62 protein-coding genes and 1 tRNA gene (1 of these 63 running past the window's edge) are annotated in these 57671 nt (G+C 34.0%); 25 read left to right on the forward strand and 38 right to left on the reverse strand.

From position 1 onward, the window contains the following. Positions 1-209: 209 nt before the first annotated feature. Positions 210-3062, reverse strand: coding sequence for a carbamoyl-phosphate synthase large subunit (gene carB / locus AC061C_RS08005; protein WP_478290731.1), 2853 nt, complete (start codon positions 3060-3062; stop codon positions 210-212). Between the two features lie 153 nt (positions 3063-3215). Next, positions 3216-3377 (reverse strand): 50S ribosomal protein L34, encoded by a 162-nt coding sequence (rpmH, locus tag AC061C_RS08010; protein ID WP_007136275.1) that lies wholly within the window; start codon positions 3375-3377, stop codon positions 3216-3218. A gap of 164 nt (positions 3378-3541) precedes the next feature. Here rpmH and AC061C_RS08015 point away from each other — a divergent pair, with 164 nt between their 5' ends. Together AC061C_RS08015 and AC061C_RS08020 are read left to right on the forward strand one after the other, a co-directional pair. Further along, a complete protein-coding gene (locus AC061C_RS08015) occupies positions 3542-4057 on the forward strand; it encodes a DUF2892 domain-containing protein (protein WP_417944136.1) in 516 nt (171 codons plus the stop codon). Between the two features lie 149 nt (positions 4058-4206). Next, entirely contained in the window at positions 4207-4890 is a 684-nt protein-coding gene (locus tag AC061C_RS08020) for a TlpA family protein disulfide reductase (RefSeq protein ID WP_478290732.1), read from the forward strand. A 177-nt stretch (positions 4891-5067) separates the two neighbouring features. On the opposite strand, the gene AC061C_RS08025 is transcribed toward AC061C_RS08020, so the two are convergent. After that, on the reverse strand, positions 5068-5733 hold the full coding sequence (locus AC061C_RS08025; protein WP_478290733.1) for an alpha/beta hydrolase: 666 nt from the start codon (positions 5731-5733) through the stop codon (positions 5068-5070). 118 nt (positions 5734-5851) lie between these two features. Here AC061C_RS08025 and AC061C_RS08030 point away from each other — a divergent pair, with 118 nt between their 5' ends. Next, a complete protein-coding gene (locus AC061C_RS08030; RefSeq protein ID WP_478290734.1) occupies positions 5852-6568 on the forward strand; it encodes a pirin family protein in 717 nt (238 codons plus the stop codon). A 16-nt stretch (positions 6569-6584) separates the two neighbouring features. After that, positions 6585-6869, forward strand: coding sequence for a GNAT family N-acetyltransferase (locus AC061C_RS08035; protein WP_309758510.1), 285 nt, complete (start codon positions 6585-6587; stop codon positions 6867-6869). Positions 6870-6926: 57 nt separating this feature from the next. Here the strand turns inward: AC061C_RS08035 and AC061C_RS08040 are convergent, their stop codons facing one another. The 3 genes from AC061C_RS08040 to AC061C_RS08050 form a co-directional block, all read right to left on the reverse strand. Further along, positions 6927-8561 (reverse strand): ABC-F family ATP-binding cassette domain-containing protein, encoded by a 1635-nt coding sequence (locus tag AC061C_RS08040; RefSeq protein WP_478290735.1) that lies wholly within the window; start codon positions 8559-8561, stop codon positions 6927-6929. 207 nt (positions 8562-8768) lie between these two features. Further along, positions 8769-9944 carry a GlmU family protein gene (locus AC061C_RS08045; RefSeq protein ID WP_478290736.1) on the reverse strand — a complete coding sequence of 392 codons (1176 nt, stop codon included), beginning with the start codon at positions 9942-9944 and terminating at the stop codon, positions 8769-8771. 269 nt (positions 9945-10213) lie between these two features. After that, positions 10214-10465 (reverse strand): type B 50S ribosomal protein L31, encoded by a 252-nt coding sequence (locus tag AC061C_RS08050; protein WP_066077760.1) that lies wholly within the window; start codon positions 10463-10465, stop codon positions 10214-10216. A gap of 241 nt (positions 10466-10706) precedes the next feature. Between AC061C_RS08050 and AC061C_RS08055 the strand changes: the two genes are divergently transcribed. From AC061C_RS08055 to AC061C_RS08090, 8 genes are all read left to right on the forward strand, one after another. Then, positions 10707-11237: a DUF4199 domain-containing protein gene (locus AC061C_RS08055; protein WP_478290737.1), complete on the forward strand. Its 531-nt coding sequence runs from the start codon at positions 10707-10709 to the stop codon at positions 11235-11237. A gap of 6 nt (positions 11238-11243) precedes the next feature. Then, positions 11244-12200, forward strand: coding sequence for a glycosyltransferase family 2 protein (locus AC061C_RS08060; RefSeq protein ID WP_417971115.1), 957 nt, complete (start codon positions 11244-11246; stop codon positions 12198-12200). 166 nt (positions 12201-12366) lie between these two features. Beyond that, positions 12367-14094 carry a phospho-sugar mutase gene (locus tag AC061C_RS08065; protein ID WP_478290738.1) on the forward strand — a complete coding sequence of 576 codons (1728 nt, stop codon included), beginning with the start codon at positions 12367-12369 and terminating at the stop codon, positions 14092-14094. Further along, positions 14094-15923: an ABC transporter ATP-binding protein gene (locus AC061C_RS08070; RefSeq protein WP_478290739.1), complete on the forward strand. Its 1830-nt coding sequence runs from the start codon at positions 14094-14096 to the stop codon at positions 15921-15923. Before AC061C_RS08065 ends, AC061C_RS08070 begins: the two co-directional genes overlap by 1 nt. Before the next feature lie 46 nt (positions 15924-15969). Next, complete coding sequence (locus AC061C_RS08075) at positions 15970-16671, forward strand: hypothetical protein (RefSeq protein ID WP_417971107.1); 702 nt, start codon at positions 15970-15972, stop codon at positions 16669-16671. Between the two features lie 274 nt (positions 16672-16945). Beyond that, on the forward strand, positions 16946-17188 hold the full coding sequence (locus AC061C_RS08080) for a hypothetical protein (RefSeq protein WP_478290740.1): 243 nt from the start codon (positions 16946-16948) through the stop codon (positions 17186-17188). A 65-nt stretch (positions 17189-17253) separates the two neighbouring features. After that, complete coding sequence (locus AC061C_RS08085; protein WP_478290741.1) at positions 17254-17508, forward strand: hypothetical protein; 255 nt, start codon at positions 17254-17256, stop codon at positions 17506-17508. Positions 17509-17523: 15 nt separating this feature from the next. Next, positions 17524-18321, forward strand: coding sequence for a DUF3667 domain-containing protein (locus AC061C_RS08090; protein WP_478290742.1), 798 nt, complete (start codon positions 17524-17526; stop codon positions 18319-18321). Positions 18322-18453: 132 nt separating this feature from the next. On the opposite strand, the gene AC061C_RS08095 is transcribed toward AC061C_RS08090, so the two are convergent. From AC061C_RS08095 to AC061C_RS08105, 3 genes are all read right to left on the reverse strand, one after another. After that, a complete protein-coding gene (locus tag AC061C_RS08095) occupies positions 18454-19176 on the reverse strand; it encodes a hypothetical protein (protein WP_478290743.1) in 723 nt (240 codons plus the stop codon). Positions 19177-19286: 110 nt separating this feature from the next. Then, a complete protein-coding gene (locus AC061C_RS08100) occupies positions 19287-21755 on the reverse strand; it encodes a TonB-dependent receptor (protein ID WP_478290744.1) in 2469 nt (822 codons plus the stop codon). 14 nt (positions 21756-21769) lie between these two features. Further along, a complete protein-coding gene (locus tag AC061C_RS08105) occupies positions 21770-23464 on the reverse strand; it encodes a M23 family metallopeptidase (protein ID WP_478290745.1) in 1695 nt (564 codons plus the stop codon). 174 nt (positions 23465-23638) lie between these two features. Here AC061C_RS08105 and AC061C_RS08110 point away from each other — a divergent pair, with 174 nt between their 5' ends. From AC061C_RS08110 to rny, 3 genes are all read left to right on the forward strand, one after another. Further along, on the forward strand, positions 23639-23929 hold the full coding sequence (locus AC061C_RS08110) for a coiled-coil domain-containing protein (RefSeq protein WP_478290746.1): 291 nt from the start codon (positions 23639-23641) through the stop codon (positions 23927-23929). A gap of 8 nt (positions 23930-23937) precedes the next feature. Next, positions 23938-24231, forward strand: coding sequence for a cell division protein ZapA (locus AC061C_RS08115; RefSeq protein ID WP_309760337.1), 294 nt, complete (start codon positions 23938-23940; stop codon positions 24229-24231). A gap of 206 nt (positions 24232-24437) precedes the next feature. Beyond that, positions 24438-26003: a ribonuclease Y gene (gene rny, locus AC061C_RS08120; protein ID WP_478290747.1), complete on the forward strand. Its 1566-nt coding sequence runs from the start codon at positions 24438-24440 to the stop codon at positions 26001-26003. Positions 26004-26082: 79 nt separating this feature from the next. Here the strand turns inward: rny and xerD are convergent, their stop codons facing one another. The 4 genes from xerD to AC061C_RS08140 form a co-directional block, all read right to left on the reverse strand. Continuing rightward, on the reverse strand, positions 26083-26988 hold the full coding sequence (gene xerD / locus AC061C_RS08125; protein ID WP_478290748.1) for a site-specific tyrosine recombinase XerD: 906 nt from the start codon (positions 26986-26988) through the stop codon (positions 26083-26085). 75 nt (positions 26989-27063) lie between these two features. Continuing rightward, complete coding sequence (locus AC061C_RS08130) at positions 27064-27657, reverse strand: OmpA family protein (protein ID WP_478290749.1); 594 nt, start codon at positions 27655-27657, stop codon at positions 27064-27066. 167 nt (positions 27658-27824) lie between these two features. Then, the gene (locus AC061C_RS08135) at positions 27825-28409 is read right to left on the reverse strand and encodes a porin family protein (protein ID WP_478290750.1); all 585 of its coding nucleotides are present in this window, start codon (positions 28407-28409) and stop codon (positions 27825-27827) included. 177 nt (positions 28410-28586) lie between these two features. Next, positions 28587-29186, reverse strand: a complete 600-nt coding sequence (locus AC061C_RS08140; protein WP_478290751.1) for a porin family protein — start codon at positions 29184-29186, stop codon at positions 28587-28589. A 664-nt stretch (positions 29187-29850) separates the two neighbouring features. Here AC061C_RS08140 and AC061C_RS08145 point away from each other — a divergent pair. From AC061C_RS08145 to AC061C_RS08155, 3 genes are all read left to right on the forward strand, one after another. Beyond that, on the forward strand, positions 29851-30414 hold the full coding sequence (locus tag AC061C_RS08145) for a porin family protein (protein WP_478290752.1): 564 nt from the start codon (positions 29851-29853) through the stop codon (positions 30412-30414). A gap of 72 nt (positions 30415-30486) precedes the next feature. After that, positions 30487-30900, forward strand: a complete 414-nt coding sequence (gene aroQ / locus AC061C_RS08150; protein WP_309758979.1) for a type II 3-dehydroquinate dehydratase — start codon at positions 30487-30489, stop codon at positions 30898-30900. Between the two features lie 90 nt (positions 30901-30990). Continuing rightward, positions 30991-33477, forward strand: a complete 2487-nt coding sequence (locus AC061C_RS08155; RefSeq protein ID WP_478290753.1) for a DUF5686 and carboxypeptidase regulatory-like domain-containing protein — start codon at positions 30991-30993, stop codon at positions 33475-33477. 95 nt (positions 33478-33572) lie between these two features. Here AC061C_RS08155 and AC061C_RS08160 read toward each other — a convergent pair whose 3' ends face one another. From AC061C_RS08160 to AC061C_RS08175, 4 genes are all read right to left on the reverse strand, one after another. Beyond that, the gene (locus AC061C_RS08160; RefSeq protein ID WP_478290754.1) at positions 33573-34439 is read right to left on the reverse strand and encodes a cation diffusion facilitator family transporter; all 867 of its coding nucleotides are present in this window, start codon (positions 34437-34439) and stop codon (positions 33573-33575) included. A 113-nt stretch (positions 34440-34552) separates the two neighbouring features. Further along, positions 34553-35863: a UDP-N-acetylglucosamine 1-carboxyvinyltransferase gene (gene murA / locus AC061C_RS08165; RefSeq protein ID WP_417944106.1), complete on the reverse strand. Its 1311-nt coding sequence runs from the start codon at positions 35861-35863 to the stop codon at positions 34553-34555. Between the two features lie 104 nt (positions 35864-35967). Continuing rightward, positions 35968-36693: a DUF4290 domain-containing protein gene (locus AC061C_RS08170; protein WP_417944105.1), complete on the reverse strand. Its 726-nt coding sequence runs from the start codon at positions 36691-36693 to the stop codon at positions 35968-35970. Positions 36694-36782: 89 nt separating this feature from the next. Beyond that, positions 36783-37067, reverse strand: coding sequence for a DUF493 family protein (locus tag AC061C_RS08175; RefSeq protein ID WP_417971089.1), 285 nt, complete (start codon positions 37065-37067; stop codon positions 36783-36785). A gap of 147 nt (positions 37068-37214) precedes the next feature. Between AC061C_RS08175 and AC061C_RS08180 the strand changes: the two genes are divergently transcribed. The 5 genes from AC061C_RS08180 (at position 37215) to AC061C_RS08200 (ending at position 41785) form a co-directional block, all read left to right on the forward strand. Further along, positions 37215-37754 (forward strand): AAA family ATPase, encoded by a 540-nt coding sequence (locus tag AC061C_RS08180; protein ID WP_478290755.1) that lies wholly within the window; start codon positions 37215-37217, stop codon positions 37752-37754. 58 nt (positions 37755-37812) lie between these two features. Next, the gene (locus tag AC061C_RS08185) at positions 37813-39708 is read left to right on the forward strand and encodes a RecQ family ATP-dependent DNA helicase (protein ID WP_478290756.1); all 1896 of its coding nucleotides are present in this window, start codon (positions 37813-37815) and stop codon (positions 39706-39708) included. Continuing rightward, positions 39708-40655, forward strand: a complete 948-nt coding sequence (fmt, locus tag AC061C_RS08190; protein ID WP_478290757.1) for a methionyl-tRNA formyltransferase — start codon at positions 39708-39710, stop codon at positions 40653-40655. Before AC061C_RS08185 ends, fmt begins: the two co-directional genes overlap by 1 nt. Before the next feature lie 179 nt (positions 40656-40834). Then, positions 40835-41107 carry an HU family DNA-binding protein gene (locus AC061C_RS08195; protein WP_026706853.1) on the forward strand — a complete coding sequence of 91 codons (273 nt, stop codon included), beginning with the start codon at positions 40835-40837 and terminating at the stop codon, positions 41105-41107. 117 nt (positions 41108-41224) lie between these two features. After that, positions 41225-41785, forward strand: coding sequence for a YqgE/AlgH family protein (locus tag AC061C_RS08200; RefSeq protein WP_309760679.1), 561 nt, complete (start codon positions 41225-41227; stop codon positions 41783-41785). Here AC061C_RS08200 and AC061C_RS08205 read toward each other — a convergent pair. Then, positions 41782-42621, reverse strand: coding sequence for an aminotransferase class IV (locus AC061C_RS08205; protein WP_478290758.1), 840 nt, complete (start codon positions 42619-42621; stop codon positions 41782-41784). The genes AC061C_RS08200 and AC061C_RS08205 overlap by 4 nt on opposite strands. Before the next feature lie 55 nt (positions 42622-42676). Then, positions 42677-43069: an START-like domain-containing protein gene (locus AC061C_RS08210; RefSeq protein ID WP_309760675.1), complete on the reverse strand. Its 393-nt coding sequence runs from the start codon at positions 43067-43069 to the stop codon at positions 42677-42679. A 155-nt stretch (positions 43070-43224) separates the two neighbouring features. Between AC061C_RS08210 and AC061C_RS08215 the strand changes: the two genes are divergently transcribed. Together AC061C_RS08215 and AC061C_RS08220 are read left to right on the forward strand one after the other, a co-directional pair. Beyond that, positions 43225-43298: transfer RNA gene (locus AC061C_RS08215), tRNA-Met, on the forward strand. A 65-nt stretch (positions 43299-43363) separates the two neighbouring features. Further along, on the forward strand, positions 43364-44575 hold the full coding sequence (locus AC061C_RS08220; protein WP_478290759.1) for a tyrosine-type recombinase/integrase: 1212 nt from the start codon (positions 43364-43366) through the stop codon (positions 44573-44575). Positions 44576-44610: 35 nt separating this feature from the next. Here AC061C_RS08220 and AC061C_RS08225 read toward each other — a convergent pair whose 3' ends face one another. The 19 genes from AC061C_RS08225 to AC061C_RS08315 form a co-directional block, all read right to left on the reverse strand. Continuing rightward, positions 44611-45729, reverse strand: coding sequence for a BspA family leucine-rich repeat surface protein (locus AC061C_RS08225; protein WP_478290760.1), 1119 nt, complete (start codon positions 45727-45729; stop codon positions 44611-44613). A gap of 113 nt (positions 45730-45842) precedes the next feature. Beyond that, positions 45843-46934 (reverse strand): DUF4097 family beta strand repeat-containing protein, encoded by a 1092-nt coding sequence (locus AC061C_RS08230; protein ID WP_478290761.1) that lies wholly within the window; start codon positions 46932-46934, stop codon positions 45843-45845. Between the two features lie 19 nt (positions 46935-46953). Further along, positions 46954-47373: a hypothetical protein gene (locus tag AC061C_RS08235; RefSeq protein WP_478290762.1), complete on the reverse strand. Its 420-nt coding sequence runs from the start codon at positions 47371-47373 to the stop codon at positions 46954-46956. Positions 47374-47375: 2 nt separating this feature from the next. Continuing rightward, entirely contained in the window at positions 47376-49877 is a 2502-nt protein-coding gene (locus AC061C_RS08240; protein ID WP_478290763.1) for a zincin-like metallopeptidase domain-containing protein, read from the reverse strand. A 2-nt stretch (positions 49878-49879) separates the two neighbouring features. Next, positions 49880-50362: a hypothetical protein gene (locus tag AC061C_RS08245; RefSeq protein WP_478290764.1), complete on the reverse strand. Its 483-nt coding sequence runs from the start codon at positions 50360-50362 to the stop codon at positions 49880-49882. An 11-nt stretch (positions 50363-50373) separates the two neighbouring features. After that, positions 50374-50928: a hypothetical protein gene (locus AC061C_RS08250; protein WP_478290765.1), complete on the reverse strand. Its 555-nt coding sequence runs from the start codon at positions 50926-50928 to the stop codon at positions 50374-50376. Positions 50929-50930: 2 nt separating this feature from the next. Then, positions 50931-51269: a hypothetical protein gene (locus tag AC061C_RS08255; RefSeq protein WP_478290766.1), complete on the reverse strand. Its 339-nt coding sequence runs from the start codon at positions 51267-51269 to the stop codon at positions 50931-50933. Between the two features lie 2 nt (positions 51270-51271). Beyond that, positions 51272-51868: a glycoside hydrolase family 19 protein gene (locus tag AC061C_RS08260; protein ID WP_478290767.1), complete on the reverse strand. Its 597-nt coding sequence runs from the start codon at positions 51866-51868 to the stop codon at positions 51272-51274. Between the two features lie 97 nt (positions 51869-51965). Next, a complete protein-coding gene (locus tag AC061C_RS08265) occupies positions 51966-52592 on the reverse strand; it encodes a peptidoglycan-binding domain-containing protein (RefSeq protein WP_478290768.1) in 627 nt (208 codons plus the stop codon). Positions 52593-52601: 9 nt separating this feature from the next. Further along, the gene (locus tag AC061C_RS08270) at positions 52602-53027 is read right to left on the reverse strand and encodes a hypothetical protein (protein ID WP_478290769.1); all 426 of its coding nucleotides are present in this window, start codon (positions 53025-53027) and stop codon (positions 52602-52604) included. Further along, the gene (locus AC061C_RS08275) at positions 53027-53461 is read right to left on the reverse strand and encodes a hypothetical protein (protein WP_478290770.1); all 435 of its coding nucleotides are present in this window, start codon (positions 53459-53461) and stop codon (positions 53027-53029) included. The genes AC061C_RS08270 and AC061C_RS08275 overlap by 1 nt, the downstream gene beginning before the upstream one ends. A gap of 13 nt (positions 53462-53474) precedes the next feature. Then, the gene (locus AC061C_RS08280) at positions 53475-53678 is read right to left on the reverse strand and encodes a hypothetical protein (RefSeq protein ID WP_478290771.1); all 204 of its coding nucleotides are present in this window, start codon (positions 53676-53678) and stop codon (positions 53475-53477) included. Then, positions 53666-54421 carry a hypothetical protein gene (locus tag AC061C_RS08285; RefSeq protein WP_478290772.1) on the reverse strand — a complete coding sequence of 252 codons (756 nt, stop codon included), beginning with the start codon at positions 54419-54421 and terminating at the stop codon, positions 53666-53668. Before AC061C_RS08285 ends, AC061C_RS08280 begins: the two co-directional genes overlap by 13 nt. Further along, positions 54409-54723 carry a hypothetical protein gene (locus AC061C_RS08290; RefSeq protein ID WP_478290773.1) on the reverse strand — a complete coding sequence of 105 codons (315 nt, stop codon included), beginning with the start codon at positions 54721-54723 and terminating at the stop codon, positions 54409-54411. Before AC061C_RS08290 ends, AC061C_RS08285 begins: the two co-directional genes overlap by 13 nt. A 20-nt stretch (positions 54724-54743) precedes the next feature. Continuing rightward, positions 54744-55106, reverse strand: a complete 363-nt coding sequence (locus tag AC061C_RS08295) for a hypothetical protein (protein WP_478290774.1) — start codon at positions 55104-55106, stop codon at positions 54744-54746. A 66-nt stretch (positions 55107-55172) separates the two neighbouring features. Continuing rightward, complete coding sequence (locus AC061C_RS08300) at positions 55173-55745, reverse strand: hypothetical protein (RefSeq protein WP_478290775.1); 573 nt, start codon at positions 55743-55745, stop codon at positions 55173-55175. Positions 55746-55828: 83 nt separating this feature from the next. Next, a complete protein-coding gene (locus tag AC061C_RS08305; protein WP_478290776.1) occupies positions 55829-56389 on the reverse strand; it encodes a hypothetical protein in 561 nt (186 codons plus the stop codon). Positions 56390-56414: 25 nt separating this feature from the next. Next, complete coding sequence (locus tag AC061C_RS08310; RefSeq protein WP_478290777.1) at positions 56415-57233, reverse strand: hypothetical protein; 819 nt, start codon at positions 57231-57233, stop codon at positions 56415-56417. Between the two features lie 11 nt (positions 57234-57244). After that, a protein-coding gene (locus AC061C_RS08315) for a transglutaminase-like domain-containing protein (RefSeq protein WP_478290778.1) crosses the window boundary here: on the reverse strand, positions 57245-57671 show its 3' portion. It continues 302 nt past the right edge of the window; the window shows 427 of its 729 coding nt (coding positions 303-729); its start codon lies off the right edge, out of view; its stop codon occupies positions 57245-57247.

The following is a 57671-nucleotide window of genomic DNA, read 5'->3' on the forward strand; positions in this document are numbered from 1 at the left end:
TGGTTATTTGATAATTGATGACTTTAAAAACACAAACAACTGAAATTCAACAATTTTTTATTTGACATATAAACCTATTGACAAAATATAGAATTCGCGGGACCAAATGTCTCCGACTTTGACCCCACAACAATAAGCCGCTAACACACGACACTACCCCACAAAAAAAGCCCCGTTTGGGGCTTTTTTCATATACTAAATTCAAGCATTTATTTACTCAAATACATTTTTCTTCTGGAGTACAATTCGTAGAACTGATCATCTTTAAGATCGTCAATAAAGAGGATACTTTCTCCTGTTGATTTCATCTCTGGTCCTAATGCTTTATTCACATTGTGGAACTTACTGAACGAAAATACTGGTTGCTTGATGGCAAATCCTTTCAATTGCGGATTAAAATCAAAGTCGGTTACTTTACTGTGGCCTAACATTACTTTAGTCGCATAGTTCACATACGGTTCGCCGTACGCTTTTGCAATAAATGGAACCGTACGAGACGCTCTAGGATTGGCCTCAATTATGTAAACAATATCATCTTTTATCGCAAACTGGATGTTGATTAAACCTACTGTTCGCAATGCCAAAGCTATTTTCTTAGTATGGTCTTTTATCTGCTGCATCACAAATTCTCCTAAGTTAAAAGGTGGTAGAGTCGCGTTACTATCTCCAGAGTGCACACCACAAGGCTCGATGTGCTCCATAATTCCTATGATGTACACATTTTCTCCGTCGCAAATAGCATCGGCTTCGGCTTCAATCGCGCCATCTAAATAATGGTCTAAAAGCAATTTATTTCCCGGAATCGTTTTCAATAAATTGATTACATGCTCTTCCAGTTCTTGTTTGTTGATTACAATTTTCATTCCCTGACCACCCAACACATACGAAGGACGAATCAATAATGGAAAGTCTAAGGTATCTGCAAGAGCAGCAGCTTCATCAGCTGTTTCTGCAATTCCAAATTGTGGAAATGGAATGTTTAACTCCGTTAAAAGTTCCGAAAAACGACCTCTATCTTCGGCCAAATCCAATGCATCAAAACTAGTGCCTATGATTTTGATTCCGTATTTTGATAATTTCTCTGCTAGTTTCAAAGCAGTTTGCCCTCCCAATTGTACGATAACGCCTTCTGGTTTTTCATGCTGAATAATATCATAAATATGCTCCCAGAAAACTGGTTCAAAATACAATTTATCAGCAGTATCAAAATCGGTCGAAACCGTTTCTGGATTACAGTTGATCATGATGGTCTCGTAACCACATTCTTTGGCGGCAAGTACACCATGCACACAGGAATAATCAAATTCTATTCCTTGTCCAATTCTATTTGGCCCTGAGCCAAGTACAATTATTTTCTTTTTATCTGTAACGATACTTTCGTTGTCAACGTAACGCGTTCCATCTGCTTTTTGTATTTCGGCTTCAAATGTCGAGTAGTAATACGGTGTTTTTGCTTTGAACTCTGCTGCGCAAGTATCAACCAGTTTGAATACACGATTAATGTTCATTGTAGTTCGCAACGTATGCACTTGGCTTTCTAAACAACCCATCATGTGCGCGATTTGTCTGTCTGCAAAACCTTTTTGTTTCGCTTCTAGTAACAATTCTCTTGGCAAAGTTTCAACTTTAAAATTAGAAATTTCTTTTTCTAATGTATAAAGCTCTTCATATTGCTTCAAGAACCACATATCTATTTTTGTAATTTCATGAATGCGGCTCAATGGAATTCCCAATGCGATAGCATCATAAATCACAAAAACACGGTCCCAACTTGCGTAGGTTAGTTTCTCTATAATTTGTTCATAATTGGTGTAGCCTTTTCCGTCAGCTCCTAACCCATTTCTTTTTATTTCAAGTGATTGAGTCGCTTTGTGCAACGCTTCTTGGAACGAACGTCCAATTCCCATTACTTCGCCTACAGATTTCATTTGAAGTCCTAATGTTCGGTCAGCTCCTTCAAATTTATCAAAGTTCCAACGTGGTATTTTTACAATTACATAATCCAATGTCGGTTCGAATAAAGCCGAAGTTGATTTGGTAATTTGGTTTTGCAATTCATCCAAATTGTATCCCAAAGCCAGTTTAGACGCAATTTTCGCAATAGGATAACCCGTTGCTTTTGATGCTAATGCTGAGGAACGCGATACACGAGGATTGATCTCAATGGCTACAATATCTTCTTTTTCATCTGGCGAAACGGCAAACTGCACGTTACATCCTCCAGCAAAATTCCCTATGCTTCGCATCATCAAGATAGCATAATCACGCATTCTTTGGAATGTGGTATCCGATAAAGTCATTGCCGGCGCAACCGTAATCGAATCTCCAGTGTGAATCCCCATTGGGTCCATATTTTCGATCGAACAAATAATCACGACGTTATCATTCTTATCCCTCAATAATTCCAATTCGTATTCTTTCCAGCCCATCAAAGCTTTGTCAATCAGAACCTCATGAATGGGCGACGCCTCAAGACCGCGAGTCAAAAGCTCATCGAAATCTTCTTTTTTATACACAATCGCCGCTCCCGTTCCTCCTAATGTAAACGAAGGACGAATCACTAACGGGAAACCAAATTCCTGTGCAATCTCTTTCCCTCGAAGGTAGGACGTACAAATTTCAGCAGGTGCCGATGGAACATTTATTTTTTTTAGCAATTGCTTAAACTGTTCTCTGTCTTCGGTAATGTTAATGGCGTTAACATCAACACCAATCATTTTTATACCAAAATCAGCCCAAATTCCTTTTTCGTCAGCTTCAAGACACAAGTTCAAAGCCGTTTGTCCGCCCATTGTTGGTAAAACCGCATCAATTTGGGGATGGGCTTTTAAGATTTCAATGATTGATTTGGTTGTCAACGGTTTCAAGTAGATGTGATCTGCCATAGACGGATCAGTCATAATAGTAGCTGGGTTCGAGTTGATTAAGATCACCTCTATTCCCTCTTCACGAATAGAACGAGCAGATTGTGATCCTGCATAATCAAATTCACAGGCTTGACCAATTACTATAGGTCCTGAGCCTATTATCAAAACGGATTTTATGGAATTGTCTTTTGGCATTTTGTAGTGTGTTGTGTAGTTGTTTTTTTTGAAAAGATTAAAGTTACTGCAATCAGTTCTTTTAACTTTAAATCTGGTGTCTTTATTTACCGACTAGGTATAAAAAAAGGCGATACTAAAAAAAGTAACGCCTTATTTATGTTTATACAAACATTATTTTTTGTGTCTTGGTTCACAAGAAACAGTCAATTTATGTCTTCCTTTTGCTCTTCTACGCGCAAGAACTTTTCTTCCATTTGCAGAAGCCATTCTGTCCATAAATCCGTGCTTATTTCTTCTTTTTCTTTTCGATGGTTGAAACGTTCTTTTGCTCATTGCTTTTTATCTTTAAAATCTTATTTATATGTCTTCTTAATTTTGAATAACAGTTATTCTAAAACCGAGTGCAAATATACAAAGACTTTTTTTTCTCACAAGCCCTTTTGTAAAATTATTTTCAATTCATTTTACTATATTTGTGATCTTAAAATAAACCTGCTATGTTTCACAGAAATATTAAACTTATTATCGCCGGACTTATTATCGCTACTGGCATTTGGCAATTTACAGAAAGTAATATTGGTAATGGAATTTTCCTAATAGTATTGAGTGCTATACCCATTTTTCTATACTTTAAAAATGAATTCATTTTACTTGCATTTCTAAAACTAAGAAAACAAGATTTCGAAGGTGCTAAAAAATGGTTGGCTTACATCAAAAATCCAGAAACCGCTTTGGTTCAAAAACAACAAGGATACTTTAATTACCTGCACGGCATCATGCTTTCACAAACCAACATCAACCAAGCAGAGAAATACTTCAAAAAAGCAATTGAACTAGGATTATCTATGGATATGGATTTGGCTGTAGCCAAATTAAACCTCGCAGGTGTAGCAATGACACGCCGACGAAAACTAGAGGCTACCACCTTACTGAATGAAGCTAAAAAGTTAGACAAACAGAATATGTTGAAAGAACAAATTGTGATGATGAAAGAGCAAATGAAGAAAATTTAACACCTGTTTAACAAATTAATTTTAAACCACTTACAATTGTAGGTGGTTTTTTTATGAAATATGCTTTTCATCGTTTTTTTTTACTGTTTAACGATTTTATTGATATTGGTTGATAAATAAAGATAAATTTATGCCATATAGTAAAAATTATGCAGATAAAATTACATATAATACTATTTTTCTTGTGTACTACCAGCATTTATGCGCAAGACAGCATTGTCTACTTTTCTGATGCTGTAAAACTAAATATTAAACCTTATCGCCTAGCAAGTACTTCAGCCTTTGAGAATAAGGACTTTGAAGAAGGAAAGCGATTATTTGATTCACTAGTTCAATACAAACTTAACGGCACTCGGTTTGATGATTTTACTATAAAAGGATATAAATCTAAAAAAGTCGTCTTAAACAAAATAAAAAAAACAATTTTATTAGTCACCTACGCCAGTTGGTGCGTACGCAATAAAGGAGATGCTCCAGCATTGAATGAACTTGCCAACAAATACGCTAATGATTTACAAATTGTTGTTGTATTTTGGGATAAGCGGGAGAATTTGAAGAAAACGGTAAATCAGTTCAACTCTAAAATTAAAATTTGCTACGCGAATGAGGCCTACAGAAATGACTTTAAAATCGTGGCCATTTTAAAACACACAGTAGGATTACCTGCCGCATATTTAATAGACGAAAATAAAAAAGTAGTCAATATCAACCGAATTAAAAATCAAAATAAAATTAAAATTTCTAAGGATGCGGCATTTGCTTTTAGCTACACTCTTTTTGAAGGAATTATTAGACCCAAAAATACCAAATTAAGTTTAATTGACAAGCCTTAATCCTGATCCTGTTACTGTCTATAGTGCAGTTATCAAAAAAAAGCTATTCTACAACACTCCCTTTTTTAGCAAAATGCGACAACCAATACGCCAACAATGAACAAGCACTTGCAATTCTATTAGTGATGAACTGAAAAATAGTTGCACAAATAGTATCTTCTCACTAAACAACCCATACTAAACACTGCCCGTATTGATTATACGCGGTAAATTCTCGTTTAACCATTTGTATTTATTTAAAATCATAATATGAGTGCCTCCCTTGACTACGATACAATCCTTAATATTTTTAATCGGAAAAACATCATCCATATCGCCGTGAATGTGAATTACACTTTCATCAATTACCGTTCTATCCCATAAAACAACTTGCTCTACAGCCCAATTGAGATATCTAATATCCCGAACAGACAAAAACTTTTCATATAACTTAAGGCGTTGGTTTACTTTTTCGCCAAAAGAAAATTTAGCCAAAGACTCTATATTCAAAATCAAACTCATCGGAATAAGTTTATAAGCTTTAGTTGTTTTGGCAAGTTTCAATCTTAGAGGGAATTCTAGATTACTTTTGACACTCGAAATAATAAGTACTTTGCTAGCATTAAGATGTTTTGACATTTCTTGAACCAGAATACCTCCAAACGAAACGCCAATTAAGACTGGATTTTCATGTTTAATTTTCTCAGAAATTCGCTTAGCATAATGAGTCAAGGATTCATTATCTAACGGAATTTCCCATTCTAATAAATAGATTTCAAATGTATCTTTTGGAAGTGCAATTCGTTCAAAAATCAAAGCGCTGGCTGCCAATCCTGGCATAAAATAAACGGGAATTTTACTCATAACTGTTTTAACGATTTTATAACAACTTTACGCTTTTTTATGGTGAATTTTGTATGGTATAAAATTAATTTTTTTATCTGAACTTCGCGTATTATCAACTTTATATTAGCACTACTTTATGACTACACAACTATTCAAAGCCAATACCAGAGGCACAGCTGATTTCGGTTGGCTTAAAGCCAATTTTTCCTTTTCTTTTGGCAATTATTTTAATCCAGAGCGTGTACAATTCGGAAAATTGCGTGTTTTAAATGATGATACCATTGCATCCGGAGCTGGTTTTGGAACCCACGGTCATGCCAATATGGAGATTATTACCATACCACTTGAAGGCGGTTTGATGCACAAAGACAGTATGGGAAATGAAGGTGTCATTCGTTTTGGCGAAGTGCAAGTCATGAGTGCAGGAAGCGGTGTAGAACATTCTGAAATGAATGCTAGTTCTACTGACCATGCAAAAACACTGCAATTATGGGTTTTCCCTGACACTGAGGAAGTTGCGCCCAGATACGACCAGAAATCATTTGATATTGAAAATCAAATCAATACCTTTGTCAACGTTGTTTCACCAAAGGATCAAAATGATGGTAACGCGCTTTGGGTCTACCAAAAAACTTTTTTTCACATAGGAATATTTGACGCCAATAGCAACACAACATATCAGGTTCAAATTCCTAATAACGGTGTTTATTTATTTTTAATCGAAGGTGAAATAACGGTCAATAATCAAATTTTAAAGGCAAGAGATGCCATGGGAATAACCAATTTTGATGCCTTTAACATTAGCATCAATTCCCAATCAAAAATACTTTTGGTCGAAGTACCAATGCAGTAGTAGCAATACAATTCCCATGGAAATTAAAGACAATGCTTTTTCAAGACAATTTGAAACCACAACCGCACAAGGATTAGTTACGGTAGAATACTCCTTTCAAGAAAAGAAAATATTCCTCACCAAAATACACGCTCCAGATGGCTACGAAGACGAGGAATTCCTTACTGATTTTTTAAAAAACATAATGGAAATTGCAATAGAACGAAAATTAAAAGTAGTACCTATTTTGCCCAAAATAGTAGTCTTTTTTAAGAAAAACCCGGTTTACAAAGAATTACTTCCACCTGGAATCCGCCTATAGAAAACGGCTGTGTCATTGAAAACACAGCCGTTTTTATTTATTACAAATTTACTAGAATTACTTTTCAATCTCTCGCATGCTTTCCATTTTCTTGTGAGCCAAGAAACCAGTGATGTCTTCAAAATGCTCTACAACTCGTTTGTTTCCAAATTCAAAAACTTTAGTCGCCAATCCGTCAAGGAAATCCCTATCGTGAGAAACTAAAATTAAAGTTCCATCAAAATCACGTAAAGCATCTTTGATAATGTCTTTGGTTTTCATATCAAGGTGATTCGATGGCTCATCTAGAATCAATACATTAACTGGCTCGAGCAATAATTTTATCATTGCCAAACGGGTTTTCTCTCCACCAGAAAGTACTTTTACCTTCTTGGTAACATCGTCGCCTTGAAACATAAAAGCCCCTAAAATATCTTTGATTTTTGTTCGCACATCACCAACAGCAATATCGTCTATGGTTTCAAAAATAGTAGCGTTTTCATCTAATAACGAAGCTTGGTTTTGCGCAAAATAACCAATTTGTGCATTGTGCCCAACTTCTAAACTTCCACCATTAATTTCAATTTCTTTCATAATGGCTTTGATCATCGTAGATTTTCCTTCACCATTTTTCCCCACGAAAGCTACTTTTTCTCCTCTTTCAATAACGATATTGGCATCTTTGAAAACGACATGATCTCCGTATGATTTTGACAAATCTTTCACGATTACTGGATATTGTCCAGAACGTGCTGCTGGTGGAAATTTTAATTTCAATGCTGATGTATCTACTTCGTCAACCTGCACTATAACTAGTTTCTCCAGCATTTTTACACGGGATTGTACGGCATCGGTTTTTGAAAATGTGCCTTTAAAACGGTCAATAAAAGTCCGGTTATCCGCAATCATGCGTTGTTGCTCGTCATACGCTTTTTGCTGGTGTACCCTTCTGTCTTTTCTTAATTCTAAATAATGAGAATATTTAGCTTTATAGTCATAAATACGTCCCATCGTTACTTCAATAGTCCGATTAGTAATATTATCTACAAAAGCTCTATCGTGTGAAATAACTACGACAGCTTTAGCTGAATTAATCAAAAAATCCTCTAACCATTGAATACTTTCGATATCCATGTGGTTGGTAGGCTCATCTAGCAAAATTAAATCTGGTTTTTGTAATAGGATTTTAGCGAGTTCAATTCGCATTCTCCAACCTCCCGAAAATTCTGTAGTTTGACGGTTAAAGTCTTCCCTAACAAATCCTAGACCAAGTAGAATTTTCTCTACTTCGGCTTCGTAATTTACTTCTTCAATCGCATAAAATTTCTCACTAAGGTCCGAAACGCGTTCGATCAATTTCATGTAGGCATCACTTTCATAATCGGTACGAATCGTTAATTGCTCATTGATTTCGTCTATTTCGGCTTTCATACCAAAGATTTCACCAAACGCTTTTGAGGTTTCTTCCATAACCGTTGCGCCATCAGTAGCCAATAAATGCTGAGGCAAATAAGCTACAATAGCATCTTTTGGCGCCGAAATAGTACCGGTTGAGGGCTTGCTTTGTCCTGCAATTATCTTAAGAAGAGTCGATTTTCCTGCTCCATTTTTACCCATAAGGGCAATTTTATCATTTTCATTTATGGCAAAAGAAACGTCACTAAAAAGCGTTGTTCCACCAAATTGTACGGAAATATCGTTAACTGTAATCATTCAGATTTTTAGATTTTTAGATTTTTAGACTGCTTAGACTACTAGACTCTTAGCAAGATTTTTTTTGAAAGTGCAAAGATAGCTTAAATAAGGAATTGAGCAATTATTAATTTTTTAAGCCAAAAACTAAAAACCGCTAATTCACGAATTTAAAATTAGCGAATTGGCGGTTGATTAATGACTTTTTATATTTTAAAAATGAAGCATTTATTCTTTTCTCCACTTCTTTGTTTCCTCAAAAACGTGTTCTAAAATCGCTGCTTCTCTTTCGTCAAAGTCAACATTTCTGCGAGCCATTACCAATCGAGCGGTTTCAAAAGCTTTTTTAGTGATGTAAGTCGTAAAACCCGAAGCTCCTCCCCAGGAAAAACTCGGCACAAAATTACGCGGAAATCCACTACCAAAAATATTAGCGCTCACGCCTACTACTGTTCCTGTGTTGAACATGGTATTGATACCGCACTTGCTGTGATCTCCCATCATCAAGCCACAAAACTGAAGTCCAGTTTTGGCAAAACCTTCGGTTTCGTAACTCCACAATTTTACCTCTTCGTAATTGTTTTTCAGATTCGAATTGTTACTATCGGCTCCTATATTACACCATTCGCCCAGAACAGAATTTCCTAAAAATCCATCATGTCCCTTATTAGAATAGCCAAATAGAACAGAATTATTTACTTCGCCACCTATTCTTGAATGTGGCCCAACTGTTGTTGCTCCATAAACTTTTGAAGCCAATTTCACTTGTGCATGATCACACAAGGCAAAAGGTCCTCTAATCACAGAGCCTTCCATAATTTCAGCATCCTTACCAATGTATATCGGACCCGTTGATGCATTCAAGGTAACGAATTCTAACTTGGCGCCTTCTTCAATAAATATATTTTCAGGTGCAATAACATTCACGCTTTTAGGAATAGGTTGTGATCTTCTATCTTCAGTCAAGAATTCAAAATCCTCCCGAATAGCTGCGTCATTATTGGAGAAAATATCCCAAGTATGTTGTACTGTCAAGCAATCTTTGTTGTACTCTATAATTTCGTAGGTGTCAAAATCTACTTCTTCTTGCTCGTCATTGGTATAAAAAGCAATGACTTCCTCTCCTTTAAAAATAGCTTGATTGGGTTCTAAATTACTTACCATTTCGGCCAAAACATCGTTAGGCAAAAAAGAGGCATTGATCATCACGTTGACCTCTAGTTCAACCATTGGAAATTTCTCTGACAAATATTCTTCTGTTAACGTAGTTGTGGTAGAACCCAGACGCATTTCCCATTTTTGACGAATGGTCATAATGCCGATAAGAATATCAGCAACAGGGCGTGTGAAAGTAAAAGGCAATAAAGCGTTTCTCGCAGGTCCGTCAAAAAGTATATAATTCATTGTATAGTGTTTCAAATTTTATAAAGGTTCAAAGTTACAAAGATTTGAATAGCAATAAAAATAAAAGACTCTCTTGGGAAAACACGGAAGTTTAAAATATTAAGTGCTATACTTTTTTTGAACCATTAAGGCATTAAGAGTATTAAGGTTGTTGCAAAACTAAAATCAATAGCACCAAAGCACATTAGAACAAAGCAAAAAATAATTGTTTGCGCATAAAAAAACCCCGCAAATTGCGAGGCTTTCTGTATCTTGAAAACAAGTTAAAATTATTTAGCGTGTTTAGCGTATTTAGTTTTGAACTTGTCAATACGTCCTGCAGTATCAATAAGTTTAGATTTACCTGTGTAAAAAGGGTGAGACGTTCTAGAGATCTCCATTTTTACAACTGGGTATTCAACACCATCAACTGTTAATGTTTCTCTTGTATCTGCAGTAGATTTAGTGATAAAAACTTCGTCGTTTGACATGTCTTTAAATGCAACTAATCTGTAATTTTCTGGGTGAATTCCTTTTTTCATCTTGTTAATCTTTTTTATTTGTTAATTATAAGGGACTTTGAAGCTTTTCTTGTAACAGAAAAGGTATAAATCACATATAACTTTTTGTTTTACACTTTTATTTTGAGTGTGCAAATTTACACTATTTTTTCAATAAACAAATCTTTGTTTCACTTTTTTTATATAATCGTAAAAAGCGATTTTTAGCTACGAATATATTGGGAATTGCTATATTTGTCGATTAATTTTAAAACCACCTAAAATGATCAACGAAATTGTCAAAAAAAACGGAATAACTTTTGGAGTTACAATAGGAATAGTTTCTGCATTAATCACAGCAACAATATACGCTGTTGATCTTAATTTGTTTACTTCTTGGTGGATTGGTGCACTTAGCATTTTGACTTATTTAATTTTAGGTATAGTCTTACTTGTTAAGACAAAAAAAGAGTTAAACGGTGTTTTTTCTTTTAAAAATGCGTTTACTACTTATTTCATTGCAATATTAATAGGAATATTAATTTCAGCTTTGTTCAATATTTTACTCTTCAATGTCATTGATCCTTCGGCAAAAGAAACCGTGAATGAATTAATCATTAAGTATACAATGAACATGATGCAAAAGTTAGGAGCACCTGCTTCTTCCATAAATGAAGCTATAGCAAAAATGAAGGAAAATGATCCTTACTCACCTATTCAATTATTAAAAGGCTCCGTTTTTACAATCCTTTTTAGTTCGCTTTTTGGTTTAATTTTGGCAGCATTCTTTAAAAGTAAATCTACACAAGAATAAAAATTAATGAATCTATCTATCCTCATACCGCTTCTTAACGAAGAGGAATCACTTAATGAACTCTATAATTGGATCATACAAGTGATGCAATCTCATAATTACAGTTACGAAATCATTTTTCTAGATGATGGTAGTACCGATAATTCATGGACTATTATCGATGGATTTGCTCAACAAAACCCTAACGTTAAGGGCGTTCGTTTCATGAAAAATTTTGGAAAATCGCAGGCCTTGCATGCTGGTTTTGCTAAAGCTAAAGGTGATGTCATTATTACTATGGATGCTGATTTGCAAGATAGTCCTGAGGAAATTCCTGGCTTGTATGATATGATTGTTAACGGTAAGTACGATTTGGTTTCGGGTTGGAAAAAGAAACGTTACGATTCTGTTGTTGCTAAAAATCTGCCTTCTAAATTATTCAATTGGGCGGCACGAAAAACATCTGGTGTGGAATTGAATGATTTCAATTGTGGCTTGAAAGCCTACAAAAACATTGTTGTAAAAAACATTGAAGTTTCGGGTGAAATGCACCGTTACATTCCTGTATTGGCTAAGAATGCTGGTTTTGGAAAAATTGGTGAAAAAGTAGTGCAACATCAAGCCCGAAAATATGGTGAAACTAAATTTGGAATGGAACGTTTTGTAAACGGTTTTCTGGATTTAATTACCATTTGGTTCCTTTCTCGTTTTGGAAAAAGACCGATGCACCTTTTTGGTGCCATGGGATCCTTGATGTTCATTATAGGATTTATGCTTGCTGGTTATATAGGTATTTCAAAATTATACCACATGTATAATGATATGCGCTACAGCTTGGTTACGAATAATCCTTGGTTTTTCATTGCCTTGACCACAATGGTTTTGGGAACACAATTATTTCTAGCTGGATTCCTTGGTGAAATCATTTTGCGAACCAAAAATAATGAAGAGCGGTATAAGGTATCGAATGAAGTTAATTTTTAATAAATTTATATTCACCAAGAAGTTCTCGATTGCACAATACCTAGCCCTGATAGTAGTGAAAATCCTTTTATTCGCCGCGGCGAATAAAAGATTGCAACGAATAGCAGGATAAAGCTCCTAAAAAATAACTGTAACTACACTTAATTTAGAAACTAAAAATTAAAGTATGGAAATCAAACAAAACATATTGGATGCCTTGAATGAGTGGTTCACCCCAACATTTGACACCGTTACTCAAGAGGCGATAAAAGATATAATGACGACTTCTCCCAAAGACTTGGAAGAGCGGTTTTATAAAAATCTAGAATTTGGAACCGGAGGAATGCGCGGTATTATGGGTGTGGGAAACAATCGCATTAATAAATACACGCTTGGAAAAAGTACGCAAGGACTTTCGGATTACATGCACAGTGCATTTCCTAACCAACCTTTGAAAGCAGCAATTGCGTATGATTGCCGTCATAATAGTGATACCTTAGCGAAAGTAGTAGCAGATGTTTTTTCGGCAAACGGCATTGAAGTATTCTTATTTTCGGAGATGAGACCTACGCCAGAGTTGTCTTTTGCTGTAAAACATTTAGGTTGTCAATGCGGTATTGTACTTACGGCTTCGCACAATCCGCCAGAGTATAACGGATATAAAGTATACTGGCAAGATGGTGGCCAAATTGTACCACCAGAAGACAAAGGCATTATTGATGTAATTGAGAATTTAAATTACGATCAGATCAAGTTTACGGCCAATGAAGATTTAATTCATTACATCGATACAGCAGTTGATGAAGCTTTTATAAAATCGACTATTGAAAACGCAAGTTTTGGTACTTCGGCTGACGCCAAAAAAGAACTGAATATAGTTTTTACCTCTTTGCACGGTACTTCTATAAAATTAGTTCCAGATACTTTATCGCAAGCGGGTTATTCACAAGTACATATTGTAGAAGAACAACGCGTGCCAAATGGTGATTTCCCTACGGTAAAGTCTCCGAATCCTGAAGAGCCAGAAGCATTGACGATGGCACTAGCATTAGCAGATAAAACAAATGCAGATATTGTGGTAGGAACCGATCCTGATTGTGACCGTTTAGGGGTTGCTGTTAGAGATAATAATGGCAAAATGACTTTGCTAAACGGCAATCAAACTATGATTTTGATGACTGCTTTCCTACTTGAAGAATGGAAAAAAGCGGGAAAAATTAACGGAAAACAATTTGTAGGCTCGACCATTGTATCAACACCAATGATGATGGAATTGGCCACTAATTACGGTGTAGAATGTAAAGTAGGTTTGACTGGTTTTAAATGGATTGCCAAGATGATCAAAGATTTTCCCGAGCTTGAATTTATAGGTGGTGGTGAGGAAAGTTTTGGATATATGGTTGGCGATGCAGTGCGTGATAAAGATGCTGTAGCGGCTACCTTATTGATTTGCGAATTAGCGGCTCAAGCCAAAGCTAAAGGAAGCTCCGTTTATAAAGAACTACTTAAACTTTATGTTGATAACGGATTTTACAAAGAACATTTAGTTTCATTGACCAAAAAAGGAATGGACGGTTTGCAAGAAATCAATCAGATGATGATTGACATGAGAGAAAATCCATTGAAAGAGATTAACGGACAGCGTGTCATTATGCTCGAAGATTATCAATCCTCTATCGCAAAAAACTTGCTGGACGGAAGCGAATCTGAGATGGTTATTCCAAAATCGAATGTGTTGATTTATTACACTGAAGATGGATCTAAAATTTGCGCCAGACCAAGTGGAACCGAACCAAAGATAAAATTCTATATTAGTGTAAATACAGAATTAAATGCTGTTGAAGATTTTGACGAAGTAGAAGCTGATCTAGACAACAAGATCAAAAACATAATTACTGCAATGCAATTGAACTAATGGATGCAAACCTAAAAAAATTATTTCCTTTTACTAAACCGTATCAGTCTCATATTACGTGGAATGTGATTTACAACATATTGTATGCGTTGTTTAGCACTATTTCTATGTTGACACTGTTTCCGGTTTTACAGGTGCTTTTTGGAAAAACAGAAAAAGTATTAGCTCAGCCTGTATATGCAGGAATAGGAAGTATTAAAGAATACGTAATTGATTATTTGAATTTCAAAATTTCAAGTTTATCAGCAGGAGAAAGTACTGAAATCGTATTACTTTTTGTTGTAGCAATGGTTATTACCACATTTTTTATTAAAAATTTATTCAATTATTTGGCTTCCTATCATATCATGCATCTTAAAAACGGCGTTTTGAAAGATTTGAGACAATCGATGTATGATAAAATTATTGAGTTGCCCATTTCATACTATTCAGAAAAACGAAAAGGAGATATGATGGCGCGCATGCTAGGCGATGTCAATGAGGTTCAAAATTCTTTTTTCTCTATTCTAGAATTAGTAGTAAAAGAGCCTTTAACTATCATTTTTGCTTTAGGAATGATGTTTGCCATCAGTACGAAATTAACTTTATTTGTCTTGATATTCATGCCGATTTCGGGATATATTATTTCAAAATTAGCGAAGAATTTAAGAGCACAATCACTGGAAGCCCAAAAAGAAAGTGGATCACTCATATCAGTTGTAGAGGAAACGTTAGGCGGTCTTAAAGTTATAAAAAGTTATAATGCTGAGCCTTCTTTTAAAAGTAGATTTAACGATTCAGTGACACGATTATTGAATTTAACGAACAGTATAGGAAGCCGCAACAACTTGGCTACTCCATTAAGCGAATTTCTGGGTGTAACTACTATAGCCATTTTACTTTTTTACGGAGGCCTTTTAGTTTTAAATGACAAAACATTAGATGGCGCTTCTTTTATTGTCTATTTGACATTAGCGTTTAACATCCTTACTCCGGCGAAAGCAATTTCAAAAGCATCGTATTCAGTTAAAAATGGCTTGGCCGCTGCAGAACGTGTTTTTGAAGTATTAGATGTAGAAAACGAAATCACCTCTAAAGAAAATGCCATTCAAAAATATTCATTTGAATCAGATATTACTATTTCAAACATCAACTTTAAGTACGAGGATGAGAACGTTTTAAAAGACTTTTCGCTTCAAGTCAAAAAAGGCCAAACAGTAGCGCTAGTGGGACAATCTGGTAGTGGAAAAAGTACCATAGCCAATTTGCTGACCCGTTTTTATGATGTACATGAAGGAACGATTACCATAGATGGAATAAACATTAAAGACCTCCATTTAAACTCGCTTCGCGGATTAATGGGTTTGGTAACACAGGACAGTATCTTGTTTAACGATACCATAAAAGCGAATATTTCATTGGGGAAACCGGATGCAACTGATGAGGAAATTATTGAAGCCCTGAAAATTGCAAATGCATTTGAGTTTGTAAAAGATTTACCAAAAGGCATTTATACTAACATTGGCGATAGCGGAAACAAACTTTCTGGCGGACAAAAACAGCGTTTATCTATTGCGCGTGCGGTCTTGAAAAATCCTCCGATTATGATTCTAGATGAAGCCACATCCGCATTGGATACAGAAAGCGAGAAATTTGTTCAGGTCGCTTTAGAAAACATGATGCAAAACAGAACTTCAATTGTCATCGCACACCGGCTCTCAACCATTCAAAAAGCAGATGTGATTGTGGTAATGAAAAAAGGAAGAATTGTAGAGCAAGGCAATCATGAAGAACTGATTGCGCTTCAAGGTGTTTACAACAAACTAGTAAGCTTGCAATCGCTTGAGTAGTTTTAAAAACAGAAATTGATCTTTTTTAAAAGTTAACAGCTATAAAATGTACATCAACAATTCAGCTATCAAACTTCCTACTGATCCCAACACCGTGGTTTGGAAATACCTTGATTTGTCTAAGTTTTTAGATTTATTGCTGTCGCAAAAACTATTCATGTCACGATCTGATAAATTCGAAGATCAGTATGAAGGTACTTTTAGCGAACCTACTTTTGAGGAGATTAAAAAACTGTCAATTGACAATCCCGACTTTTTAAAATACTATAAAATACATCGGGAGAAAGTAGCCATTAGTAGCTGGCACATTAATGAATACGAATCTTTTGCCATGTGGCAGATCTTTACGCAAAATAGCGAAGGCTTGGCAATTCAATCCACAATTGGGCGTTTGCAGGAAGCATTAGCACCAGAAATAAATTTCAATCAATATATCGGCGAGGTAAATTATATTGATTACAAAAAAGAACACATTCCGTTTGACGATTTATTTTTTCCTTTTCTATTCAAACGGAAAAGTTTTCAATACGAAGGTGAAGTACGCATCCTGACTGATATTGGCGACAGTACAGTAAAAATCAACGAAGGTTTAAAAATCAATGTTGATATTAACGTATTAATCGAAAAAATATACATTCATCCCAAATCTGAAAACTGGTATAAAAATTTGGTTATTCAGTTAGTAAAACAACTGGGATTTGATTTCACTATTGAAAAATCAGATTTGGAAAGCGATATTTTGATTTGAATCAAAAACTTCGAAAAATTGCAATTGGATGGAACCATTTTAGGATCTTTCCAAATCAATAAATCAAGATTCTTTATAATTTTGATGATAATGCTACTTTTTACTTTATCACCCGATTAATCTCACGATAATTATTGCAATATCAAATTATTAGGAGAGAAAAATAGTAACATCACAACTATACTTTATTTGAAACAAGTAAGGATTATTTACTATTTTGATGTATTTTCGCATCAAAACTGCAACAGATTCGATAATCAAAAAAATAAAACAGATGAATTTAAAAAACTTGACTAACGAAGAACTATCAATAGAATATAATAAAAGAAAATCAACGCGCACATTTGCTGGATTTTATGTTGGAATATTTATTGGTATTGCAGTTTGGAGTACCGCGACAAACGGACTTGGATTTTTAACTTTCTTGCCCATTTTGGTGGGATATTTTTTCACAAAAGCAGGTTCGAATTACAATGAGATTAAACAAGAAATGTCATTTAGAAAAAGTAATCAGTAAGACATTTTTAAGCTATTGCATATCAAAAAACTAACCATTTATAAAATTTAAATTAACTCGCAAGTATGAAAAAAAACTTAGCAGAATTATCAAATGAAGAACTTTTAAAAAAAAGAGATTTGATGAAAGGAGTAGCAATTGGGTTTTCAATAATATATCTTTTTGTTCTGGCTCTCATCCTTTACCTTCTCCTTACAAGAGGTTTTAAAAATATTTCACTTGTTGTATTCGTCCCGATTTTCCTTTCACCTACAATATTAATGCCTTTACTGCTCTATTTTGGAATGCTAAAAAAAGAGATTAAATCTAGACAACTTTAATTTACCTCAACATCAATGGAACAAAATTGCCAAAACTGTAACACACTAATTTTAAATAACTTCTGCGATAATTGTGGTCAGAAAAAATTTAAAAAAATAGATAAAAAATATATTTGGGATGAAATTCAATATACTTTTTTACACACTAACAAAGGTTTTTTATACTCTGTAAAAAATATTATCAAAAATCCAGGGAAAACAGCGAGAGCTTTTATTGATGGGAATAGAGTAAATCATTACAAACCAATATTGTTAGTATTTGTGTTAAGTGGTATCTCCACTTTTATATCTGTAAAAATAATTGGTTTTGAGAAAATCATGAGTGCTTTTTATGCTAAGGAAACTCTCAACTCTGCATACATGAATGATGTAATTACCTTTCTTAAAAGTTACAATTCAATTTTAATGTTATTGCTTGTACCCGTTTTTGCCTTTACAACCAAACTTGCGTTTAAAAAATGGGGAAATAACTATTATGAACACGTAGTAATAAATGCTTATATCGTATGTGTTTACACTCTTTTTAGCATATTGATAATTAGTCCGTTACTATTTATTTTCAAAAATAATATGGACTACTTTACAGTGATCTCAAGTTTGACAATGTTAAGTATTCCTTTTATTTTGGTTTGGTTTTTCAAAGGATTTTATCCCATCAAGCCACTAAAAAGTATTATTGGCCGTATGCTTTTAACTTTTACTTTCTTATGCACTTTGTTTGTACTTATAATGATACTTTCGGTCATTGGAGGTGTTGTTTTTGCCATGATCGCTGGTCCAGAATCATTAGAGTATTTCAAGCCAAAACAATAGCGTAACGTGCTGGTAAAAGTCAAAATTATTGGTAAAAAATCCGATCATACAATTAGTAAAACAACTGGGATTTGATTTCACCATTGAAAAATCAGATTTGGAAAGTGACATTTTGATTTAGAACAAAGCGTATTAAACCGGCTCGTAACCTATAATTTTCCATTCTTTTTTAGACAAATCAATGTAATAGTAATTTACTACGTCTTTCTTATCAAACTGTCCGTTTTTGTTGGTATCTTCAACCGTTCTATAGTACAAACGGTTATTAGATTCAATCAATTTCCAATCGATTAATTCCTGAAAATCAGATGATATTTTAGTGAATTTTTCGCCGCTGATTTTGCTTAAATACAATGCTTTAATATCACTCGTATCCAATTTTCCATCTTTATTGGTATCCATGTCCACCATCGTGTACACCATAATCTGGTTATTGGTTTTATTTGCAACCGACTTTAAATAAGTGGCTGTTTGAATCAAAACAGGCTTTTCTGTTAGTTTTTTAATAGAATCAGAATCTACTTTTTGAAATTTTAAATTTTGCAAGAAACCCGTGATTTCAAATTCACCATAATTCGATATCGTAAAACTCAAATCATTTACACTAGAGGAACCATATCTAGACTTCACGCCTCGTTCCCGAATGCTTAAATCCCCAACAGGATGAATTAAATAATCTGTTCCTTCCATTTGCAATGGCAAATCAGCAATTTGTATTTGAGTAGAATCCGCCTTAACTAGCTCTCTTGCTTTGCTAGTTTCATCGTACGTCACTTTGGGTTTTTCAACTTCCTCTTTGCAACTGGCTAAAAGCAAAATTGCAATTCCTACTATTGTTATATGTAGTTTTTTCATTTTGTTGTACTATTAATATCCAAATGTAATCATTTTTAAAAAATGGTAACGGTATTAGCCACTTGATTTAACTATTTATAATTGGGTCAACCTAGCCTTAATTATATCGTTTATAACTTAGCAGTAAGCTTAACATTAAAAACTCGCGTTGTCATATAATTGGGAATTGCATATTGATTTTTAGAATAAACGTCCCGAACCCAAGTATTGGTGATGGCGTTTTGGTTGTCAAAAAGATTGAAAATTTCTAATCCTATTGCCAATTCTTGGAAATCTTTGAACAAACCCGAATCTCTTTTAACTGTAGTGTTATCAATAAAAACCTTAGAAAAACCCACATCTACGCGACGGTAATCATTCAATCTATTTTGGTACAAATACGGATCAGCATACGATGGCGAACCTCCAGGCAATCCAGTGTTGTAAACCAGGTTCAGATATAGTTTAATACTAGGAATATTAGGCATATAGTCTTGAAAAAGCATTCCAAATTTCAATCGTTGATCCGTAGGTCTGGCAATAAATCCTCTGTCATTACTATTTTCTTCTGTTTTCAAATAACCAAAACTAATCCAGGATTCCGTTCCAGGTACAAACTCTCCATTTAAGCGAACATCTAATCCTTGTGCGTAAGCAGTTGCGTCATTATTGGCTGCATAGCGTATGCGAACATTATCAATCGTATACGTATTTACATTGGTTAGCGATTTATAATACAACTCCGAAACTAATTTAAAAGGACGATTCCACATTTTGAAACTATAGTCATTTCCCAAAACAAAATGTACTGATTGTTGTGCTTTAATATTGGGTTGTACCGTTCCAGTAGCATCTCTCAACTCCCTGTAAAATGGCGGCTGATGGTACAAACCTCCTGAAATTCTAAAAACCATATCCTTTTCCCAGTCTGGTTTAATAGCAAACTGTACTCGAGGACTCACCGTTATTTGAGATTTTGTTGTTGTCGAGGCACCTAACACCTCCCAATTGTGCGCACGAACTCCTGCATTATACCATACTTGACTTGCACCAATATTCGATTTCAAACTCCATTGCGCATAACCTGAAAATCTATTAATCGAGTTAAAATTTGTAGCACGTATATTTTGATACGGAACGAGTGGTCCTGTGTAAGGCGTGTACGGCTGGTCATTCCTTGGCAAATCAATAATTGGTGGATTCAAAGAGAAACCAGCGGAATCAATAACCTCCCACTCTATTATTCGGTCACGTATAGATTCTCGTGTGTATTTTATTCCCCATTCTAATTGGTTTTCTTTCCAATCATGAAATCCTTTTATCTCCGTGTTTACAATCAAAGCATCTAAATCATTTCTCGCATGACTCAGCTGTGATCCTATACCTCTGGTGAAAGCTACATCGCCAAAAGTTTCAGAACCAATATTAGAATCTACTTCGCCCAAACGGTATTGAGCGAAAATGTCAAAATATTCTTGTTCTAAAGTATGAAAAATCGAACCAATAAATTTTAATGTGAAATTATCGGAGGCATTAAAAGTTGTTTTTAAAGCACCAAAATACGTATCGTACTTATCCTTTTCTTGCCCTTCGTAAAAAACAGTCAATGCCATAGGATTGTCTATGGTTCCAAAGTTAGTCTGTCTCGTTAATGGCTGGTATTGGTATTTATTTTGAGAAATATTACCTAGAAAACTCCATTGCCATTTTGCAGAAGCCTGAAAGTTTATATTGGTTTGAATGTCCGCAAAGGAAGGCGTAAAATTAGTTTGTGTTTCCTGACTATTTACCAAAAGGCTATTGTTGCGGTATCGAACTCCAGTTACTGCCGACCATTTTTTATCTTTAGAAACGGCATCAACTGAAAGACTTCCGCCAAGAAAACTGGCTTCTAGGCTTGCGCCAAATTGAACTGGCTTTCTATACGTAATATCTAATACTGATGATAATTTGTCGCCAAACTTTGCTTGAAAACCTCCTGCAGAGAAATCAACATTTTGAACCAAATCTGTATTAGTAAAACTCAGTCCTTCTTGTTGCCCCGAACGAACTAAAAACGGGCGATACACTTCGATTTCATTAACATAAACCAAATTCTCGTCATAATTTCCACCACGCACGGCATATTGTGTACTCAATTCATTATTAGAGTTTACGCCCGGCAAGGTTTTTAAAATATTTTCGATTCCTGCATTTGCTCCTGGAATTTTCCGAATCACTTCGGGCTCAATCGTAGTGATTCCTTGCACCAACTTTTTGTTATTTGCTGTAACAATCACTTCACCCATTTGCTCCTCTTGATCACTCATCACGGGATTAAACTCTTTTTGCTCATTAGAATCCAAAGAAAAAATGATAGTTATTTTCTTTAAAGAGATGTGTGTAAAAATGATAGTAATATTTTGATTTGCTGGAACTTTTAAATCGTAAAAACCATTTTTATTAGTCTGGGTACCACTACTTGAATACGAAACATTCACGTTTTCAACGGGACGATTATTCTTATCTAACACAACACCTTTTATCCGTGCTGTTTGTGCCGTTATTATTAAAGTAATAAAGAAAAAAAAGACTAGTGGTATACGTTGTTTCGGACTCAAAGGGTATGATTTAATTATTTTTGACTTCTAAAAAAGCGACTTTCAAAGGTAGTTGAATTTCCTACGTTATCCACCACGATAACTTTTAAATCATTAGCACCTTCTGCCACAATTCCATCATTAAAATAATGCGTTAGTTTTCTAGTTTTGTTATCATATTCGAATAATACCCACTTGCCGTTTAAATAGCCATTATATGATTTTATTCCTGACAAATTATCAGCTATGGATAACTGAATTGTTTTTTGATCGCTAATCCATTTACCATCAATAGGAAATACTGAACTGATGGTTGGGGCAACCGTATCTGAAACCAAAGCGTATTTACCTAAAATTTTAACTTTGGTATTGAAAACACTGTCTTTTCTATACGTAAGATTGTAATTTATTTTTTTACCGTCAATTCTCCCGATAAACATTTTTTCTTTTTGTGCTTCAGTCGACTTGGAGTCTTCAATAGAAATTGTAAAATTAGCGTGCGCTGGAACCGTATCCTCATGTAAAAAAAGAGTGTCATTTTTTACATCAAAATTAAAGTTGAAATCTTCGTAAAAAGTCCCTGCCGGTATAAAAACGGACATATTTTCAAGAGCAAAATTAGTATCTGTTTTTGCCCTTACCATATATTTAGATGGGAGTGCATCCGTTGCTATTATTGTGGGTAACAAATCATAATGAATTGGAATAGATACTATTTTTTTATTTCCAAAAAAATCGGATACCTCAATGCGATACAGCGATGCGAGATTAGGAGATACTTGCAACACCCCTTTATTTTCATCCGCTTGTATAATACTCAAATCAAAAGGTGTTTTCATAAACAATTGCTGCACCCGCTGTTGTGTCTTTTTATACTTAGAATAGTCAATTAGCGCATTAATGTATCGCATATCATCAAACGAATAGGTTTTAAATTCATAACCAAAATTTGGTTTCCCATTATAAAAAGATTGTACTTTGAACACGCCATTATTATTAAAAGAAACATCATCGGTATCGTAAGTCGAAATACCAAAACCAATGGCACCATTGGCCACAACTTTGTCTGCCAAATAAGTACCGTCTTTTTGCAAGGAAACATTTAACAATACAGGTCTTTTAGAACGATTTACTGATGTTTTTGAGTCTAAAGGGTATACATAAAGACCAGAAATTATTGGTTTTTTAGTATCTTTTACAAATGCATCATATCCAAAAAGCATTGGATTAATAACAAATTCAGTTTTCGTATCCCGAAATTCAAAATGCAAATGTGGCCCTTCAGAAGCTCCTGTATTTCCGGAAAAGGCGATAACTTCTCCTTTTTTTATCAGCAATTCATCAGGCTTAAAAAACATTTCAATTTCAAAGGACTGCTCTTTATAGTGGGTCTTTTTAATGAATTGTTCGATGGCGCCGTTGGCTGATTTTAAATGTCCATAAACCGAAGTGTACCCATTAGGATGATTAATGTAGATTGTTTTCCCGTTGCCAAAAGTGGATATTTTAATTCTGGATACATATCCATCAGCTACTGCATAAACACGCAACCCTTCTTTTTGTTGTGTTTTTAAATCAAAACCAGCATGAAAATGATTGGGTCTTAACTCTCCAAAATTTCCAGATAACTGCATCGGAATATCTAAAGGTGACCTAAAATAATCTTTTGGATAATCTACTTGTGCAAAAAGTGACACACCTAAAAATAAAAAAAATAGGGAAAATTTCATCATTTACATTTTTGCTAAGATAAAAAAAGTATTCAAAAGAACACTAAAAAAAATAGAGTGTAACCCTTTGTAAAACGGCTACTTAATTAATTTAATGCAAAAAAAATAATAAAATATTGCAGAATTAAAAAGGAATACTAACTTTGTATGATTATGTAATGAATAGGATATATAATGAGTGCAATTGCAGAATTTATTGATACTCTTGAGGATAAGATTGAAAAACTTTTTACAAAAATGAAGAGTTTAGAAATAAATAATCAAGATTTAAAAAACGAATTAATAAAAACAGCATCGATAATACAAAATCAATCCATGGAGATTGAAGCCTTAAAAACGCAGTATGAAACACTCAAAATTGCCAATACATTACTAGGCAGTGACGATAATAAAAGAGATACGAAGCTTAAAATAAATTCATTAATTCGCGAAATTGATTACTGCATAGCCCAGCTATCAGATTAACATAAGATATGGACGAAAAGCTTAAAATTAAAATATCAATTGCAGACCGAGTGTATCCACTTACAGTAGATTTCGCTCAGGAAGAAGGCCTTAGAAGCGCTTCTAAAAAAATTGATAAGATGATCAAGCAATTTGAAGAAAATTATGCCGTTCGCGACAAGCAAGATGTATTAGCAATGTGTGCTTTGCAATTTGCCTCACAAACAGAACAAAAACAAATTGATAATGCAATTGATGGAGAAGAAACCATCGAAAGAATTAAAAAAATCAATTTAATTTTAGACCAATATCTCGACAAATAAACGTTCTTTACAAAAACTAAGATACTGCCTACATTAGTTCATATTTGGTAAACTCAACACTAACAATTTAGAATGAGCAAATCATCGTTACTATAGCAAGCCAATTCAGTTTGGAAGCTTGAACAACGAGTTAGCTCAAAACTTGTCTTTTCGAGTTTATTCAATCCCTCTAATGTAGGCTTTTTTATATATAAATTTTAACAAACATGGACAACATAGTAACGATCATTATTTCAGGAATTATAGGTATTGCGGGAGGTTTTGGTATTGCAAAACTGATAGAAAAAAGTAATATTTCAAACTTAATCAAAAACGCAAAAAAAGAAGCAGCATCTATATTGAAAGATGCAAATCTTGAAGCTGAAAATATAAAGAAGGATAAAATTCTTCAAGCAAAAGAAAAATTTATTGAATTAAAATCGGAACACGAACAAGTTATTTTAACTCGTGATAAAAAAGTAGCTGAAATAGAAAAAAGAGTTCGCGATAAAGAATCTCAAATTTCTAATGAATTATCGAAAGCTAAAAAAGTAAACGATGATTTTGAATCTAAAACAGTCGAATTCACAACAAAAATTGAAAATCTAGATAAAAAACAAGCTGAAGTTGACAAATTGCATAAAAGTCAATTGCAACAATTAGAAGTAATATCTGGTTTGTCAGCTGAAGAAGCAAAAGAGCAGTTGGTTGAAGGATTGAAAGCAGAAGCTAAGAGTAAAGCAATGTCTCATATTCAAGATACTATTGAAGAGGCTAAATTAACAGCCCAACAAGAAGCGAAGAAAATTATTATCAATACGATACAAAGAGTAGGTACAGAAGAAGCAGTAGAAAACTGCGTATCCGTATTCAACATTGAGTCGGATGATGTAAAAGGAAGAATCATTGGTCGTGAAGGTAGAAATATCCGCGCACTTGAAGCGGCTACTGGAGTTGAAATCATCGTAGATGACACACCAGAAGCAATTATCCTTTCTTGTTTTGATCCTGTACGTAGAGAAATTGCACGTCTAGCGCTACATAAATTGGTAACTGACGGTAGAATTCACCCCGCTCGTATTGAGGAAGTAGTTGCAAAAACTGCTAAACAAATTGATGATGAAATTATAGAAGTTGGTAAACGTACCGTTATCGATTTAGGAATTCACGGATTACACCCTGAATTAATTAAAGTAGTAGGACGAATGAAATACCGTTCTTCTTACGGACAGAATTTATTACAACACTCCCGTGAAGTTTCAAAACTATGTGGAATCATGGCAGCTGAACTTGGCTTGAACGTAAAACTGGCTAAAAGAGCAGGTTTATTGCACGATATTGGTAAAGTGCCAGATGCCGAAAGTGATTTACCGCACGCTTTATTAGGAATGCAATGGGCAGAGAAATATGGTGAAAAAGAAGAGGTTTGTAATGCCATTGGAGCGCACCACGATGAGATCGAAATGAAATCATTATTATCACCAATTATCCAAGTTTGTGATGCTATATCAGGAGCTAGACCGGGAGCACGTAGACAAGTACTGGATTCTTACATTCAACGTCTAAAAGATCTTGAAGAAGTAGCTTACGGATTTAGTGGTGTAAAAAATGCTTATGCGATTCAAGCTGGTAGAGAACTTCGTGTGATTGTAGAGAGTGAAAAAGTTTCGGATGAAAATGCCGCCAACTTATCTTTTGATATCTCACAAAAAATCCAAACGGAAATGACCTATCCAGGACAAGTTAAAGTAACGGTAATTCGTGAAACAAGAGCGGTGAACATTGCTAAATAAATAGCTTTCTAAAATAAATAGAAAAGATGTATTGATGTAAAAATCAATACATCTTTTTTTTTGAAATACTTTGTAGATTCTATAATGCCTTTTTTCTGGGGTGATAAGCATGTAAAACCTCCGTTAGAAAAGTACGATCTAGATGAAGGTATATTTCGGTTGTCGTGATAGATTCATGCCCCAGCATTAATTGTATTGCACGTAGATCGGCTCCATTTTCTAAAAGATGGGTGGCAAAAGAATGCCGTAATGTATGTGGACTTATGGTTTTGTGCAAATTGATTTTGACAGCTAAATCTTTGATTATAGTAAAAATCATGGCTCGCGTGAGCTGTTTTCCACGTCTGTTTAAAAAGAGTGTATCTTCATAGCCTTTTTGAATGGTAACATGTACTCGAATAGTATCTCTGTAGGTTTGAATATAATGTTGAGTCACCTCACTTATTGGAACAAAACGTTGCTTGTTCCCCTTCCCTGTTACTTTTATAAATCCTTCTTCAAAGAATAAATCTGAAATTTTTAGAGCCACAAGTTCAGAAACCCTTAATCCGCAACCATAAAGAGTTTCAAGCATGGCACGATTGCGCTCTCCTTCTTTAGTACTCAAATCAATGGCGTCAATAAGTGCATCAATTTCGATAACCGATAAAGTGTCTGGAAGTTTACGACCTATTTTAGGAGTTTCGATTAATTCTAAAGGATTGTCTTTTCGATAATCTTCAAAAATCAAATAGCTAAAAAAACTTTTGAGTCCTGAAATAATTCTAGCTTGAGATCGTGCATTGACCTCCTTTGCTACACTATAAATGAATTGCTGCAAAGTCTCTTCTCCAATTTTTAAAGGTGAAATGCTAATTTCATTTTGATTCAAAAAAAGAAGCAAGCGTTCCACATCAAAAGTATAATTTTCGATGGTATTTTTTGACAAACCCCGTTCGATTTTCAAATAGGATTGATAATTTTTTATGCAGGAAATCCAGTTCATAGTTACAAAGTAAAGCATTTTAAAGCATAAAAAAACCACGCCATAGACGTGGTTGATAATATAATAGAAATAAGACTACTTACCCCATTTTCCTCCACCAACAAAAAATCCTAGGTGAATTCCTAAATAAGAATTAGATATAGTCCCTCGATTATTACCACTTGTGTCTTGCAAGGTAGATTTTGGTACTAGGTTGTACTCTAATCCCATTCTAAATTTACCCCATTCAAATCCACCTCGTAGTAATCCACCCATTTTGCCACTTGCATCTAAAGCAACATCACCATTTGATGTATTGCTATCAACCTCAACGTTAGCTATTGAATAATATCCAGCACCGCCTCCAATATAAGGAACAAAAGAAGTTCCAGCTGCATTAAAATAATAATCATAAGTCCCTACGTAAGAACCATTAGCCGAAATTTTAGCACTCTGAGTTTCCCCTTCTCCTTGAATATCACGCACCATAGCAGCAGCACCAAAACGTAAACCCACATTCATATTATCTTTAATGTTGTACTTAGGTTCAATAGAGAATAAAATTCCTCCACCTCCATTAGAAGGTACGGTATATCCTAAATCTAACCCAACTCTAAATCCACCCTCTTTTTGAGAATATCCATTAGCAAAAGCAAATACAGCAACAGCTGTCAAAATAATTTTTTTCATTTTTTAATTTTTTTGTTTGTTTGTTTGTTAATATGAGCGTAAAAATAAATAAATACAAAGTAATATACTTCTTACCTGAGATAAGTTATTAACATATTTAGATTCTACAATTAACAAAAAAACCTCCCGATTTGGGAGGTCTTTCTTATTTGTCTTAAAAAAAAAGACTAAAATTTGTAAGCCAATGACAAAGAAAAAACAGAGTTCTGCACACTTACATCCTCTTGTACTTCCTGTTGTAAAGCCTCTTTAAACTCATCACTAAAAATATTTGAGACCCCTAAATTATAACGAACTCCAGCAGAAAATTTTTGAGTGAAATCATAACCAGCACCAAAATTAATACCAAAATCAGTAGAAGTAAATAATCTCTTAGAATCTATAGATACTCCATCCATCTTGATCTTTGCAGATGTTAAAAAACCAATTTGAGGACCTGCTTCAAAATTAAATTTATCGGCTACATAGTATTTCATCATTAAAGGAACGTTAATGTAATTTAAATTAAAACTTCCCTCATTACTATCTGCACCTTGTCCTGAAAACAAAACCTCAGGCTGAAATACAAATTTATCAGATAATTTAATTTCTGCAAATACCCCTATATTCAAACCTGCTAATGTAGAACCATCTTCAATATCACCAGAAAAATTAGCTAGGTTTAATCCACCTTTAACACCAAATTTAGTTTCTTGCGCATTAGCAAATCCAAAAGCAAAAACAGCCGCAACTGCTAAAATAATTTTTTTCATGTTTGTTTGTTTGTTTGTTTGTTTGTTTGTTTGTTTGTTAATATAAGCGCAAAAATAAATAAATAAATACAAAGTAATATACTTCTTACCTGATATAAGTTATTAACATATTTAGATTCTACAATTAACAAAAAAACCTCCCGATTTGGGAGGTTTAGAAATCTATTTCTAGAAATATTAGAATTTGTATCCTAATGATACTGAGAATACATTGTTTGAATTTTTAAAATCATCGCCTGATTCTGTTTTATAAACATTAGACAAACCAAGGTTGTATCTTAAACCAACAGATAAATTTTCTGTAAAATCATATCCAGCTCCAAAATTAACCCCAAAATCTACTGATTCGAAATCATCTTTTGCATCTTCTTCAGCTTCATTCCCTCCACTTTCTAATTTATATTTTGCACTTGTCAAAAACCCAATTTGTGGTCCTGCCTCAATACTAAATCCCTCAGCTACATAATATTTAGCCATAACAGGAATATTCAAATACGACAGATTAATTTTTGATTTAAATGAAAGCCCCGATTCAGAAAATTCTGCCTGAGTTCCCTGAGTAGAGAACAATAATTCAGGTTGCACAGAAAATTTATCCGATACTTTAATTTCTACAAAACCTCCCACATGAAAACCTGCTTTTGAAGAATTATCTTCATCTTCGTCTCCTGTAAGGTTGGCAAGGTTTAATCCCCCTTTAACACCAAATTTAGTTTCTTGCGCGTTTGCAAATCCAAAAGCAAATACAGCCGCAACTGTTAAAATAATTTTTTTCATGTTTTTGTTTGTTTGTTTGATTAATGGCGCAAATGTAAATTAAATCATACCTAAAAATAAAATTTTTTGTAAAAAAAATAAATTAAATCTCACAGCGCTTAAAAATTTATAGATAAAAAAAATCATAAACTACTGTATTTCAAAATATTAAAAAAAGTCTTCTAACTGAATTCAGTGAGACAAATAAAGTTTAGAAATAATATAATTTAAGAGATTATTCTTATAAAAAACAATGAAAAAGTATAATACAGAAAATATAAAGTCTTTCAATTAACAACTAACTATCTTAGCAATTAGGAATTCAAATACGTACTTTTAACCTATCATAATATTTTATTTGTAAAAGATTCAAAAAACAATTGAGAAGTAAACCTTATTTTACGTTGAAAATTCAAAACCAAAGTCATACCGTCATACATAGCACTTAAATCAACCTTAACGCTTGAAAGTATACTAAAAAAGTAACTGTTTGATAATAAGTATTTAAATGTTTAAATTCAGATACATTTTAAAAATTAATACTAAAAAACAACAATTGCTATCCTATCAAGTACACATTGGACTGATTTTTGCAAATAACTTTTTCGAGTAGGATTAGACAATATTTTTTAAAAAAAATAGTTCTGACATAGTCCTAAATTTAATTAATAACAATAAAAAAATTATGAAAAAAATCATTCTAGTCGCAGTAGTGCTTCTTGCAGCATCGATAGATATGCAAGCACAATTAGTAAAATTCGGAATCAAAGGTGGTTTAAACTATGCCAACCAAAATGGTAGTGATATAACTGTAAATAGCACCAATTATGATAGTGAAGCTATTACCAGCTATCATGTAGGTTTACTTGCGGAGGTAAAATTGACTGACGGTTTTGCCATACAACCCGAATTGCTATATTCTACACAAGGTGCAACCTATAAAAATGCAGTAGAAGAATTTAATAACGAATTGGGTTATTTATCTATTCCAGTTCTTGCTAAAGTAAGCTTAAACAAATTTATAAGTTTAGATTTTGGTCCTCAAGCTTCTTTCCTATTAAGCGAACGAAAAAATGTGGATTTTAAAGAATCTGAGACTTTTGAGTTTGGAGTTGCAGGTGGATTAAGTTTTAATATTACAAAAAATTTCTTTTTACAAGGTCGATATGTAGCAGGATTAACCGAAGCTACTCGCGATGCAACAGTTAAAAATTCAGTAGTTCAAGTTTCAGCTGGATTCAAATTTTAAATAAAACCTTTATTTTTCTAGAAACCGTTCCGTAATTTGGAACGGTTTTTTTATTTTTACAAAAATAGAAATATGAAAATAATCATTATCAATGGTCCTAACCTCAATTTACTAGGGAAACGCGAACCAGAAATTTACGGCAGTCAAACTTTTGAAGAATACTTTATCTCTTTGCAAATAAAATATATGGACTTAGAATTAATCTATTTCCAAAGCAATATAGAAGGAGAACTTATTGATAAAATTCAGGAATTTGGTTTTAGGTACGATGGCATTATTCTCAATGCAGGTGCGTATACACACACCTCCATCGGGATAGGTGATGCTGTTAAAGCCATTACAACTCCTGTTGTTGAAGTGCACATTTCGAACACCTACGCCCGCGAAAGTTTCAGACACCAATCCTATATCTCTGGTCATGCAAAAGGAGTTATTCTAGGATTTGGTTTAAAAAGTTATGAATTAGCCCTTCAATCTTTCCTTTAATTGCAATAAAAATACCTTGGCTGAATGTTTAACATATAATTAATACCCTCTTTTTAAACTTCCTCTATTTTTGCGAAAGAAAAAACTTTCATGAAAAAATACTACCTGCTTTTAATTTTCTTGGTCTCAGTAACCAACTATGCTCAAATAAAAGGAACCGTTTCTGACGACAAAGGGAATCTATTGCCTTTTGTTACTGTTTTTCAAGAAGATACGTATAACGGAACTACCTCCAATGAGATGGGCAAATACGAATTAAACCTAAAAAAAACTGAAAAACAAACCGTTGTCTTTCAGTTTTTAGGATTCAAAACACAAAAAATAGCGGTTCAAACTGATAAATTACCTTATACATTTGATGTTAAAATGATCGAAGAAAGCTTTTCTTTGAACGAAGTTGTGATTAATCCAAAAGTTAATCCAGCTATAGCAATTATAAAAAATGCAATTGCCAGCCGAAAAGAGAATACTAAAAAAACAGCTCGCTTCCATGCCGACTTTTATTCTCGGGGGATTTTCAAACTAAAAAATGCACCAAAAAAGATATTGGGTCAAAAAATTGGAGATTTAAACGGATCATTAGATTCTACAGGAACAGGTATTATTTCATTATCGGAAACATTTTCTAAAATTACTTTTGAAAAACCCAATAATCTAAAAGAAGTGGTCACCGCCTCAAAAGTTAGCGGACGTGACAATGGCTACAGTTACAATACAGCTCGATCTTCCTTTTATGATTTATATGACAACACCGTTGATTTTGGCGTGCAAATGATTTCTCCGATCGCTTCTAATGCCTTCAATTATTATAAATACAAGCTCGAAAATACTTTTTACGATGCTAACAATCAAATGATCAACAAAATAAAAGTGACTGCCACTAGAGACAGCGAACCCGTTTTTGAAGGGTACATTTATATTGTAGAGGATTCTTGGGCTATATATGCTGTTGATTTAGACATTAAAGGCTACCGAATGAAAGAAGAATTTGTAGATGTAATGACCTTAAAACAAAACTTCGGTTACAACAAAAACAATAAAATCTGGGCTAAAAACACACAAAGTCTTGATATTACCGCTGGCGCTTTTGGAATAAAATTCACAGGAAAATACAATTATGTGTACAGTAATTACGAATTTGTAGATGCTTTTGCAAAAAAAACCTTTACCAATGAAATCACGAGCGTTGAAATCAATTCAAATAAAAAGGACAGTACTTTCTGGAATAGCAACAGACCTATTCCCTTGACTATCGAAGAAAGCACAGACTATATTAAGAAAGACAGTATTTATAAAGTTAGAAACTCAAAAAAATATTTGGATTCAATTGATGCAAAAGGAAACAAATTCAGACTATTAAAGTTGATTACGGGTTATACTTATAATAACAGTACGATAAAAAATACCTTTAGTTACGATGGATTATTCAATCTTAGTTCTTTGAGTTTTAATACCGTACAAGGGTACAATTTTGACACTGGGTTTCGATACACCAATAGAAAAAACCAAGAAACAAAAGGGATTTATACTTCTATCAATACCAAACTAAATTATGGTTTTGCTGAAGATCGTTTGCGTGTAATGGGAACAATTATACATCGATTCAACAATCAAAATTACGCTACCTTATTTGCTACTGGAGGTAGTTCCGTACAACAGTTTAACCCGAGTGAACCCATCAGTAAAATTATCAACTCCATAAGTTCTTTGTATTTTAAGAACAATTTTATGAAGTTGTATAATTTAGAATCGGCAACCATTGGATACAACCAGAATATCGCAAATGGGGTAAACCTTGGTGGAAGAATATCATATCAACAACGCAAACCATTATTTAATACTACTGATTTCTCCTATTTCAATAAGGAAGATTTGTATACTTCGAACAATCCACTGGCACCAGATGATTTTACCTCATCCGCTTTTGAAAAGCATCATTTGGTAAAGATGACTCTGAATGCAAGAATTAATTTTGGAAATAAATACGCTTCTCGTCCGGATGGTAAATTCAACATTCGAAATGAAAAGTATCCTACTCTATTTTTAAATTATGAAAAAGCAGTAGCGGCAAGTGAGAAAAAATATGAATTTGACCATATAAATGCCCAATTAACGTACGATTTAAAATTAGAGAATAAGGGTGTACTTGGCATAAACTTGAAAGCTGGAAAATTTTTGAATGCTGAAAATATCGCATTTATGGATTATAAACATTTTAACGGCAACCAAACGCACATCGGACAAAGTGCACGTTATCTAAATGTCTTTAATTTATTGCCTTATTATTCCAACAGCACCAACAACCGTTATTTTGAAGCGCATTCTGAATACAATGACGAGGGTTATATTATGAATAAAATTCCACTTTTGAATAAATTAAAATCAACTTTAATTCTTGGTGGGCATGCACTTTCTACCCCAGGAAATAAACCATATGCAGAATTATCTTTTGGTTTGGATAATTTAGGTTTTGGAAAATTCAAGTTGTTGCGTATTGATTATGTGCGTTCCTACCAAAATGGATTTAAAGGAGACGGTGTAGTTTTTGGACTTAAATTCTTGAATGTTTTAGAGTAAATCAATAGCCATAAAGAGTTTTTCAACAAAAAAAAGGCACGAGAAATAATCTTCTTGTGCCTTTTTTAATTTTATAAATAATTCAAATAATGAAATTAATTTGGTTCTACATGAATCAATACATGTCCCAATTCTGGAATTTGTTCTCGTAACGTGTCCTTTAGTTTATGAGCTAAATCATGACCCTCTTTTACGGTATTATTCGAATCTACAATTGCGTGTAAATCTACATGGTACTGCATTCCTGCTTTTCGAATAAAACACTTTTCGGTATCTATAATCCCGTCAACTTGAAGTGAAATGAGTCGGATTTCTGCTATCAAATCATCATATAGATGCTCATCCATTATTTCGCCCAAAGCAGGTCTAAAAATAAGATAACTGTTATAGAATATGAATCCAGATGCAAAAAGCGCTGCCCAATCATCTGCAGATTCATAACCATTGCCAAGGATCAAGGCAATTGAAATTCCCAAAAATGCGGCTACTGATGTAATTGCATCGCTGCGATGGTGCCAAGCATCGGCTCTAAGAGAGGAACTATTGGTTTGAATACTTCTTTTAAGTACTACTCGAAAAGAATACTCTTTCCATATAATAATAGCGCCTAAAACAAGTAATGTCCAAGGTTTAGGTAATTCATGTGGCGTTCTGATATTGATGACACTTTCATAAGCGATAATAGTAGCAGAAGTGATTAAGAAACCCACAACCAAAAAGGTAATTAGAGGTTCTGCCCTACCGTGACCGTAAGGATGATTTTCATCTGCTGGTTTACTCGAATATTTGATGCCAAACAACACTAAAAATGAAGCAAAAATATCAGCAGTAGACTCGATTGCATCTGCTATTAAAGCATAGGAATTTCCAAAAAAGCCGGCAAATCCTTTAATAATTGCCAAAGACGTATTGCCTATGATACTAAAATAAGTGGCTTTAATCGCTGTTTGTTCGCTTGACATTTTGTTTTTGTTAGATGAACTAAAACAAAAATCGTTTTAGTAAACCGTCTTGAATGGTTGCATTCAAATTGTATCTTGTTTACTAAAACGATTTTATGAAATTCTTAATTTATTTATGCTCTCACGATGCTGGCACCTATGGCTCTCAATCGTTCGTCAATACGTTCGTACCCTCTATCAATTTGTTCAATGTTTTGGATCGTACTTGTTCCTTTTGCTGAAAGAGCGGCGATTAATAACGAGATTCCCGCACGAATATCTGGTGAAGACATTGTTGTTGCTTTCAATTGTGATTTGAAATCGTGTCCCATAACAACGGCACGATGTGGATCACACAACATAATTTTGGCACCCATATCAATTAACTTATCTACAAAAAATAATCTGCTTTCAAACATTTTTTGGTGAATCAGCACGTCGCCTTTTGCTTGAGTAGCTACAACGAGAACAATACTCAATAAATCGGGTGTAAATCCAGGCCAAGGAGCATCTGCAATAGTAAGTATAGAACCGTCTATATCTGTTTTTACCTCATACCCATCTAGGTGAGCAGGAATGTAAATATCATCACCACGACGTTCCAAAGTAATTCCCAGTTTTCTAAAAGTGCTAGGTATAACCCCAAGATTATCCCAACTCACATCTTTTATTGTAATTTCTGATTTAGTCATTGCAGCAAGACCTATCCAACTTCCAATTTCGATCATATCTGGAAGAATTCTATGCTCGCAACCACCTAAACTTTCAACACCTTCAATAGTTAATAGATTAGATCCAACGCCTGTTATGTTTGCTCCCATGGAGTTTAGCATTTTACACAGTTGTTGTAAATAAGGTTCGCAAGCAGCATTATAAACTGTTGTTCTACCTTTGGCTAAAACTGCAGCCATAACAATATTAGCAGTTCCTGTTACTGATGCTTCATCGAGCAACATATCAGCTCCTTTCAAACCTTTAGGCGCTTCTACCCCATAAAAATGATCTTCCCTGTTGTAACGAAATTTCGCACCTAGATTAATAAATCCTTCAAAGTGAGTATCTAATCTTCTACGTCCAATTTTATCACCACCTGGCTTCGGAATATAACCTTTACCAAATCGTGCCAAAAGTGGTCCAACAATCATTATGGATCCTCGAAGAGAACCGCCTTCTTTCTTGAATGCTTCGGTTTCTAAATACTGTATGTTGACTTCATCAGCTTGAAAAGTATAAGAGCCAGGTCCCGTTTTTTGGATTTTAACGCCTAAATTTCCTAACAGAGTAATTAGTTTATTGATATCAATAATATCAGGAATGTTATTGATGATCACTTTTTCTGGAGTTAAAAGAACAGCACATAAAATTTGTAATGCTTCATTTTTGGCTCCTTGTGGCGTGATTTCTCCCTTAAGACTGATGCCGCCTTCTATTTTAAAAATTCCCATTTTTTTACAGTTATGAGTTATAAATTATTGATTGTGTGTTATAAGAAACGAGTTAAAAGTTAGGTTGAAAATTCAAAACTAAAAACTCCTAATTCATAACAAACCTAAAGCGGTTTTCTATTTTGGTTTTTGTGAATCGGATTTGGTTTCCCCATTTTGGTATTCTTATTACTTTGAATTTTTGGAGGACCTGCAGGCGCTATTTTATTCGAAACTCGTTTGTTTGTTCGTAATAAGTCAGTAGTATTTAAAAGCTCTTCGGTACTTTGAAGTAAATTCAACTTCCCGCCTGACAATTCATATAAATGCTCGAAAATAACATCATCTTTCACGGTATCTTTATTCCAGCTTAAATAGGATTTCTTCATGTGATTGGCAATTACTTTTACCAATGCACTTTTCATTTCACCCTCGTCCCACTTATTGGCAACATCAATCATGTATTTGATATTGTTCCCATAATACCGGTATTTTGGAAAATTTTGAGGATAACTTAATACATCCGGTTTCAATTGCAACACTTCACGAGATGGGATTGGATAAGGAGAATCAGCTACTAATTTAAAATCAGACATTATAAATATCTGATCCCATAATTTATGCTGAAAATCTGGAACATCACGCAAATGTGGGTTCAAACTACCCATAACTTGAATGATGTATTTTGCCGCTTTGTTGCGTTCTAAATCATCTTCAATTTTGGTTGCTTGATCTATTAGTTTTTGCAAATGGCGTCCATATTCTGGAATAATTAAATGAGACCGTTCTGCATTATACTCCAAATGATGCACAACATCGTTCGAGTTTTCTTTGATATATTTTGAATTCATATTCGAATGTATATTTTTGATCTTAATGAGCACCATTTCGAAGATATGACATCGTTCGTTTGTACAAACATCAAAATGTAGTTTTGAAACTAAAGTGAGATAATTCCCTTAATGGTAGCTACTTCTTGGTATTTATCAACTATTTCTTGTGCATCTTTCATAGTTACATCTATAGAAATACTGGTAAACTTACCCGTTTTGGATTTTGTTGTTTTGATTACCGCTCCCATACAGTCAAAAGCCAATTGAACACGATCAATATTATCATTTTCGCTAGGCACGATAAATTTGAATAAGTACGTAGCTGGCCATGTATTGCTCAGATCTAACTCTACTTTTAATCTATCATAAAATTCTTGAGTATTCTTGTCCATTTTCAGTTTAAAAATAAAGGCAAATATACTGTTTCATACGTGAATTATGAATTTTGAATTATGATTTTTTATCTAATACTATTTTAAACGCAATCATTTTTTCAAATCCCAATAAGTTTAAGTAATTTTGCCGCTTATTTTTTAAAAGTGCAGAAAGAAATCATAGTTATCATTGGCGGTCCAGGAACAGGTAAAACAACTATCATTGATGGATTGATAGCCAAAGGACATTGTTGTTATCCCGAAATTTCTCGGGAAGTAACTGCAGAGGCAAAAAAGCAAGGAATTGATCAATTGTTTCTAGAAAAACCGCTGCTTTTCAGCGAGTTACTTCTTGAAGGCCGAAAAAAACAGTTTCAAAATGCATACAAAGAGCCACATGAAGTTGTATTTATTGACCGCGGAATTCCAGATGTTTTGGCTTACATGCACTACATTGGCGATAGCTATCCTGCGTCTTTTGATAGTGCTTGTCGCGAACACACCTACTCAAAAATTTTCATTTTACCACCTTGGGAAGAAATCTACATTAGCGATCATGAACGGTATGAAAACTTCGAACAAGCCAAACTAATCTACAATCACCTTATAGAAACCTATCAAGGTTACGGTTACGAACTTATAGAAGTTCCTAAAAATACCCTAGATAACAGAATTCTTTTTATCTTAGATGAAATTTCTAAATAATTTTCAAGTTTAGAATTTACAATTTGGGATGTTTTCTACGAATTGAAATCTGTAATTTATGCAAGAAGCGTTAGCTATTCTTCAAAAATATTGGAAACACGACAAATTCAGGTCGCTGCAAAAGGAAATTATTGATTCCGTTTTAAGTGGTCAAGATACCTTTGCTTTGATGCCAACAGGAGGTGGGAAATCTATATGTTTCCAGATTCCAGCCTTGATGACTGAAGGTATTTGTCTGGTAATTTCGCCATTGGTTGCATTAATGAAAGACCAAGTAGCTAATTTGCAAAAGCGGAACATCAAAGCCATTGCCTTAACTGGCGGTATCCGATCTGAAGAAATGATTGATTTATTGGACAATTGCCAATTCGGAAATTATAAATTTCTTTATTTATCACCAGAACGTTTACAATCAGACTGGATTTTAGACCGCATCAAAAATCTTCCAATCAACTTAATCACTATTGACGAGGCGCATTGTGTATCGCAATGGGGACACGATTTTCGACCCGCTTATTTGAAGATTTCAATACTAAAAAAACATTTCCCAAAAATACCTTTCCTTGCATTAACAGCCACCGCAACTCCAAAAGTTAAAGAAGATATCATCGCTGAACTGGGATTGCAGGATGTGAACGTTTTTGAGAAATCATTTGCAAGAGAAAACATCGCCTACATGGTTTTTGAAGTAGAAGATAAACTTTTTAGAATCGAACAAATTTTAAAGAAAAACCCAGAATCTTCTATCATTTATGTTCGCAACAGAAAATCCTGTCTGGATATTTCGGGGCAATTAAATTCGTTAGGAATTAAAGCTACCTATTATCATGGTGGACTTTCATCTAAAGAAAAAGATAAGAACATGCAATTGTGGATGAATGAAGCCGCAACAGTTATTGTAGCAACCAATGCTTTCGGAATGGGAATTGACAAAGCCAATGTAAAGACTGTAATTCATATTCAACTTCCAGAAAATTTAGAAAATTATTACCAAGAAGCTGGTCGAGCAGGACGAAATGGCGAAAAAGCATTTGCTATTTTATTAACAAGTCCTTCAGATATTATTCAGGCTGAAAACCAATTTATAAACATTCTTCCTGACAAAAAGTTTTTGAACCTCATGTATGTCAAGCTTTGCAACTACTTTCAAATTGCATACGGAGAAGGCATCAACGAGCAGTTTACCTTCAATTTGCATCATTTTTGTTTAAAATATGGGTTTCCAACTTTAAAAACCTACAATGCCATGCAATTTCTGGATAGACAAGGAATTATTAATTTGTCCCAAGAATTTTCTGAAAAAATCTCCATGCAATTTCTTATTCCTTCCAAAGAAGTGATTCGGTACATGAGTTTGAATCCGAATGATGAAGAAATTATTTTGGCAATATTGCGCACGTATCCTGGAATTTATGAAATGCAAACCGCATTCAACTTGCCATTAATTGCAAAAAAATCAAATCATAATGAAGCCGAAATACAAGCAGTCTTACATAAATTAAAAGGAAAAGAGATTATCAATTACCAATCAAAAAATAATGATTCTACATTAATTTTTAATGAAGTTCGCGAAGATGAAAGAACAATTAGTCGGGTTTCAAAGTATTTAGAAAATCAAAATCAATTAAAAAAGGAACAACTTCAATCTGTTTTGAATTATGTTTCGGATAAAAAGGCATGCAAAAACAAGCTTATCTTGCATTATTTTGGTGAAAAAACGGATGTCGATTGTGGAATTTGTTCCTATTGCATTACCAAAAAAAACAAGCAAAAAGACAATACATCGCTCGCATCAGCAATCGTTACTTTATTACAATCAGAAAATTTAAATTCGAGAGACATACAAAACAGGACTAAAAATAACTCTGAAGAAGTTATTGCAGTCCTTCAATATTTATTAGAAAACAACACAATTTTGGTTAAACCAAATAACAAATACACTTTAAAATCATAATGGAAAAATTACGAATTGTTTTTATGGGAACACCCGAATTTGCCGTGGGGATATTAGATACAATACTAAAAAATAACCACGAAGTTGTAGGCGTAATTACCGCCGCAGACAAACCTGCAGGTCGTGGACAGAAATTAAAATATTCAGCTGTAAAAGAGTATGCGCTGGAAAATAATATTACTTTATTACAGCCAGTAAACCTTAAAGACGAGACTTTTTTATCGGACTTAAAATCGTTAAATGCTAATTTACAAGTCGTAGTTGCTTTTAGAATGTTACCAAAAGTAGTATGGGAAATGCCATCATTAGGAACTTTCAACCTTCACGCTTCACTCCTACCCAATTATCGTGGAGCTGCACCTATCAATTGGGCAATCATAAATGGTGAAACTAAAACAGGTGTTACTACTTTTTTTATTGATGATAAAATTGATACTGGTGCCATGATCTTAAGTTCTGAAACTCCGATTGAAGAAACCGAAAATGCAGGACAACTGCACGATCGATTGATGAATCTGGGAAGTAAAACTGTCATTGCTTCCTTGGAAATGATTGAAAAAGGAACCGTTTCAACAATTATTCAAACAGACACGGCACATATTAAAACGGCATACAAGTTAAACAAAGAGAATTGTAAAATAGACTGGACTAAACCAGCTGTAGAAATAAATAATTTGATTCGAGGTTTGAGTCCGTATCCTGCTGCTTGGTGTTTTATACAAGATAAAAACGAAGAATGGAATGTTAAGATATACGAGGCTATAATTGTTTTAGAAGACCATGATTTCAAGATAGGAAGTCTAATTTGCACCAAAAAGGAGATGAAGATTGCGGTAGAAAATGGATTTATTCAAATAGTAAGCTTGCAATTTCCAGGCAAAAAAAAGATGAACGCATCAGAACTGCTTAATGGAATTGCATTTTCAGAGGAAGCTAAAGCTCATTAACATCAATAAAAACGGGTAGTTTGTCGATTTTAACACGACATACAGACTAGCTTGTTAACAAAAAAAATAAGTTATCAACAAAACAGGCTAAAAATGAGCAAAAGTCTTGCAAGGAACGTATTTCCCATTAAATTTGTGTATTAACAATATTTTTAACCAACAATTAATAACTAATTATTATGAACAAATCAGAATTAATCGATGCTATCGCTGCTGATGCAGGAATAACTAAAGCTGCTGCAAAATTAGCTTTGGAATCGTTTTTAGGTAATGTAGGCGAAACTTTGAAAAAAGGTGGTAGAGTATCTCTAGTAGGTTTTGGATCATGGTCAGTTTCAGCTAGAGCTGCAAGAGACGGAAGAAATCCTCAAACAGGAAAAACTATACAAATTGCAGCTAAAAATGTAGTGAAATTTAAAGCAGGTGCAGAATTAGAAGGCGCAGTAAACTAATTTAGTTACACTAGTATAATCAAAACCTTCCATCTGGAAGGTTTTTTTATGCTTTTAAACGATTTTATTTTGCTATATTATAATAAAAAACATAAATTTAGTAAAAAATACATTCCGATGATTACAGATAAACTAAAGAAAGGAAATTTGCTTATTGCAGAGCCTACTATAATTGGGGATCTATCATTCAACAGATCGGTAATTTTATTAGCTGATTATAATACTGAAGGTTCTGTTGGTTTTATAATTAACAAACCCTTAAAGTATACTATTCACGACTTAATCCCAGATATTGCGGCGCGATTTAAAATATACAATGGCGGCCCTGTAGAGCAGGATAATCTATATTTTATTCATAACATTCCCGAATTGATCCCTAACAGTATTGAAATCTCTAATGGTATTTACTGGGGAGGTGATTTTGAGTCTACCAAGGAATTAATTAACAAAGGTGCTATTAGCAATGATAACATAAGATTCTTTCTTGGATATACTGGTTGGGATGAAAACCAATTGGAAAATGAAATGGAAAGCAACTCTTGGATTATTACCTCAAATAGCTACGAAAATAAAATTATTGGAAAATCCGCAACACATTTTTGGAAAGAACAAATTTTAGAATTGGGTGGAGAATACCTTATTTGGTCTAACGCTCCAGAAAATCCGTATTTAAACTAAGAAACACCTATCATTTCGTTTAGTTTGTCTACTAATTTCACAGCCATATTTGTACTGAATTCTTTTTTTCGGTATTGTGTTATGGGCTGAATCCCTTTTATAACATTTGTAATGAACAATTCTTCTGCTTTTTGAAGATCAAAAGGAGAAATAACGCCTTCTATCACCTCTATATTCTCGATTTTTTTTGCTAGACTTATTATTTGTCTTCTCATTACACCATTCAAACATCCCTCGGAAATTGGTGGTGTTATAAGTTTATTGCCTTGTAACATAAAGATATTGCCTTGTAATGCTTCAACAACATTTTTACTATCGTTTAACAACAAACAATTATCCAATCCATTTTCATTGGCATAAATGCTTCCTGTTATGTTTATGATTTTATTGGTTGTTTTGACAGAGGAGAGCAGTTGCTTTGTGATATAAAAATCTTTATACAAATCTACTTCATACCTTTTGTTTTCAATTGTGTATGCTTTATTTTCTAAATCAACTGCATGAATAAGATACGAAACTGAGTTATTTTGAGGCAAATAATACCCACCGTCATTTCTATAGACAGTAATTCGGGCACGAGCAGAATCAATTACTTGATTATTTTCAGCTATAGAAAGTATTTGCTCTTCAAGAAATTCCATTGTAAAATTCATTGGGATTTCCATTCGTACTACTCGCATGGCAGACATTAACCTAAAATAATGATCTTCTAGAAAAAGTATCTTGTTGTTAATGATTTTAACTGTTTCAAAAACAGCATCGCCGTATAGAAAAGCTCGGTTCTTTGTTAATACAGTAGCATCTTCGGATATAATAGTTCCATTAAAATTAATCATAAAAAAAGCCCTAAATTTTATTTAGGGCAAATATAAGGTATAAAATACGATTTTACTATACGGAACCTATTAGATGTTTAAGATCGGAAATTTGATTTTCCCACAACAATGTTGCTTCATCAACTTCATCTTTATCTGCAAAATCGACTACCATCAACGATACATCTTTGGTAAGCTCATCTACTAAAATATGCAATTCAAAAAAATATTCTGTGTCTTTGCTTTGCTCATCAACCCATTTAAATTTTACTTTTTCTCCGGTTTTCTTTGAAGCAAGTCTAGCTTTTTCTTGTGAATCATTCCAAATAAAAGTAAAAAATTCACCACGAGAATTTACATTATCAGCAAACCATTCAGACAAACCTGACGGAGTTGATATGTATTGATATAACAATTGAGGAGAAGAATTTATAGGAAACTCGATTTCGTAACGTACTTTTTGATCCATGAGCTACATTTAATTTTTTGGAAATATATAGAATTTAACTCCGAAAAAAAAACGTTTTCAAAAATATTTTTTTTTATTAAAATTATGCTTGCAAGCATTAATATTATTTTTATATTTGCACCCGCATTCAGGGGTAGTAATCGGCCTTGAATAATGGCGAGATAGCTCAGTCGGTTAGAGCGCAGGATTCATAACCCTGAGGTCCCGAGTTCAAATCTCGGTCTCGCTACACGGTTAAAAAACGAAAAAATATAGGTTTTATGCGGTTTTAGAGAAATTTAAAACCGTTTTTTTATGTCTAAAATTATCGACCTCTTAACGAAAGAATACGCTAACGCATACGATTTGGCTCATAAAAAACAATTCTCATTACCAAAGATTTACGACGCAAATAGTGATTTATCTAAGCGTTGGTACGTGTATTATTCCTTTCGAAATCCTACAACCGATAAGCTTGAAAGACAGACCCCTGTTTATGCAGGAGTAAATCTATTCAAAACTCTCAAAGAAAGAAGAAACGCAATAAAAATTCTAGCAAAAGCAATTCAAACAATATTGGATAACGGTTTCAATCCTTATGACGATTCTGTTTCTGTTGACGAAATAAAGAAATATAATATTCCAGAAGCCGTTACTTTTTCACTTGAATTAAAAAAAAGCACACTAAAAGAGAATAGTTATCGTGATTTTAGAGTAAGAATAAAATCATTTGAGAAGTGGCTTTTGGCAAACGGATATGAAAATAGATACATTACAACGGTAAATAAAAAGACGGTTATCACTTTTCTTAACTCCATTTTATCTAATACAAGTGCTAAAAACAGAAATAATACTCGCTCTAATTTATCTATGTTCTTTCAATCTTTAGAGGATAACGATATTATTACGGATAATTTTGTCAAAAAAATTAATGTTCTAAAATCTACACCTGAAAGAAACAAGACCTATAGCACTACCCAAGAAGTTGATATTTTCAATTATCTAAAAAGTAATGACGATTTATTACTCTTGTTTATCCAGTTTATTTCCTACAATCATTTGCGACCAGTAGAAGTTGTTCGATTGAAAATTAAGGACGTAAACATAAAAGACAAACTTATTTATGTTCGAGCCAAAAACAAGGCAGTAAAAATCAAAATCATTCCTGAAATACTTTTATCCTCAATTCCTGATTTAGAAAAACTGAACCCTGAAAGTTTCTTGTTTACCCCAAATGGCATTGGCTACGATTGGACAACTGGAGAAACCGATAAAAGAGATTACTTCAGTAAACGTTTCAAGAAAGTAAAAGACAGTTTAGGATTGGGGAAAGATTACGGATTGTATAGTTTTAGACATACTTTCATAACCAAACTATACCGAGAGTTGGTCAAAAACAGCACTCCGTTTGAAGCCAAAAGTAAATTGATGCTTATTACTGGTCATACCACTATGACTGCATTAGAAAAGTATTTACGTGATATTGATGCGGTGTTGCCTGATGATTATTCGGAGCATATAAAATAAAAAACGTGCGTAAGTAACACGCTTTTAAAAAGACCCTATAATTGCAACCCATAATCACTTACTATCCAGTTGTTAGGGGCGGATGTTAACCTGTTTCTTCCAGAGAGTCCCGTTACCGTATATTTACTTTTAAAAATAATTTTCAAATTCGGCTTCACGTTTTGCAAACTCCATTTAGAGAGTAAGCTATCGTAATTTTTAACCGATAGTGTTTCAATAAAAGGATAGTTAATCATCGCTCCCGAAAAAGAGTAAGCCACTTGCGAAACATTCCATTTTCCAACATCTTGATTAAATGCTTTTGCAAGTTGAAACATATCTTGCATGTTTCTAACTAAAGATGTATCCCATTTGCTTATGTCTTGATTAAATACGGTTGCATTTCTAAACATGTATGCCATATCAGTTACTTTGCTGGTGTTCCAGTTTCCAATGTTTTGGTTAAATGCACTGCAATTTCCAAAAGTAAATCTCATAGTAGTCACATTACTTGTGTCCCAATTACTTATGTCTTGATTAAATACCGAACAATAGCCAAACATACTATCAATTGCTGTAATATTCTTGGTTGGGATATTTAAAGAAGAATTAAAAGCACTACAATCGTAGAACATTTCCTTATAACTGGTGATTTTTTCCGACACTAATGTTACAGGCGAATTAAATTTAGTGCATCCTAAGAACATCTGATTAACGTTATCCAGTTCAAGTGAGGTAAATACAATTGTTTGGTTGAATTCCAAACACCTAAGAAACATACCCTCCATTTTTTTTATCTTGGAAATATCCCACTCGTTTATTCTTGCCACGGTTTTTAACTTACTGCAATTCATAAAAAACATAGTAAGAGAGGTTATACCCGTCAAATCAAGCAAGTCTGTTACGTTTGACAAATCAAGATTACTACAGCCATAAAAAATCCCGCTCCCAATTAATTTCAAACAACCCCATTGTGTTACACTTATGATTTTATCTCTATCACCCTGATTATAAAACACCCACCCAATACATACTCCTGTTATTTTAATTTCATATATTCCAGAAATCGCATAATTATGCAGTACCTCAGACTGATTATAAGATGTGATTATATTAGTCGAACCGTCCCCCCAGTCAACAATAAAATTATAAATACCACCGAATGTAATCGGCAATCTTACTTGATTAATTGCACTTGATCCATTAGAAACATTAGCTGTATTCCAAGTAGAAATAAACGGCAATACGGATGGTTTCTTTCTATAAATCTGTCTTGTCAAACTATTCATTATATCTCGCCTATTAAAACAAATTCATTCGTAGCTCCTATTTTCTTTAATGTACTCATCTTACCTCCCGCCATAACTAAACCAACATTATTAATAACAATAACACCCGACAACAATAACAATGTCAAAGTCATTCCCGCTCTAGTGATAAAATTGCATTCAAAATCAACTCGCAAGCCTACTGGTATAGTGATTGTAATATTTGCCCCAACTATTAAAACACCGTTATTATAGGCATCCGACAAAGTAATGTTTCCTAACAACGGAAACGTTGGGCTTGTTGTTATCGTTCCAGTATCTCCTTTAACCCCTTGAATGCCTTGTAATCCTTGAAGTCCAATGTCTCCTTTTACTCCTTGAACACCTTGCAATCCTTGAAGTCCAACATCCCCTTTTACTCCCTGAACACCTTGTATTCCTTGAAGTCCAACATCCCCTTTTACGCCTTGAACACCTTGTAATCCTTGAAGTCCTATATCTCCTTTAGCCCCTTGAATACCTTGAAGCCCAGAATCCCCTTTTACTCCTTGAAAGCCTTGGAATCCTTGCTCTCCTTTTATCCCTTGGATACCCTGTTCCCCTTTGATACCTTGTATCCCTGCATCTCCTTTTAATCCTTGCTCGCCTTGAAGTCCAACATCCCCTTTTATTCCTCGAATACCCTGTTCCCCTTGAAAACCTTGTAACCCTGCATTTCCTTTTATACCTTGCTCTCCTTGAAGTCCGGCATCTCCTTTTATTCCTTGAACACCTTGTTCCCCCTGAATACCTTGAAGTCCTTGTTCTCCCTTTTCCCCTGCACAATCATTATCCATAAAAAAGTATTTTTTAGCTAATTCAACTAAGAAATCGTTGAAATTCTCAGCGGTAATTATAGGGTCACATAGTCCAGTATTAACTTGTAAATAATCCAAAATAAACGGATTTGTCCCAAACGAAGCTTCAGACTGAATTTTAAACATATTGGGAATTGATGGAACTCCTACCACGTTTTGAGCGGGATTAAAAGACGTAATTAAGGAATTGTCTTGTGTTCGATACAACAAGACATTTCCGTTTTTGTCCTTTACAAATTTTATAATTTTACTCATCTATTCTAATATTCTAAGTTTAAGCTGCTCTTTTAACAACTCGTCTTTTTACCGTTCTCTTTCTAACTGGTTTCACTTTTACAACTTTCTTAACGGTTCGCTTCTTTACTGGTGTTTTCTCTGGAACTACTTTGACAATCTTACCTCCTTTGATGTATTTATACCCTTTTTTAAGAGTTCCATCCACTTTTAAGCCAGTTGCTTTTACTACTCTTGAACATACCTTTTTCAATCCTCTTACTGCTGGTTTTCCTAATCCTGTTTTCATAGTTTCAATTTTTGTTTTAAGTTCTTTTTTACTTTGGTCAGCTAAATCAATTAATGTTTGCCAAGCTTTTTTTTCCTTTATAGATTTGGCATTGTTTCTTTTTAATCTAAATGCATTTGATTGTTTAGTTTCAAATAACAATTTTGCTTCGAGTTGTTTTCTTGTCTCCATTATTAATTCACACTAAATGATAATTTTTTCTTGTTCGTTGGTTCTGCCAGTACTTCGGATTCATTCTGCACTAGCTTTTTATTGAAAATATTGAATTTCAAGCCGTCAAGGGGTTTGTCTTGGTATCTATTTTTATCAGCATAGATGTAATTGTCTCTATAATCCGTCTTCTTTTCTGTAAACAAAACAATGTCCGCATCAAATTGACTTTTACTACCACCACGCATTTTTCCATCCGTTGTTTGTTGGAAAATGACAATAAATAATTTCCCATCGTATTTTTTTCGCAAATCTTTATCCACTTCAAAACCTTTATGCATTTCCTGCATTTTGGTAAAACTGTCAATGACAATCACATCATTTTTTTTTATGAGTTGCTCTAGTTCTTGAACCGATTTTACTTCGGGAGCTTCAATGTTATTCAAAGCTATTGCGTTTAAATATTGTTCTGCTTTATCAAAATACAAATTGCTCTCGGGATGCTCTTCAATACTGGCGTGTCCCACTTTGTAATTTTGTGCCAAAGCATTCATAAACTGAAACGCCATTCTCGTTTTCATCGAACCTTGTCCACCCGTAAGCGAAATAACAATACTCTCTTTTTTCTTGCGTTCTATTTGTCCCAAGAAATTGGCGATTTCAGTATTATCAATCTTGAAATAATTCACGTTTTTAGGTTTGTTTGCCATTTTATAAGCAAGCGAATTTCTATTCATTTTCGAGCCTTTTACCGCTCCAAACAGCGCATATTGTCCGCCCGAAATTTTAGGCTCTTCCTCTTTTTCTTTCTTCGTAACGGCTTGTGTTGGATTCGTTTTTTTGTCAACATTTTTAGGCTTTACGGACATATCAATTATTTTCTTTGGCTTCCTATTGTTCCCTTTTACGAGTTCTTTCAAAGCCATAATAAATTGTTTTGTTTCCAAATAAACCCAAATCTCTTCTTCATTTTTTCCTGCTTGCATTTCGGCAACCTCGAAAACTTTTGTCTTTTTATTGTAATTGATTAGTAAGCCATCAACATTAATTTTTCCAAAACTTCTTGGTTCAAAAACCACTTCATAACTTTCTTTGAAATCAGTTGATTTAAGACTTATTTTATGCGCACTCAAAAAGCCATTCGCAATTTCCGTCAATGAACCAATTTCATTTTCTGTCTTTAGCTTTGGTGTTGGTGTTTTTTTCACTGTCTCAACCGCCACTTTTTTAGTTGGTTTCACCTTTACAACTCCTTTCTTAGCTTTCTGTTTTTCACTTCCTTTCATAAACAAGAAATCCCCTTTTGCATCGGGTTGTAAGATATAATCTGATGCTTTTTGCGCTTGACTACTGGCTTTCATTAGAAAACGATTGTCATTTTCTAAATTTGGCAATAAAACTTCGTTCCAACCTTTCAAATAACCTGCGTGATTTTTATTGGTATAAAACATAATCCCCGCTTGTGCCGACAAAAAAACTGCCCCAAACTCTACAATTAACTCTTCAAAAGCATATTCGGGCGAACCAAATTCATTTGCTAATCCTCTTTTTAATCTGCTTTCGTGTCCCGTACTATGGCTTAATTCGTGAAAATAGGTTCTATAAAAATCCTGTGAAGTTTTGAATTTTGAAATATCAGGCATACTCAAAAAATCATTTGCAGGTTGATAAAATGCTCTGCTTCCAGTAAACTTTATTTCGGGTTGTGGCTTAGGATAATTTTTGACAATAGCTTCCGCAATTTGGATTTTCTCATTATTTCCAGTTTCCATTTCGTTGTTTACGACTTTTCCTTGCAATGAAAAATTATCCAAATCAAAATCAATACCCTCAATGTCTGCACCATTGAATACATTGTAATATTTAAGAAAGAAGATTGTTTTTTCGTCTCCTTTTTCGAGCTTGTTATCAATGATTTTTTCATTTAATCTTTCGATTTCTGCATCGGAATACTCCTTATTAAAACTCGAAAAATAAACTACTTTATGTCCGTGGCTTCCTTTTCTTATTTTTCCACCTTTTTCTTGAATTTGGTTAAAAGTCAAAAAATAAGGATTGTCCAACAGTCCGAAAAGTGGCGATAACATAACCACATTTACCCCTCGATACGCCTTTTTAGAGACGAAATTATAAGGGATTAAATACCCTTCTTCTTTCCAAGCTCTCTTATAATCCCCTTTGTTCGCATCCTTGATTAAATCAATCATTCGTTGCGTAACCATATCATAAATTTCATTTGGAGAAACGGGTTTTCCAAGCCCTACATCTTTGCTTTCGGGAATAAATTCCAGTCCACCAAGCAATCCAGTAACATCATCCGTATCCACTCCATTCAATCCATAAGGCTCAACTAGATTTTGCAATTCAATCAGGAAAGTATCGTCTGCAAATGCGTGAAGCACTTTTATAATCCTTTTAGAAATTATAGTATGTCGTTCTTTTTCGGCTTTTTCCAGTAATTTTTCAAGGTCTTTCCTTGTTACTACAATTCCGTTTAGACTATTAAATTCTTCCGCTAAAGTCATAATTACGAGAGTTTATAATCGATTCCTAAAATTTCAATAACCACCTCGGTTCTTATCTCATTAGCATTAAATCCTTTGCCAAGTATCATTTCTAAAGCGTTTGTAATAGCCATTTTCAAATCAAATGCTACTGGAATATCTTTTATAGTTATACTGGAATTGGCAGGAATACTAATGGCATTTATATCCATTTCTGAACTCCCAAAAAGAACATTGTTTTTGTCATAAAACAAGATTCTTTTTAGTCTGACCGCCACAACATTTGCATTAAAATTAAGGGGCGTAGGGTTTATCATTTTCAAATCCAGTTTGAAAGTAACATAAGGAACTCCTTCGTTCCATTTTGCATCAAGGCTTTTAAAAGCAACTGGAACAACTCTTACGTTTTGAAATTGCTCAATGATTTTTCTTACTTTATCTCCCAACAAAAAATAACCCAAAACGGCTACTATTCCCAATCCTAAAACTATTTTTCGTAAACTCATTTTGTTCATTTTTAAATAAAAATCCTAGCAATTCTCCATACCGCATAAACCAGAAAACCAAAACCTATCCAAGCCAAAATTTTAACCCAAAGCGGAATGTATTTTACTGGAACTTTTACGATTTCTTTTTCTGTATTAGCGACCGAATCTTGTTTGTTTGTGGTCGTATTTTCAGATTGTGTTTGGGCAATTTTATTCCAGGTAATAATTGCTTTTTTTAAATCATCATAATAAATCCCTACTTCATTATCGCCAGACTTTTTACGGCTATTCAATTGTTTTAATAACTGGTCAATGGTGGCCTGTGTGATGCTGTCGCATTCGGGTTTTGCCGTTTTTACTTTTGCAATTTGAATTATTAAGCTATCAATAATCGCCTTGTTTATAGCGGTTGTTTTCACGCTATCAGTATGATGTTCAATAATTCTTTCAATAGTGTGTGTGCTTTCAATGGGTTTTGTAGCACAACTTTTGAATAATAAACTCAAAGCAAAAACGACTAAGAGAATGCAAAGTGTTTGAAAAAACGTTTTGAAAGGATTTTGATGTTCGGTATTTCTAGGCATGATTATTTTAATTTAGATTTTAGCAACACTTTCAAAACATCAAAAAAGCTACTGATTAATTCTTCGACTTCACTATGTATAAGGGTAGATAGCGAACCGCCCCAAGCACAAATGACATACGTAAACATTTTGTTTACGTTTAGGAATTGATCGCAAACCACATAGACTGAAAACGCCACAAAAAAACTAACAATAGCTTCTGCAAGAAACCAACTCAATGTTGGTTTTTTCCCTCTATTGATGGCGATGTAAACTTTTGTAAAAATGCCCGCCAGTAAAAGCAATAGGAACAGAATATGGTCTTGAAAATATTTGAAATTATTTAGTAAAGTGTCTTTCATTTTTATTTGAATATTTTAGAATTAAATGCGAGCCAATCCCAAGCGTAAGCAGGAGAAGACTTACTCCGTAATAGGACTTTTTTTTTTAATACTTCGAGAGTTATGTTTTGCAACTTGAAGGATGCCACTTTTTTTATTCGGTCTTCCAATCCATTTACTCCCCCATTTATTCCCTTGGTTACACTTGTAACATTGTCTGCATCTGCATACTTGTTTAAATTTCCCCAAGAACTCCCATAAACCCAATACCAACAAGCTATATCAATTGAAGTGGTTAAGTTTGAAGCTAATTGAGGGTTATTGACCACATCGATCCCCGAAAAGTCTTTGTAGCGTTGGTAATTTCCTCTTCCTGTTAACTGTATTAATCCACGTCCTCTAAATCGGTATCCATCGCCTGCTTTAGTGTTACCTAAGTATTTGTGGTTTTGATACTTTTTTTGAGCATTATCACAAGATATTTTCTCTACTGATGCCGTGAAATTCCTACTTTCATGTGACAATTGTCCTAAAAAGTGAGCGATTCGCAGAGGGGTTATAATGCCATACTTCTTAAAAGCATTAAAAAACAAAATGTTATTTGATAGTATAAAACTCATTACAGTATCACTTTTTTAGGTTCGGCTTTTTTCAATAACAGAAACAATCCCGTCAAGGCTATTGCTCCAACAATTACTTTTGATTGAGTATCCATTTTTAATACGTTTTTACGGCATCGGCTTTGATAAAAGCAAAACCACCAAATATTTTTACTAAATAACTTCCTGTAGCATTTGCATCTACAAAAATTCCTGCATCATCTCCATATTTCAAATCTCCTCCATTGAAAAATTTAGCTCCAGTACCAAAATACTTTCCGTCTGCTCCTTGTTTAGAAACAAACAAACTGGCGTCTTTGATAGCCAATAACTTTTCTCCAACTTTAGGTAAAACTTTTGCAATAGGCTTTGCAATGGTTTTTGTCTTTATTTTTGTCTTTGAAGAAAATACATTAAGGCTAATTTGTGTAACCCTCTTTTTTGCAATTAATGCTGTGAGTGTTATGTTTCCAAAATCGCCATCGATTTTAACGCCCAACAATCTTTGCAATTCTCTTACTTCAATTCCTTTACTCCCTTTTGCTAAAATTTTATTTCTATTCAAAGAAGTTCCTATTTGCGGGATTGAGTTTGTAATTGGAGTTGTTAGTTCTGCCACCTCTGGAATATTGTTCAAAGTCTCATTGGCTTCGTTTAGTTTCTTTTTCCAATACAGAAAACCCAATGCCCCAACGCCAATAACTGCTACACCTATCAATACTTTATTTTCATTGCTCACTTTCATATTCCTTTTTTATAAATACATTGGAAATTTCTTTCTCAATAAATTGTAATCTGCTGTACTTAACTCTTCTTTCAACCACGTTTTTAAAGATAAATTCGCACCTCCTATGGTATTGTATCCCAACAAACGATTGTAGTTTCTAAGTCCAAATGTTTTGCTGATTAACCCAAATTGATTTTGAGTAACTCCCGTCAATTCTTCAATAATGGTCTGTTCATCAGTACCGTTGTAAATGTTCATAGCATTATACAAAGCGGTTGCTTTTTGTTTAGCCGAAAAAACAGGAACTAGGTTCACATCGCCTTCATCTATGTATTTTTTCTTTCCTCCCAAAAGTGTTTTCCCGTTTTTGTTAGTTTTGGTTGCGAAATAAATTCCAACTCCCAATACAAGCACGGAAATACCTACTAATACTGCTTTTCTTGTGTTTATCATTAGAAAAATCCTTTTATTAAAAATCGAAGTTTGACAATATCCGCTTCATTAAATTGGTCTTGAAGCCATTCGACCAAATTCAATTTTGTAAGTGTTGAACTCCTTCGCTCCCCAAACTCGTTGTACACTTTTATAAAACCGTTATGATTCAAGCCTGTTAAGTTGTTTTCAACCGTGGTATAATTTGCACCAACTCCTAATAAAGCGGTATAAATTGCCTCGGCTCTTGCTTTGGCTTGTGTTGTAGTTATGTTACTGGGAACGTATCTTGCATCTTCTTTTATCTGCGAAAAGCCTTTGAATATTTTATAATACGCAACTGTTAAGGCTGTAGCAATAAGAACAACTTTCAAAACTGTTAACCCTAATTTTAGCCCTTCGGGACTGGTCAATGCTTTTGTTATTACTGGATTTCCTAAACCTTTCTCCTTCATCTGCTTTCTTTTTTTAAGCAGTCAAAAAACCTTTTATCATTGGAAAATTGGTTTTTATCTGCGTGATTGCCATTGGACTTTTAGACAATTCTACCAACTTAGTTAACACATCGGTATCTAGTTTTGATAATTGACTTAAAGCACTTGCTTTAGATTTTGTCTCAAATGGATTACTTCCCGTAATCGTAATTTGAGTAGTGTTTTTTATGCCGTCCATAATTGGTGTTTTTGTAATAATTCTGCTAATTCGTTTGTAAATTGCACATTGGAATTCAAACCGTTGTTTATGCTTTCAAGCACGTTTACTGTTGAATCATCAAGGTTTTGCAAAGCTTTTGCAAAGTGTTGTTTTGCAGGAGTTGAATAATTTTCGACTGGGGAAGCTAATCCCGCAACCGGCGGAACTCCTTTTACCATTGCCATTATAGTTGGCAATTGCTGTATTGCACCAAGCAACATTTCTTGTGTTCCTTTGCTTTTATCAGTATCGTATTTGGAAGCCAAACGCTCTTCTTTGAGTTCATCAATTAGCTTTTTTTGCTCTTTATCCGATGCTTTCAAAATCTCATTTTCACTATGCAAACGTTGTGCATCGCCTTTGGCTACAAATAAATTAATCATATCAAGTGAACCTAAACCAAAAGAATTTGGAAACATATCAGTATTTACTGGGCTTTGAACTGGTTGAACCGATTGGCTTTCTTTAGAAAAATTTACGTCAAAACTCGTTCCGTCCGCTTTGTAAGTACTTCCGTTTTTACGTTTTAGAGTTAAATTCAATCTTTTGTGTCCATCTGCAAAAAGCGTTTCAAAGAACTCTTCAGCACTTCCAAAATCAGCAATAATTTCAGCATGGGTTTTGTTTCTAAATACAAAAGTATTGGTGTCTAAATTCAAAACTGAAACAGCCGAAAAACTATCGGTGTTGAGCTTATCTATAAGAGTATCTAAATTTTGCATGTGATTAATTTTTTGTAAATGATATGTAACTCTTTCTTGTTCCAACTGAATTTGGCAAACTCTCCATTTGAACCGTTATCGGTTTTATCAAAAACAATATCTAAATTTACTTTTGATGTTGTACCGTCTGGAACAACAAGGGTAAAATGTTCATTTGGGTGTATTTCAAAATCATTGATTTTTACACTCAAAAAACTATTGTTTTTTACTTGTAAAGTTGAAACGTTTTCAATTATGATTTCTCTATCGCTTGTTACTTTCAAAAAAACGAGACCCGTTTCTATTATTAAAATATCACTCATTTGTCTTGTTTTAACTTATTCTAAGAACATTCCTGATTGATTTTGTACATCAAAATCAAATGAAAATAAGTATCCTTATCAACTGGATTTTTTGTTTTTACCTTGAAAGTAAATGTTTTTGATTCCGTGTTAAAAAGCAATGGTTTGTAACTATCTTCAAATGCGCCTCCTTCTCTTCTTTTCCAATGATCAATGTGCGACGGCTTTGAAAATGCCACTCCGCTATCATCATAAATCCCATATTCTGCCAAATTATCGATGTTGCTGTGGTTCGTGTGTAGTTCAGCTCCTAGAACAAATCCCACCTCTAAAGCCGTGGTAAGTGAAGCTTCTTGCTCATTGGCTAGAATAACTAAATTGATAACTTTCTCTCTTACTGCCATAATTTTTGTTTTAAAAAAGCCGTAAACGTAATTACGCTTACGGCTTTATAATTGAACCTTTTGGGATTACATTTGTGCTTGATGCGCTCTAACCTCAATTCGAATGTTGTATTCTCTATCTGTTGGAACTGATACCCCTTTTGGATATTCGATTTCAAATTCAAACTCCATATTCGAACGAATCAATGGCGTTGTTGACAAACTTCTGAAAGAGGAAACAAAACCATCTTGACATAAATCCGTTACTGGCATATCCACCAATTGATTTCTGTCTTGGTTAATTCTCAATTCAGCTCCCAAAAATGCTTTCGGCAAAGCATTTTGACCTGCAATACTCCAAGGAGTTACCCAACTTTCATCCTTCAAATTGTCAGAATTTGTTGTTCCTACCAATACTCTGATGCTGTCAAGAATGTAATCACGACCCGCATTCAATTTGTTACCGTCAATGTTCGTAACACCTACTTCACGTCTTGTGTTTACATCCACAAGATTTACAATACCTGCATTTCCTTTAATCTTCACATTCAAGTAAAGTGTTTTGTCTGTCAATTTTAATTGACCTACTCTTGGAATTCCACCGTTTCTTTTAGCCTTAATTGTCGCTACCGCTGACGCTAATTCTGTCCTTCTACTCATTTTGATTGTTTTTTGATTGATGATTTTTAATTATTTTTTCAAAGCTTGATTAAGGCTCTGTTTTATGATTCTTCTTTGCTGTACTAATAAATCTCGTTGTACAAATCCTCTTCTGCTCCGTGAAGTCCGTCTTCTCCGTAAATATCTTCTTCCGCTCCGTGAAGACCGTCGTCGTACAATTCGTCTTCTAATGCTCCGTGTAAACCGTCTTGCATTTCAAAAACATTTCCGTTTTCGTCCATAAAAGTACCGTTCAATCCGTTTTCGTCGTACTGATAAACGTTTCCGTCTCCACCCATAAAAGTGCCGTTCAATCCATTTTCTTCAAAAGGGCAAGCTAAACCAACCGCACCTTTCATAAATTGAGTTGCTTTACCGTCTCCAGTAAGTCTTGCACTCAGACTTTTTGTGGCTATTTTTTTTATACCCGTCATAGCCTGTACCAAGGCACTACCTATTAATGCTCCTTTGAGCAAATTGTCTTTTGTGGTTACTCCTTTTACTTTAGTTACTCCAAAAGCGGATATTCCTGCAAGTGCCAAATTGATAATCGGGCTTTCTGATGCAGGCAATAAAGCGGTTAATCCATTAGATACCACACCACCAACAACACCTCCTCCAATAATTACTACTTCTTTATTCATTTTTCGTATTGATTTTAATTACTTACTATTTTTTTGTTGCCATATAAATTCCACCTACTACTACAACCGCTCCAATAGCATAAAGCATAGTATTGTCTTTTTTCGCAACGGTCTCTACCTCTTTTACAGGAGTTAATTCTCCAACGGGTTCAGTTTGGGATTCCGTATCACTATTTGAAGTGCTTTCTTTTCCAGTAGTTTCAGAAAAACCTCTTGGTTCAATTTCATTTACACCTTCAATTTTTTGTCGTGCTTGGTTTACAATGGCTCTACCTACATTTGATTTCGCAAGTCGTACTCCTTTTTTGACCATTTTAGACTTGGCTACTTTCATAACTGTTTTGCCTACTTTGGAATCCAAAACTTTCATTGCAGTTCCTCCCCCTGGAATAATTCCTGCAACCAATGGCCCGGCAAATTTGACAACCTTTAAAGTGTTTTTTAAATTCACTTTCCGAACCAGTTTTTTAAACCCCTTCTTTGGAGGTTTACCACCTATTGAAGTGGGTCTCTTTGCTTTTCCTAATCCTAAATCATCTTGCCCCTCATACGATTCTTGGTTACTTGAAACAGGTTCATCATAACCATAATCAGGTGCTTTTTCCTGTACATGTTGTGATTGTCTTGTTTGCGGTTGACTTACTCGTGGTTGATGTCTTGAATGCTTTTGCAAAAGCAAAGTTTGTGGAGCAACCGCCAGTTTAACTGCATTCTTAAAATTCAAATGTTTCTTTGGAATTAAAAGTTGTGGAGCAACCGCCATTTTTACGGCATTCTTAAAATTAATATTTCGCTTCCATTTGGGCTTTCCCAATCCGTTTTCATCTGCATTAATAATTATCATACTTCATTGTTTTAAATTTTCTTCCCAAACAAAAACAAACCGCCTATAATTCCGCCAATTGTGGCATAAATCCCTATGTTGGTTTCTTTTTTTGCAAAAGTTCTTGTGCCTTTTGCAAAAGTTCCAGTTTTTTTTGCAAAAGTTTTGCGAGTCGTTTTTGGAGCGTTTAACCCAAAATGCGGTAAATTAATTTCGGTGTCGTGTGCCATAATGTAAATGGGTTCTCTATTTGTGCTTGTTGTTCCGTCTATAATAAAATAGCCTTGGTTTATGTCGCCTGTTTCTTGGTTTATGGGTACAATTACGTAAACGTGAGTAAACAAATCAGGTCGAAAACTGGGTTGCTTTATTTGTCTTATAAAATGTCTTACACCCATATTTACAAGCAAACAACTGGCAAAAATCGAATAGGTTTTACAATCCACGCCCTCAACTCTT

Source organism: Flavobacterium sp. GNP010 (assembly GCF_056428945.1).

What these genes read in the sequence shown, in the direction of transcription:
- AC061C_RS08170 (WP_417944105.1), bottom strand. Translation starts at nt 36,693, where the DNA reads ATGAATTCAAAATATATCAAAGAAAACTCGAACGATGTTGTGCATCAT.
- AC061C_RS08280 (WP_478290771.1), bottom strand. Translation starts at nt 53,678, where the DNA reads ATGGACGGCATAAAAAACACTACTCAAATTACGATTACGGGAAGTAAT.
- AC061C_RS08085 (WP_478290741.1), top strand. Translation starts at nt 17,254, where the DNA reads ATGAAAAAAAACTTAGCAGAATTATCAAATGAAGAACTTTTAAAAAAA.
- AC061C_RS08160 (WP_478290754.1), bottom strand. Translation starts at nt 34,439, where the DNA reads ATGTCAAGCGAACAAACAGCGATTAAAGCCACTTATTTTAGTATCATA.
- AC061C_RS08015 (WP_417944136.1), top strand. Translation starts at nt 3,542, where the DNA reads ATGTTTCACAGAAATATTAAACTTATTATCGCCGGACTTATTATCGCT.
- rny (WP_478290747.1), top strand. Translation starts at nt 24,438, where the DNA reads ATGGACAACATAGTAACGATCATTATTTCAGGAATTATAGGTATTGCG.
- AC061C_RS08135 (WP_478290750.1), bottom strand. Translation starts at nt 28,409, where the DNA reads ATGAAAAAAATTATTTTAGCAGTTGCGGCTGTTTTTGCTTTTGGATTT.
- AC061C_RS08200 (WP_309760679.1), top strand. Translation starts at nt 41,225, where the DNA reads ATGATTACAGATAAACTAAAGAAAGGAAATTTGCTTATTGCAGAGCCT.
- AC061C_RS08145 (WP_478290752.1), top strand. Translation starts at nt 29,851, where the DNA reads ATGAAAAAAATCATTCTAGTCGCAGTAGTGCTTCTTGCAGCATCGATA.
- AC061C_RS08105 (WP_478290745.1), bottom strand. Translation starts at nt 23,464, where the DNA reads ATGAAATTTTCCCTATTTTTTTTATTTTTAGGTGTGTCACTTTTTGCA.
- AC061C_RS08025 (WP_478290733.1), bottom strand. Translation starts at nt 5,733, where the DNA reads ATGAGTAAAATTCCCGTTTATTTTATGCCAGGATTGGCAGCCAGCGCT.
- AC061C_RS08090 (WP_478290742.1), top strand. Translation starts at nt 17,524, where the DNA reads ATGGAACAAAATTGCCAAAACTGTAACACACTAATTTTAAATAACTTC.
- AC061C_RS08265 (WP_478290768.1), bottom strand. Translation starts at nt 52,592, where the DNA reads ATGAAAGTGAGCAATGAAAATAAAGTATTGATAGGTGTAGCAGTTATT.
- AC061C_RS08095 (WP_478290743.1), bottom strand. Translation starts at nt 19,176, where the DNA reads ATGAAAAAACTACATATAACAATAGTAGGAATTGCAATTTTGCTTTTA.
- aroQ (WP_309758979.1), top strand. Translation starts at nt 30,487, where the DNA reads ATGAAAATAATCATTATCAATGGTCCTAACCTCAATTTACTAGGGAAA.
- AC061C_RS08175 (WP_417971089.1), bottom strand. Translation starts at nt 37,067, where the DNA reads ATGGACAAGAATACTCAAGAATTTTATGATAGATTAAAAGTAGAGTTA.
- AC061C_RS08240 (WP_478290763.1), bottom strand. Translation starts at nt 49,877, where the DNA reads ATGACTTTAGCGGAAGAATTTAATAGTCTAAACGGAATTGTAGTAACA.
- AC061C_RS08290 (WP_478290773.1), bottom strand. Translation starts at nt 54,723, where the DNA reads ATGAGTGATATTTTAATAATAGAAACGGGTCTCGTTTTTTTGAAAGTA.
- AC061C_RS08030 (WP_478290734.1), top strand. Translation starts at nt 5,852, where the DNA reads ATGACTACACAACTATTCAAAGCCAATACCAGAGGCACAGCTGATTTC.
- AC061C_RS08305 (WP_478290776.1), bottom strand. Translation starts at nt 56,389, where the DNA reads ATGAATAAAGAAGTAGTAATTATTGGAGGAGGTGTTGTTGGTGGTGTG.
- AC061C_RS08270 (WP_478290769.1), bottom strand. Translation starts at nt 53,027, where the DNA reads ATGATAAACACAAGAAAAGCAGTATTAGTAGGTATTTCCGTGCTTGTA.
- AC061C_RS08310 (WP_478290777.1), bottom strand. Translation starts at nt 57,233, where the DNA reads ATGATAATTATTAATGCAGATGAAAACGGATTGGGAAAGCCCAAATGG.
- AC061C_RS08075 (WP_417971107.1), top strand. Translation starts at nt 15,970, where the DNA reads ATGTACATCAACAATTCAGCTATCAAACTTCCTACTGATCCCAACACC.
- AC061C_RS08140 (WP_478290751.1), bottom strand. Translation starts at nt 29,186, where the DNA reads ATGAAAAAAATTATTTTAACAGTTGCGGCTGTATTTGCTTTTGGATTT.
- AC061C_RS08205 (WP_478290758.1), bottom strand. Translation starts at nt 42,621, where the DNA reads ATGATTAATTTTAATGGAACTATTATATCCGAAGATGCTACTGTATTA.
- AC061C_RS08065 (WP_478290738.1), top strand. Translation starts at nt 12,367, where the DNA reads ATGGAAATCAAACAAAACATATTGGATGCCTTGAATGAGTGGTTCACC.
- AC061C_RS08040 (WP_478290735.1), bottom strand. Translation starts at nt 8,561, where the DNA reads ATGATTACAGTTAACGATATTTCCGTACAATTTGGTGGAACAACGCTT.
- AC061C_RS08050 (WP_066077760.1), bottom strand. Translation starts at nt 10,465, where the DNA reads ATGAAAAAAGGAATTCACCCAGAAAATTACAGATTAGTTGCATTTAAA.
- AC061C_RS08255 (WP_478290766.1), bottom strand. Translation starts at nt 51,269, where the DNA reads ATGAAAGACACTTTACTAAATAATTTCAAATATTTTCAAGACCATATT.
- AC061C_RS08295 (WP_478290774.1), bottom strand. Translation starts at nt 55,106, where the DNA reads ATGGCAGTAAGAGAGAAAGTTATCAATTTAGTTATTCTAGCCAATGAG.
- AC061C_RS08130 (WP_478290749.1), bottom strand. Translation starts at nt 27,657, where the DNA reads ATGAAAAAAATTATTTTGACAGCTGTTGCTGTATTTGCTTTTGCTAAT.
- AC061C_RS08035 (WP_309758510.1), top strand. Translation starts at nt 6,585, where the DNA reads ATGGAAATTAAAGACAATGCTTTTTCAAGACAATTTGAAACCACAACC.
- AC061C_RS08195 (WP_026706853.1), top strand. Translation starts at nt 40,835, where the DNA reads ATGAACAAATCAGAATTAATCGATGCTATCGCTGCTGATGCAGGAATA.
- AC061C_RS08185 (WP_478290756.1), top strand. Translation starts at nt 37,813, where the DNA reads ATGCAAGAAGCGTTAGCTATTCTTCAAAAATATTGGAAACACGACAAA.
- AC061C_RS08110 (WP_478290746.1), top strand. Translation starts at nt 23,639, where the DNA reads ATGAGTGCAATTGCAGAATTTATTGATACTCTTGAGGATAAGATTGAA.
- AC061C_RS08275 (WP_478290770.1), bottom strand. Translation starts at nt 53,461, where the DNA reads ATGAAGGAGAAAGGTTTAGGAAATCCAGTAATAACAAAAGCATTGACC.
- murA (WP_417944106.1), bottom strand. Translation starts at nt 35,863, where the DNA reads ATGGGAATTTTTAAAATAGAAGGCGGCATCAGTCTTAAGGGAGAAATC.
- AC061C_RS08080 (WP_478290740.1), top strand. Translation starts at nt 16,946, where the DNA reads ATGAATTTAAAAAACTTGACTAACGAAGAACTATCAATAGAATATAAT.
- AC061C_RS08245 (WP_478290764.1), bottom strand. Translation starts at nt 50,362, where the DNA reads ATGAGTTTACGAAAAATAGTTTTAGGATTGGGAATAGTAGCCGTTTTG.
- xerD (WP_478290748.1), bottom strand. Translation starts at nt 26,988, where the DNA reads ATGAACTGGATTTCCTGCATAAAAAATTATCAATCCTATTTGAAAATC.
- AC061C_RS08060 (WP_417971115.1), top strand. Translation starts at nt 11,244, where the DNA reads ATGAATCTATCTATCCTCATACCGCTTCTTAACGAAGAGGAATCACTT.
- AC061C_RS08220 (WP_478290759.1), top strand. Translation starts at nt 43,364, where the DNA reads ATGTCTAAAATTATCGACCTCTTAACGAAAGAATACGCTAACGCATAC.
- AC061C_RS08235 (WP_478290762.1), bottom strand. Translation starts at nt 47,373, where the DNA reads ATGGAGACAAGAAAACAACTCGAAGCAAAATTGTTATTTGAAACTAAA.
- AC061C_RS08070 (WP_478290739.1), top strand. Translation starts at nt 14,094, where the DNA reads ATGGATGCAAACCTAAAAAAATTATTTCCTTTTACTAAACCGTATCAG.
- AC061C_RS08260 (WP_478290767.1), bottom strand. Translation starts at nt 51,868, where the DNA reads ATGAGTTTTATACTATCAAATAACATTTTGTTTTTTAATGCTTTTAAG.
- AC061C_RS08155 (WP_478290753.1), top strand. Translation starts at nt 30,991, where the DNA reads ATGAAAAAATACTACCTGCTTTTAATTTTCTTGGTCTCAGTAACCAAC.
- AC061C_RS08055 (WP_478290737.1), top strand. Translation starts at nt 10,707, where the DNA reads ATGATCAACGAAATTGTCAAAAAAAACGGAATAACTTTTGGAGTTACA.
- fmt (WP_478290757.1), top strand. Translation starts at nt 39,708, where the DNA reads ATGGAAAAATTACGAATTGTTTTTATGGGAACACCCGAATTTGCCGTG.
- AC061C_RS08250 (WP_478290765.1), bottom strand. Translation starts at nt 50,928, where the DNA reads ATGCCTAGAAATACCGAACATCAAAATCCTTTCAAAACGTTTTTTCAA.
- rpmH (WP_007136275.1), bottom strand. Translation starts at nt 3,377, where the DNA reads ATGAGCAAAAGAACGTTTCAACCATCGAAAAGAAAAAGAAGAAATAAG.
- AC061C_RS08115 (WP_309760337.1), top strand. Translation starts at nt 23,938, where the DNA reads ATGGACGAAAAGCTTAAAATTAAAATATCAATTGCAGACCGAGTGTAT.
- AC061C_RS08020 (WP_478290732.1), top strand. Translation starts at nt 4,207, where the DNA reads ATGCAGATAAAATTACATATAATACTATTTTTCTTGTGTACTACCAGC.
- AC061C_RS08300 (WP_478290775.1), bottom strand. Translation starts at nt 55,745, where the DNA reads ATGAGTAGAAGGACAGAATTAGCGTCAGCGGTAGCGACAATTAAGGCT.
- AC061C_RS08045 (WP_478290736.1), bottom strand. Translation starts at nt 9,944, where the DNA reads ATGAATTATATACTTTTTGACGGACCTGCGAGAAACGCTTTATTGCCT.
- AC061C_RS08210 (WP_309760675.1), bottom strand. Translation starts at nt 43,069, where the DNA reads ATGGATCAAAAAGTACGTTACGAAATCGAGTTTCCTATAAATTCTTCT.
- AC061C_RS08285 (WP_478290772.1), bottom strand. Translation starts at nt 54,421, where the DNA reads ATGCAAAATTTAGATACTCTTATAGATAAGCTCAACACCGATAGTTTT.
- carB (WP_478290731.1), bottom strand. Translation starts at nt 3,062, where the DNA reads ATGCCAAAAGACAATTCCATAAAATCCGTTTTGATAATAGGCTCAGGA.
- AC061C_RS08230 (WP_478290761.1), bottom strand. Translation starts at nt 46,934, where the DNA reads ATGAGTAAAATTATAAAATTTGTAAAGGACAAAAACGGAAATGTCTTG.